Source organism: Geobacter pickeringii (genome assembly GCF_000817955.1).
Lineage (GTDB): Bacteria > Desulfobacterota > Desulfuromonadia > Geobacterales > Geobacteraceae > Geobacter > Geobacter pickeringii.
Genome location: NZ_CP009788.1, coordinates 1,373,480 through 1,431,150, shown reverse-complemented (window position 1 = coordinate 1,431,150; position 57,671 = coordinate 1,373,480). Strand labels below are relative to the sequence as shown.

Genomic DNA, 57,671 nt, shown 5'->3' with positions numbered 1-57,671 from the left:
GCATATGGGCAAGCCGCGGATGGAGCGGAAGCTCCGCCATCCGTCTGCCGATTTCGGTGATCCGACCTTTCCGGTCGACGGCGCCGAGCCCCGCGAGGAGGCGCTTTCCCTCCTCCAGTGCTGCCGACGGCGGAGAGTCGAGCCAGGCAAGGGACGAAAAATCCGCCACCCCCCAGGCAGCCAGGTCGAGGGCCAGCGGGGCCAGATCGGAGATGGTGATCTCGGGCGGATCGGCAGGGATGAGCGCATGGTGCGTATGGTCGGTCCAGAGGCGGTAGCATACCCCCGGCCCCAGGCGTCCGGCGCGCCCGGCCCGCTGGGTGGCGGAGGCGGCCGAGATCCGCTCGACGGCCAGGCGGTTCAGCCCCGTTGCGGGGTCGAAGCGGAGGCGGCGGCAGAAGCCGCCGTCGACCACGGTGCTGACCCCCTCAATGGTAAGGCTCGTTTCGGCAATGTTGGTGGCGAGAACGACCTTGCGGCGGGCGGCGGGAACGATGGCCCGCTCCTGGGCCTCGAAGGAGAGGTCGCCGTAGAGGGGGGCAACCAGGATGTCACGCGTCAGTCCGGACTCCGCCAGGATCCGCTCGCAGCGCCGGATCTCCCCCGCACCCGGCAGAAACGCGAGGATATCCCCATCCGTCTCCGCAAGGGCACGCGCCACCCCCCGGGAGACCAGGGTGGCAATGTCATCGCCGCTCTCCGCGGAGAGGTAGCGCAGATCCACCGGATGGCTCCTGCCGGTGCTGGAGATGACCGGTGCGTTGCCGAGGAGCGCGGCGAGCGGGCCGGCATCCAGGGTCGCCGACATGACGATGATCCGCAAATCCTCACGCAGGCCGAGTTGCACATCCCGGCAGAGGGCAAGGGCCAGGTCCGCATGGATGCTCCGTTCATGAAATTCGTCGAAGATGACCACGCCGACCCCCTCAAGGAACGGATCGGAGTGGAGGCGCCGGGTGAGAATCCCTTCAGTCACCACCTCGACACGGGTCCGGGAGGAGATCTTGCGGTCGAACCGGATGGCATAGCCGATCGTCCCCCCGACTTCGTCACCGAGGCTCTTGGCCATCCAGCGGGCCGCATTGGTGGCGGCAAGGCGGCGCGGCTCCAGCATGACAATCCGGCCATTGCCGAGCCAAGGGGCCTTCAGCAGCGCAAGGGGAACCCGCGTCGTTTTCCCCGCCCCCGGGGGGGCCTGGAGTACGGCCGTGCGGCTCCCCTCGAGGGCGGTCAACAGGTCGGGAATAACGTCATCAATGGGGAAAGAGGACATCGGAGGGTCAGACGAGGTGCTGCAGGGTCTCCAGCCGGACTTTGGCCAGGGAATCGATCACGAGGAGGGCACCGTCAAGCCGATCGGCGGGATAGCTGTTGGTGACGGCCACCACCGCCATGCCGGCACCGGTGGCGGAAGCGATCCCGGCGGGCGTATCCTCGATGGCCAGGGAGGTGGCCGGGACGACGCCGCGGTCGGGGAACGCGGCAGCGAGCCGCTCTGTGGCAAGGCGGTAGCTGGCAGGATCGGGCTTACTGGCTGCTACCTCGTCGGCGGTGACCATCACATCAAAGGCATCGGACAGCCCCAGCCCCGCCAGGATGGGGAGGATGTCCCCCCGGAGCGCGCCACTGCAAAGCGCCAGGGGAAGGGTTCCCCTGATGTTCCCGATAAGCTCGACCACCCCCGGATAGGGGGGAACGCCGTCGGCGATGATCTCCTGGAATGCCGCCGCCTTATCCGTGATGAGACGTTCGAGTTCATGGGGAGCAAGGACCCGTCCATGGACCCGGTACGCCTCCCGGAAGGCATCCCGGTCGTCGTACCCCATGTAGCGGTTCACGTACTCCTCCCAGGGATAACCGAGCCCCAGCGGCTCGAGAACTGCCTGGAACGCCCGGTAGTGGAGTGGTTCCGTATCGACGATGATGCCGTCGAAATCGAAGATGACAGATGAAAGCATTCGATCTCCCATTACTCAGAATTTGCCGACCAGGGCAAGCGAGGCCGAATCGGTCGAGACCGCCGGAACGACGGCGAGCTTTCCGCTGCCGGCATGGAAACGGGTCACCACCCTCCCCGCAAGCTCACCGATGGCGGCGCCAAGTACGACATCGCTCGCCCAGTGCTTGTCCTGATAGATCCGGGAAAAGCCGACGAAGGCAGCGGTGGTGTACGAGAGGAGCCCGACGGGGATGCTCTCCGAGGTCCGTGCGATGACCGACGCCATGGCAAAGGAGCTGGCGGTATGCATGGAGGGCATGGAATCGTAGTCAGACTTGAACTGGAAGGGGCGGAAGCTCTCCTTGCCGTTGCCGGTGAAGGGGCGGCTACGCCCCACCGCCTCCTTGAGGACAAGGGTGGCGGCATCGGCAATGACCGCCGCTTCCCCCATCATGAGTCCCACGTCACGCCACTTGGGAGAGTCGGCAAGGATCCCCCCTCCCCAGACGGCTCCCGCAACCCCGAGATGGAGGATCGGGTTGCCGATGATGTTACCCGCGTCGGTCGCCTTGTCGAGAGTATGCCCTTTTCGCGCCGCGACCTTCTCCCGAATGTTGTTGTCGAAGACATAGGTGAGTCCCACGGTGCCGGCCACCGCCAGGGTGCCGAGGAGTGCCCCGTCGTCGGTCCGGAACGGCGCGACGGCGAACTCCAGTGCCTCATTGCCGAGGGTGCCGGTCTCCTGCACAACGAAGGACTTCACCTCATCCACGGCGCCCTCTGCCCGCACCGTACCAGGAATCATCGCCACGGCCACAAGCAGCCAGATCCACAATGACGGTCGTTTCCGACCCGTTTTCCCCTCAAAACGCACCACGCACTCCCTCCCTCTCAATCGTCCATCACACCGGAAGCCTGCCACCCCTCAGACGGAGCGGGAACGGACAAAGGAAAGCTGCCGCTTGATCTCGTCCCACCGCTCCCGATCCTCGTCCCCCATCTTTGCAAAGTATTCTTGGATAAAGACTGCAAAGATGGAGACGAAAAACGCCGTCACCGTGGCGAGCATCACGATCAGCGCCCGCTTCGGCTTGCTCTTCTTCTGGGGGGCCACCGCCTCGTCGAGGACCTGCAGCGACGAGGAATCCTTCGCCTCGCTCAGTTTGGCGATTTCGAACTGCTTGGTGAGCTGCTCGAAGATCGCCTCCTGGGTCTTCACCTCGCGCATGAGCCGCACGTATTCGAGCCCCAGGGAGGGTACGCTGCCGGCCGGCAGAAGCCCGTCTCCGCTCCTTCCTCCGCCGGTCATGGCCCCCATCTGAGCCCGGAGTTTCCCCAGGGCCGCCTCCACGGCCCGCACCTCGGGATTCTCCTCGGTCTGGTAGCTCTTCAGGGAGGCGAGCTGCACCTCCTTGGCGACGATCTCCGCCTTGAGCTTCGCCACCCCCTCGATGGTGGCGGTGGCCTGGGCGTCGACCTTGAACGCCTTGTTCCGCTCCTGAAAGGTCTTCAGGACATCTTCCGCCTTCTTCAGGTCCCCCTTGACGACGTCGAGACGCTTTTCGAGGAAGACCCGCTCCGTCCCCGCCTTGGAGAGGTTGAGCTCCACGCTCCGGCGCCCCACCTCCTCCACGAAGGCGTTGGCCAGCTGCGCTGCCCGGCGCGGGTCCTTGCTGTCAGCGGTGATGGTGATGATCCCATCCTTGCCCGCCTGGACCTTCACCACCGTTTCAAGGGCCTTTCTGGTCTCGTCCGGCGTCTTGGTCTCGAATTCCTTCGCCAGGTCGAGCCTCTTGATGATGGCATCGGCCACGGAGCGGCTCTTGAGGATCCCCACATAGAGGTCGGAACTTCCCCCCAGCCCGAGGGAGCCCCCCGCCAGACCCGCCAGGGCACCGGCCTGGCCGAGAAGGGCCGAGAGCCCGCCGCCGCTCTCCTTCTGCGGGGGGAGGATCTTCGCCGATGCGGTATAGATATTGGGGAGGGCAAGACTGTAGGCAACCGAAAGCACGATCACCGCCACACAGATCTTGATGATAAAATTCTTTCTCCTGACGATGACATTGAGGAGTTCCAGAAGATTGATCTCTTCCTCTTCCATCATGTCAGGTGTCCGGTTTTCCTGCTGATCGCTCATGTTTCCCCCGTCACTTCAGCCCGATGAAGACAGTCCCGGCGGTAAGGGCCACCTGGGAGATGATGGTCGTAATGTCCTTGATGGTCCGCAGCCACGCCACCCGCTCCAGCTTTTCCGGCACTACCAGGGTATCCCCCGGATCGAGACGGGATGCCAGGAATCCGCCGAAGGTCCAGCGCTTTCCATCGTCGTCCCAGCGGATTCCGAAGGAGGACTGCTGCTTGCTGATGACGGAGCCGTCCGCCTTGATCACGTACATCTCGTTCTCGTCGGCATCGCTGAGGGGGCCACCGGCCTTTTTCAGGTAGAACGATACATCCTTCTCGGGCATGAGGACGAAGGAGGTGGGATTGAAGACCGACCCCAAGACGTTCACCACACTGGAGGTCTGGGGAACCTCGATGGCGTCCCCCCCCATGAGCTCCAGGTCATAGGGGCCGCCCGTGAACTCCCCGAGCTGCGCCAGCCTGATGACCACCCGCCCCTGGGCCTTGACCCCCTTCAGCTTCTCCAGGTTCTTCTGCAGCCCCTCCAGGGCCGCCTTGGTGGCTTCGAGTTCCTCCCGGGAAGCCGCCAGGGAGGCCAGCTCCCCCTGCTTGCGGAGGATATCCTGTTCAGTTCGGGCAATGATCTCGTCCATCCGCTTCTGCTGCTCCTCGCGCACCGACTTGCGGGTGAACTTCGCCCCCTTCAGGTACGCCTTGTCGGTGAAGCCGCCGGCCCGCGCAATGACCGAACTGAGGTGCTCTCCCTTGGCAATGGAGTAGATACCAGGGTATTTCACCTCCCCCTTCAGGGCGACGAAGCGGTCGTTCGCCTCCAGCCAGTTCACGACCCCCCGCACGATCAGGACATCGTCGGGTTGCAGGGTGACGTTGTTGTCCCGGTCGCCGTCCAGCGCCTTCCGGAGATTGATCTCGATCCGCGTCGCCCGGGCGTCGCCCTTTTCGTACTGGATGCGGGTCAGCTCGGCGCTCTGGAGATAGGCGTTGCTCTTGGGGCTGCCGGCCAGGAGCACCAGATCGCGGACGGCCATGTTCGGATAGTAGTCGTAGGTTCCCGGCTTCAGGACCTGCCCGCTGATGGAGACGGTCCGCTTCTCCTCCTTTTCGCTCTTGGAGAAGACCGCGATCTTGTCCTGCTCGTGGAGGAGGATGTTTTCCGTCCCGTCCCCCGCCAGGGCCTTTCTCAGGTTGGCGGAGAGGATCTCCTTATGGAAATCGGGGAGGGAGAGCCGAGTTATCTCCACCGATTCCACGTACGACTCGGGGAGAAGCGCCGTATAGTCGGGAAGGACATCGATGAGCCTCATCCCCTGGCGGAACTGGTATTCACCGGGGCGCACCACGTGTCCCTGGAGGGTCACCACCTGCCGCAACGCCTTGTTGACCGGAAAGACCTTCACCATGTCCCGGTCGCGGATCTCCTGGGTGGACGGCCCCCCCGCCCCACCCTGGAGCTGGTAATCGACGACGATCCGGCTCGCGTTCCCCTCGAACCGCTCCACCTGGAGCCGCCCCTCGTAGCCGGCGGCGGTGATCCCCCCCGCCATCTGCAAAATCTGCTGCAGCGACGTGTTCCCTTTCAGTTCGTAGATGGCTGGACGCTTCACCTCGCCGGCCACGGCAGCAACCGGCCCGATCACCGGCACGAAGATGGTGTCGCCGTTCTGGAGACGGAGGTCGCGGCTCCGGTCCCCCGCCAGGAACATGTCGTAGAGGTCGATCTCCTGGACGAGCTTCCCACCCCGCATGAGCCGGATGCTCCGGAGGGTCCCGTTCCGGGATGCCCCACCAGCCTGGGAAAGGGCATTGACCACCGTGCCGAGAGAGCTGACGGCATAGGTCCCCGGGGCCTCCACCTCCCCCACCACGTAGACCTGGATGGTCCGCAGCTTGCCGAGGGTGACGTTCAGCTCGTACCCCTTGAAATAGCGCGACACCGCACGGCTGATCGCCTCCCGCGCCTGGCCGTAGCTGAGCCCCCAGACCTTCACGCTCCCGACCCGGGGGATGGTGATCTCTCCGTTTCGGTCCACGGTCAGCTCATGGCGGGCATTGACGCTTCCCCAGAGGTCGATCCGGAGCGAATCGCCCGGACCGAGCACGTACTCCTCCCCCACCGGCATGTTTTCCACCGGCACGCCGGTCATGAGGCTGTTCTTGAAGAAGTCGTAGCCGAACTGGCGAAGCTCCCGTTTAAAGGGGTCCGCCTCGATCTTGTCGAGGAGAGTGAGGTTCTTGCGGGAGAACGCCTGCTCCAGGGGGGAGCCCAACTCCTCCTCGGCGCGAGGGATAACCCGCTCCTCGCTGGAGAGGAGTGTCAGGGCGTTATCCCGCGTATAACCCTGAATCTTGATGAAATAGACCTGATTGTTCTTCAACTCCCGGAGCTTGTGGTCGGCGGAGGTGCCGACCTCAAATTTCTTGTCGTAGCGCCCTGATTCGGTCCCGTAGAAGACAGTAAACCGCAGTTTTTCGTCCGCAGCGAGGCGGGGAAGCCCGACCATCGTCCAGCTCAGGGTCACCAGACTGTCACCCGGTTCGGCCTTGAGGACGATGCGCGGCTTTTCCTCCTTCTCGAAGGGCCCCTTCTCCTTCTTGGCATCCTTCAACTCCAACTCATAGGACGGCTTCTTCTCGTCCCGGCCATCCAGCTCCCGCCCCTTCTCCACTGGCTGCCGGAGGTCCTCCAGGGGTGTCTCGAACTGCACGCCCCCTTTCGACTCGGTTTCCCCCTTCTTTACAGGGGTCCTCACCGGACCCAGGTAGACTCCTTCGTCGTCGGTCGTGCTCCTGCCCGCCTCGTCGACAGAGAGGGCGAGGAGACTCACCGGAATGAGTACCAGAAAAACAGCCAGAATAATCCGCGATATCGTCTTCGTCACATGCAACCCCTTGGAGCGCGTTCGTATGGTACACAAACTGGTCTGATTATCAGGAAGCCATACAATTGTAAATGGCAAAATTCGTAACGGGTCAGAGGCTCTCAGTACCGGTAGCTCAGATCCACCTTCAGAAGCTGGTTCGTCTGGTTCACGCCGCTCACCAGGTTGAAATTGGAAATCCGCTCCACCCCGTACATGAGATTCATGTCGACGTCGCCGACGAAAGGGAGGTTCCAGGAGAGCCGTCCGGCGTTCCCCCGCTCCACCGCCTGGAGCGCGCCGTTGGGATCGAACCTTCCTGCGGCATCGACCGTAACTCTTCCCTGGTTTCCCCGTTCCGTGTGGAGGTAGTCGAGGTGCACGACATTTCGGGCCGAGAAATAGTGGGAGAGCCGCGCGTAAAACTGCTCGGAGGCCCCGCCGGCCGACGGGCCGAGGTTCATCCCACGGTACATATACCCTTCCGGAAAGGTGCCGTTGGTGGAGAGGATGGCGTTGCCGAGATAGTACTCGAATCGGAACTCGTTCCGCCCGTCGGCAGTGAGATTCGGCACGTAGATCCCGGCCACGTAACTCTCGACAATGGGCCAGAAGGCGGCCGTATCCTCGCCGGAGTACTCGCCGTAGATCTCGGTGTTGCGAAGCCACGGCAGCCGCCACCGGAGGTCAAGGCCGGCAACGCTGTTGGAGTTGTCCGCGCTGGTGCCGCCGAGGAGCCCGCGGATGTTGTCCCCCAGGCTGTTGTTCACCCCCGCCCCCCCCTGCTGGCGGCCGAGGTTGAACCCGATCTCCAGATTGTCGACCGGCTTGACCGCCAGCTTCAGCGCGTAAAACCACGGCTGACGCAGCTGATCACCGGAGCCGGTCCGGTCGAGCCTGGAGAAAACGAAGGAGTACTTGATAGCACCGACATATTTCAAGTCGATCGGTTCGGGACTGGAGATCTTCACCTGGTCAAGGTTGCGGGGGTTGTTGCTCAGGGTGATCGCCGTCCGGAACCCCGGCCCGATCCAGTTTTCGTCCCGCCCCGCTTCGAGCTCCAGGCCACCGCCGCCAAGCTTGAGATATCCCCTGTTCAGAAGCAGCTGCCCTCCTCCATCGGCCCTGCGATAGAGCAGGAGTGGCTCCACCAAGGCGCTCACCTGGCGCCCGACGTACGCCTCGCTGCTGAAGCGAAACTCACCGCTGGAACCATGGCGGTAGACGATCCCCTCGTTGTTGGGGAGAAGGGGCGTCCCTTCGGTGCCGTGCTGAAAAGCCGGCGACGGGTAGGGATTCGGCGGCCGAAGGCCAGAGCCGATGCCGAAGACCCCGTCGTTGCCGGGATCATGCACGGGGCGCTCGTAACTGCGAGGGGTGCCGTCGCGATAGACGTACCGAAGCCGGGACGAGGCCATGGGATTAAAATCGAAAAAAGGAACCTTCTCTGCCCGATAGAGCCCGTATTCCCGGGGGAGGAGTTCCTTCAACCGCCGCACGACCTCGGACGCCAGCGGGGAGGCATCAGGCCGTTCCTTCAGGGCCGCCTCCGCCTCCAGCACCAGCCGGGCCGCCTCCGCCTTCGAGAACGGTCTGATCCCGCGAAAATCGCTCCTGATAAGGCCGGCGCCGGAGAGCTTGTCCAGATAGGCGTAGACCGGGCTGTCCTGGGGGACGTTAGGGGAAGAGAGGGCAAAGGACTCAGAATAGCCGAGGGTTATAACAAACAGACAAAACAGGGGAACAAAACGTCTCATATACCTTTCCAGACGACTCTTGGATTAAAATGAATTCGATATTCTTCCATGCAACCGCGGCATTCACTGCTTCTGCAGCTTGACCACCTTCGAGGAAGGAGGCGGGAAAAGATCGGGACGCACCCGCTGGAATGCCGAGGGGGGGGGACCGTTGAAGGAATACTGGGGGGAGAATTCCGGCACAATCAGCTGCAGTGACCGAACGATATTGGCCACGTCATTGTTTTTTGCCCTGCTCACCAGTGCATCCAGCTTAGCGGTTACCGCACCCAGGTCATGCTCCATCGACTGCAGGACCCGGATCTTCTTGTGCCGTGTCTGTTTGACACCCTCCCCCTCGATCAGGAGCTCCTCGAACAGCTTCTCGCCGGGGCGAAGACCGGTAAAGACAATCTGGATGTCCTCATGGGGGGTAAAACCGGAAAGCCGGATCAACTCCTCCGCCAGATCGACAATGCGCATCGGAGCTCCCATATCAAGGACGAAGATCTCTCCGCCAACGCCGATGCACCCCGCCTGCAGCACCAGCTGGCACGCCTCCGGAATCGTCATGAAGTAGCGGATGACCTGCGGGTCGGTGACGGTCACCGGCCCCCCCTGCTTGATCTGCTCCTTGAAGAGTGGAATGACGCTCCCGTTGCTTCCGAGGACGTTGCCGAACCGGACGGTGGTGAAATTGGTGCGGCTCTGCTTCGCCAGGCTCTGGACGTAGATCTCCGCCGCACGCTTGGAGGCCCCCATGATGTTAGTCGGATTAACCGCCTTGTCGGTTGAGATCATGACAAAATTCTTCACCCCGGAGCGGTGGGCGGCGTCGGCCAGGGTCCGGGTCCCGCCGATGTTGTTCGTGACCGCCTCCCCCGGATTGTACTCCATCATCGGTACGTGCTTGTAGGCAGCGGCGTGAAAAACCACCTCCGGCAGGAACTCATCGAAGATCGCCTCGACCCGTCCCTGGTCCCGAACGTCGCCAATGACCGGGATGATCCGGATGTCGGGATACTGGGCCACAAGCTCCTTCTCAATATGGTACAGCGGGGTCTCCGCAGCCTCGAAGAGAAGGAGCTTGTGGGGAGAAAACGCCGCCACCTGGCGACAGATCTCGCTCCCGATACTTCCCCCCGCGCCGGTCACCAACACCCGCTTGTCGGTGAGATAGCCGCGGATCCCTTCCAGCTCCAGCACTACGGGTTCCCGTCCGAGAAGGTCCTCGATCTCCACCTCCTTGATCTGGGCGATGGAGACCGTACCATCGATAATGGCATGGATGCTCGGTAGTGTTTTGAACCGCACCCGACATTCCCGGCAGCAGGCAACCACCTTTCTGATCACCTCCGAGGATGCGGAAGGAATGGCGATAATCACCTCTTCGACATGGTGCTTCCTGATGATCCCCTTGATTCGGGAAAGGTCTCCCAGAACCGGAATCCCCGAGAGGCGCATATCCCGCTTCTCTTTGTCGTCATCCACAAAACCAACGACGTTGTATGGAGAATCCACCGTTTTCCGGATCTCCTTCAGAAGGAGGTTCCCTGCGTCTCCGGCGCCAACGATGAGAGTCCGTTTCCCGCTCCGTTGCCGGGGCATGATATAGGTCTCGCGGTAGATGCGCCACAGAAGGCGGGCCGCCGAGACAAACGAAAAGAGCAGGAACCAGTCGAGGAGGTAGATGGAGCGGGGCATGGGCCGCGTGTCCCGCGTCAGGACCAGGACAAAGGTAGTGATGAAGGTGGAAAGCGTCACGACCTTGCCGATCGAGATGCCGTCCTGCAGCGAGGCGTACCTCCAGATGTTGCGATACATGCCTGAGGAAATGAAGATCAGTGGTTTGATGGCCAGCACTACGAAGATGCCATGGAGGAACAGTTCCTGTTCAGCGGAAGGGAGGATGAAGTCGAAGCGAAGGAGGAACGAGAGGTAGAAGGCGGCGGCCATCAGCACCACATCGACGATAAAAACCAGGAATCTTCTCTGCCTCATCTATGCCCCCTCCGACTTTAATAACACAAAAAAACGGAAATCAGATGCTTAATGCTTAACACCTTCGCTTTTGAGTACCTTAAAGAAGGTGCTTAAAATAATTTTCATATCAAGAGAAAAAGAACAATTTTTCAGATAATAATCGTCAAGCTCCACCTTCACCGGTATGGGCAATTCATCGCGGCCATTGATCTGGGCCCAGCCGGTAAGGCCAGGGGTAAGCCGATGGATCCCTTTTCCGGTTCGCAGGGCAACAAGATCGTCCTGATTGAACAATGCCGGCCGCGGCCCAACAAAACTCATGTCACCCTTGAGGATGCTGTAGAGCTGGGGCAATTCGTCGAGACTGGTTTTGCGGAGGAATTTACCGATAGGGGTCAGATAGCGGTCCGGGTCGCTGAGGAGATGGGTTGCCACTGCCGGGGTATCGGTGCGCATGGTACGGAATTTGGGCATCTTGAAGATGGTGTTGTTCCTGCCAACCCGGTCTGACCAGTAGAGTATCGGTCCTCTTGAGGTCAATTTCACCAGAAGAGCCGTCACGAGCATCGGAAGGGAAAAAACCAGCATCAGCAGAAATGAGAGAACAACATCAAATACTCTTTTCATGTGGGATCCTGCCAGTGAGACAAATTCAAAATTCAACATTCAAAATTGCCCTTGCATGAATTTCGGCAGCCAGCTGCGGGAGTGGAATCGCCTCTATGTCAGGTGCAATCCGATAGCGTTCGGCACCAGGGTACACGACATATTTTTTCGCCGGGGCCAGATCGGAACAGGCCGAGTAAAATCCCCGCTCAGGCTTGGGGTTGAGACTTCTCTTGATCTCCACAGCCCATATCTCGTCGTCAGGCCATGTCAGCAGCAGATCTATTTCAGCACCTCCGCCGGTCCGGTAGAAAAATTCCTGCGGAGCCCCAATCCCTGCCCCAAGGAGATTTTCCACCACAAAACACTCCCAGCTCTGCCCGACAACCGGGTGCGCCAGCAAACCCTCTTTGTCCTGTATGCCGAGCAATGCATGCACAAGGCCGCTGTCACGCACATACACCTTTGGTGACTTGACCAGCCTCTTTCCGACATTGCCGTGCCAGGGAGGGAGACGGCGGACCAGCATCAGATCAACAAGCAGATCAAGGTAATTGGTGACGGTTTTTACATCCACACCCAGGTTGCGTGAAAATTGAGCCGCATTCAGTATCCCCCCCTGATTATGGGCCAGCATGACCCAGAAACGGCGCAACGCTTCTGCAGCTATCCGCGGTCCGAACTGCGGAATATCGCGTTCAAGATAGGTGCGTATGAAATCCTGTCTCCAGCGCAGGCTCTGGCGCGGGTTTTTCGCCAGCAGGCTTTCCGGGAACCCGCCTGCAACCCAGAGATCTTCTGATGTTCTCTCGCCTGTTTCAAGGATATTAAAAGGGGATAACTCAAGGTAGGAAATCCGGCCGGCCAATGTTTCGCCGGACTGTTTCAGCAAATCAAGCGAAGCAGAACCAAGCAGAAGAAAGCGCCCCGTGCGCAGTCCGGCACGGCGCCCCTTGTCAATAAATCCACGCAATACAGGGAATAATCCAGGCAGGCGATGCACTTCATCAAAGATCATCAGCCTGTCCTGATGATCCTCAAGATACAATTCAGGCTGGTCAAGCTTGGCAAGATCCTGCTCGGATTCAAGGTCCAGATACAGTGCGCCGCGCACCTTGCCTATCTCAAGGGCCAGGGTGGTCTTGCCGACCTGGCGTGGCCCCAGCAACGCAACGGCAGGTGAAGAGTCAAGCGCCTCTGACAGGAATGGATAAAGTGCGCGGGATATCATGTTTGTAATCATGGAATATCACACCATGATTTGCAAGGATAAAACATGCCAAATCTGCTCTTTTGCCAGTCATCCAGAATCCAAAATCCAGAATTCAACATTGCTTTTCAAACCATTTCGCCGTCTCCCGCAATCCCTCTTCCATTGTAAACGGCGGCGTCCACCCTAACTCCTTTCTAATCTTGAAACTGTCAACAGTCAGCGAACCGGTCAGGCGATTGACCGCGGCAGTGAAGCGATGTCGGCTATGGTTTCTGGATGTTGAATTTTGAATTGGTTTACCAGCGTTTGAATTAAAAAATTTAGAATTCAAAATCCACAATCCACAATCCACAATTTCACCACCTGCTTTCATCCAAGACACAGGAAGCGGCACTAACCTCGCCGGCACATCAAGGGCATTCGCTACTCGACGGATAAGTTCAGGTGTTGAGACATCCTCTCCATCGCTTACCAGGTATGTCTGCCCCGCAGCAACTGGATGTGTAGCACAGGTTGCCAGAGCATCGACAAGATTGCCGACGTAGATCAGGCTGCGTTGATTGGCGATGGAAGCAAGGGGAAATGGCAAATATTTTGATCCAAAATCCAAAATCCAGAATCCAGAATTGCCTTTGATGGCTTTCAGCACATTGAGAAAATTGGCCTTGACGCCGGGACCGTATACCAGTGTTGGCCTAACCACAACAACCTCCAGACCAGTTTCTTTTTCAATCTGTCGCAGAGACTGTTCTGCCTCCCATTTACTTATCCCATAGGGATCCGTCGGCTGGGCTGGAGAGTTTTCAGTAAATGGGGTAGCTGTCTCCTCCCCATTTACCTTGATAGAGCTTATAAAAACCAACCGCTTAACACCAGCTTTTGCAGCCTCTTTGGCAAGCTGCCTAGTACCCTCAGTATTTACCTTGCGAAATTCCGTCAAAGGGTCAGCCGAGGGATCATCCATAATATGAACACGGGCAGCCAAATGGATGATCGTGTCGATGCCAGTCAATGCGTGCTGCCACGGGGTATCAGGTCCCAAAGGCTGAATCACCATCGGTTCCACACCGCTCACGAGAGACGCGGGAGTTTCAGATGACAAGAGGGTGCCACGAACACTAAAGCCTGCCGAAAGAAGTCGCGAACAGAGAAAACGACCCACAAAACCGCTTGCTCCTGTAACAAATACATTTTTATTTGTTGTTTGCATAATGTGGCCTTGATCTATCACAATCAGCAACCAATTCTTTCATCCATTGATAAAGCTTATCCAACAACATGTCGCGGTCAAAATTTGCTTCATAATATCTTCTGCCACTCATTCCCATCTTTTCGCGTTCAATTTTGGGGGTCTTATACATTTTGAGAATTGCATTGCATAAAGCGTCAGCGGATTCAGCCGGACACGTAATACCAGCGCCAGCCTCTTCAACAATCCTTGCCCCCTCCCCGTCAAGTGCTGCAATAACAGGTCTACCACAGGCTAGGTACGACTGTATTTTTGCAGGGATAGTCAAGGCAAAAATCGGCTCTTTCTTCAGCGTTACAAGTAGTGCATCAGCGTGTGAGTAAAATGCGGGCATCGTTTCTAGGGGATGCCTGCCGAGAAAATGAAAGTTATCGTTTAATCCGCGTGTCTTGACTTCTGATTCAGCCCATTCCCGCATACGTCCGTCACCGACTATAACCCAATGGATATCTCTATGCTCTTTAAGCTTTTCAGCAGTGGCTATTAAAGTCTGGAAATCTTGCGCAGTACCGATATTTCCTGCAAACATGATCCAAAAACCTGGAGGGATTGAATTGCAGGCCGCCAAAGTCTGCGTTTCAACAATTGGGTGGAAAATATCTTCTGCACTCTGCGGAAAATAGATGATGTTCTCTGGCGCACCATCATGGCGTTCAATAGATTGTCTAAACGATCGTGACGTAATGAGGATTTTGTCGCAGTTGCGATAGATAAAACGTACCACCCCTGCTACAACATCGAGAATCCTCCTGGAAGTCACGGCTCCGGTGGCTGAAAGGCTCTCTGGCCAAAGATCCTGCACCCAAAACATGATCGGAATTTTGTGCAAAAATTTAAGGAAAAGCGCTGGCAGGGCAACCGTCACTGGCGACGGCTCAAAAATAAAGATAAGATCATACTGTTCTCTACAACGAAACGGTGCCAAGAAACAAACACTCAACACAAAGGACAGGTAATTAAGGGCCAGCTTAACCCCACTCCCATTGCCACGAGGAATGAGTGGCACACGCACTACCTTGGCCCCATGATACTCTTGTGATGTCTTACGAAAAAAACCGTACCCGTGGAAAAAACTACCTTCAGGATAATTGGGTATACCGGTCAGAACTGTGACACTATTCCCGCGCTCAAGAAGGCCAGACACCAAATCGTTGATACGGAAATTCTCCGGCCAGAAGTATTGTGTAACAACAAGGATACGCACGTCACATCCGCCTTATTTCTTCCATACCACCCGATTCACATAGTCGACATAGCTGATGATGATCCGCAGAACCTTGTCGGAGACATTTGGCATGGAGTAGTCGTATACCGGCCTCAGGATACGCTTTTCCCCCCGTTGCTGACTCTCCAGCACTGCCAGTCCTTGCAGCACCCGGTCCAACTCCAAGCCAGTCATCATTACCGATGCCTCTTCCATCCCTTCCGGACGCTCATGGGCTTCGCGGATATTCAGCGCTGGGAAATTGAGAATTGATGACTCTTCCGTAATGGTGCCGCTATCGGACAGGACCGCGTAGGCGTGTTTCTGCAGATGCACATAATCAACAAATCCAAGAGGTTTCAGCAGTTCGACCTTCTCGTTGAACATCAAGCCCCTGTCTTCGATCCGTTTGCGGGTCCTGGGATGGGTGGAAACAATGATCCGCTTGCCGTAATGTTCGGCGGTCCCGTTCAGGATACCGGCCAGTTTAATCAGGTTTACCTCTGAATCCACGTTTTCTTCTCTATGGGCACTGACCACGAAATAGTCCTGCTCCTTCAGTCCCAATCGACTTAACACATCTGAAGTATCAATCTTGCTCATGTAGGCGTGCAGCACCTCGTACATGGGGCTGCCGGTCTTTATGACCCGATCAGGCGGCAATCCTTCCCGCAGCAGGTATTCGCGGGCAATTGAGCTGTAGGTAAGATTGATGTCGCTGATATGGTCAACTATTTTGCGGTTGGTTTCTTCCGGAACGCGTTGGTCGAAACAGCGGTTGCCGGCTTCCATGTGGAAGATGGGTATCTTGCGGCGCTTGGCCGGAATGGCTGCCAGACAGCTGTTGGTATCACCCAGTACCAGCAACGCTTCCGGATTTTCTTTCTCCAACACGTTATCGACTTTTGTAATCAGGTTGCCAATAGTCTCGGCAGCATTAGCTCCGGCGGCATCAAGAAAATAATCCGGTTTTCGTACCTCAAGGTCATAAAAAAAAATCTCGTTAAGTTCATAGTCATAATTCTGGCCGGTATGTACCAGGATATGATCAACATGCTGGTCGAGTTTTGCCATAACGCGGGAAAGGCGGATGATCTCTGGGCGGGTACCAACGACCGTCATGACTTTAATTTTTTTCACGCTCCAAGCTCCACATTCTCAAAATAAGTATCCGGATTTTCCGGATCAAACAACTCGTTGCACCACATGACCGTCACCAGGTCAGTTACCCCGGTATTGCTGATGTTATGGGTATATCCCGTGGGAATGTCAACGACCTCAAGCCTCTCTCCGCAGACCTGATACTCAAAAACTTCGTCAGTACCTACCTTTCGGAAACGAATAACTCCTTCACCACTGACTACAAGAAACTTCTCGTTCTTGGTGTGGTGCCAATGATTTCCCTTGGTAATACCAGGCTTCGAAATATTCACCGAAACCTGTCCACGGTCAGGGGTCTTGATGAACTCGGTGAACGAGCCTCTAACGTCTATATTCATCTTCAGTGGATAGCTGAAACCGTCAGTCGGCAGGTAGCTCAGATAGGTGGCATACAACTTCTTGGTAAACGGATCGGCCATATCGGGGATGTTGCGCAGCCCGCGGCTCTCTTTGAATGACTGGATCAGTTCCGCGATTTCTCCGAGCTTTATGGTATGGACAGGTTTTACCATGCAGAAATCATCCTGCACTTCAGCTACGCCGTCAAGCAAGGCAATAAGAACCCTCAAGACATCGTCAATATAGACCAGATTCATTATTACGTTCGGATCATTGACCTGAATGGGGAGGTCATGGGCAATATTGTGACAGAAGGTAGCAACACCGGAGTTGTAGTTGGGACGGCACCACTTCCCGAATACATTGGGAAGGCGGAACACATGCACTAGTGCGCCGGTCTCCCGACCATAGGCGAAAACCGCCTCTTCCGCGCCGCGCTTGCTTTCTCCATAGGGGTTTTCGAGGGCTGCCTGGATTGATGAGGTAATGGCAATGGGTACTTTTCTACCGGTACTCGTCAAGTGGCGACATATCTTTTCTGTGAGGCCGGTATTGCCGGTCTTGAACTCTTCAGGGTTCTGCGGGCGATTAACTCCGGCAAGGTGAAAAACAATATCGGCCTGATCAAGTAAATAAGTAAGTGTTGATGTGTCATCCTGGATGTCATAACTGAGTAAACGAGTATCGTTACGTTGCTGCAGGGAGACTCGCAGGTTCTTACCGATAAATCCTTCTGCCCCTGTAATCAGAACTGTTTTCACGGGTTGATCCCCGATGCAGAAAGTTCTTGTTGGATATAATCCAGTTTCAGCAACAGATCCTTGATCTCTGGAATGGCAAGACGACGGGTATTGTGGGAGTTGTAATCCTCAACCATTGCAATCTTCTCTTCACCTTCCGTAAAATACTTGCCGTAATTCAAATCCCGATCATCAGGCACGATTCGATAGTATCCCCCCAAATCTTCTGCCTTCACCCGCTCTTCCCGCGTCAAGAGGGTTTCATAAAATTTCTCTCCGTGACGGGTGCCAATGACCCTGATGGGATTATCGGCCGTGAACAGCTCCTTTACGGCAATCGCCAGATCCATGATTGTCGAGGCTGGCGCTTTTTGAACAAAAATATCGCCCTGGTGGGCGTTATTGAAGGCATATATAACCAGATCGACAGCATCTTCGAGCGACATGAGGTAACGGGTCATGTTGGGGTCGGTTACCGTGAGGGGCTTTCCCTCTCTGATCTGTTTGATAAACAGGGGGATTACCGACCCCCGTGAGGCCATGACGTTACCGTAGCGAGTACCACAAAGAATCGTCTGTTTGATGTCAGTTGTACGCGCTTTGGCGACCATCAACTTCTCCATCATAGCTTTTGATATACCCATAGCATTGATAGGATAGACCGCCTTGTCAGTGCTGAGGCAGATTACCTTATTAACTTTATTGGCCAATGCTGCATTCAGAACGTTTTCAGTGCCAAGCACGTTAGTGCGTACCGCCTCCATGGGATAAAACTCACACGAGGGAACCTGTTTGAGCGCCGCCGCGTGGAAGACATAGTCTACTCCATGCATGGCTGAGTAGAGGCTGTCGTAGCTGCGCACATCGCCGATATAAAACTTCACTTTTTCATTTTTCAGATCAATCCGCATATCTTCCTGTTTTTTTTCGTCACGGCTGTAAACCCGAATTTCTTTGATGCTTGTATTCAAAAAACGCCTGAGGACGGCGTTGCCAAAAGAACCGGTGCCGCCAGTAATAAGTAAGATTTTTCTAGAAAACATGTACTTCTCCCTTACGGAAAGTCTCTCCTAAACTTTGGCGTCGCTGGCAACCTGTTCTATAAATGAAAATGTCTCCAAGGCACAGCGTCCCCAAGAGTACGCTCGAGCCCGGACATGTGCCTCGGTCGCCAGATGCAACCTCAGTTCACTGTCACGGTAAAGGCACATGAGAGCCGTCGCAATTTCATCAGGTTTTTCCGGGTCGAAATAGATGCCTGCGTCACCGAGGACCTCAGGCATCGGTCCACGGCCTGAGCAGGCTATGGGGAGCCCCGAGGCCATGGCCTCCAGTAGGATGTTCGGGAGGTTCTCGCAACTGGATGCAAAGACGAAGGCATCGGCTTTCTGGTATGCCTCTTCGAGCTGCTCGAAAGGCAGCGGCCCATGATAGATCAGGAACTCGCCACAGGGATCGAGCCGGGCAATGGTGTCTGCGAGGCGTTTTCCGGCCTGAGGGTAGCAGGGCCCGATGAACTCCACCTGCAGAGGTATCCCTTTAAGGCGAAGGGATGCCGCCGCTTCAGCAACATGCCATTGATGTTTATATACATCAACGATTGATACATAGATTACACGAAATGGGCATGATAATGAGAATGATTTACTGGCTGATCGTGGACTTGCATAAAAACGATCTTCGATCCCGTGAGGAATAATGGTCATATTCTTTGGTTTATTTGAAAGAACAGCACAGATAGAATCTTGTGCATATCGAGTAAGAAAGATGATACCATCTGACTGTTCAAAAGAACGCTTCTGACTGACATGAAGGAGTTTCATTTTCAAACTCATGAAACTAAATCCAAATCTACGTGCCTCATATGGCTCGAAAGGAAGGAGATTTTGAGACATCACAACTGTTGGAACACCAGGATTTGGGGGAAGGGTACCACCAGGTGAAAAAAGTATATCACATTTTTTTTCTTTGAGACAGGATGGCAAGAACCAGGCTTGCCAAGCTACTCGAAAACAAAGAGACTTATTCAGAATGGGTACATATATTTTTTCTACCAGTTGATTACTGGGAAGCTTATCAAGAGTATTTGACCCTCCCCATATTATCATTCGTAATCCTGCGGCAAATTTAACATTAGTTGAGTCCAGCAAACATTTCAGGTGGGTAAGTCCTCCCCCTGCACGTATATTTGAAGCATCAATACCAATAGTAAGAAGATCACACATGACGTATGCGCTTGCGTAATAAGGTAGAGAGAAATGGAATAAACATAGCAATGAACAGTTCGATAACCATCAAGGTTATTGTAGCTTTATAAAATACGAACGTCTGATACCAGATCCCGCGTAAAAACATTGATACGACAAACATATAAAGCAATATAGTCGTAACACATCGATGTCTAAGCGCATTTAAATAACACTGCGCAATTAGATAGGTTATGGCGAAAGGTACTATTATGCACCCTAAACTGCCAAAATTCATATACGCTTCCGCCAGCTCAAAAAAACCACCTCCAGATGTCAATCCTACGTTTTCAAAAAGCCCGGAAAGGTCTTTGGGGCGATCCGGATAGAGAAATTCAGGCAATGTTCTGGGAATATATTCCAGGTATGAACTACCTAATAGTGGTTTAACTAATCCGTCATCGTACAATCCCACGGTATTATAGAAAGTTGACGCAATATCAGCAAAGGTTCCAAGCTGAAAATAGATAGCAGCTCCATCATCCTTGGCAAAACGAAATGCATTGGAAAGAGCATCCTCTATCGTCAGACCTGTCCCGGAAATTGATCGCAAAACCCCCCAAGTTTGTGCAAAGAAATACAACGTGAGCGCTATGACAGCGAGTTTAAGTGGCTTTATTTTTAGCCCTTTATTCATGGAAAAGCCAATATATATCGCGATCCCTGCGGCGAAAACTTCGAGTCGCATTCCCCGCAAGAACATACAGCTGATGAGCGTGTAGACAGAAACCAGAATAAAAAAACGTACGTTGTTTTTATAAATGTTGTCATTTGACAACATCAAACTATACATGCCTATAATACCGATGACAGCAATAGTTGGCATTGCTCCTATATTCAAGAACAGGTCTCCGCCGGAACTGGCATACACTGCATTCCATACATACGGACCAAGTGCTTTTGCTAATAGCGTACCTGCTACGACAGCTAAGACAGCATATATCCACATACGAAATGGAGAATTTTCGTCAGGCAGCCGCAGTGCCAAACGTAATGGTTTATTTATCGCAAGAAACCAAGCAATGGATGACGAACACAAAGCAAGCGATGTCAAGAGCAAGACACGTGAAGTCACCTCATACGTCTGATAAATATGCCTTGCAGCATGAACCATTACGATATTGTCTGTGCCATACAAAATTATAACTAACCCTGTCAACACCCCAGGAATTGCCAGCATAGTCATTCGTAAAGCAAATACGAGGGGCCACTCATATAGTTTCAATGAAGACAAAGAGGCAAGACAGCACATTATGCCAATTATGGAACTACTTTTAGGATCGATGGAAGTGTTGAGAAAAATGCTTGCAATACAGATGATTGCTATTGAACCGAGAAAAGCGATTTGACTCCAGTTGGGCAAAACTGGACGTGATATTTCATCGGGGATGTTTTGTCGTTGTATCATTGGCATTGGATGTCCTGTAACGGGTACATGACTGGAATTCTATTTCGAACAGGAAACGAAAAATCACATGTTTTACAGATAAGTTTATCCATGTGAGCTTCCAATCTCCCAGCACAATTGGTGCATTGCAGCAATTCGTTGATATTAATCGTTTGATTTCGAGCTTTTTGAGAAGTCACTCTTTTCAAAACATTTTGCAGTAAAGAGCGAAGCCTGCCATTAGTTGGAATCTTACACTGAGAGCCAACAACAGGCGCTTGCCAAGTTGCATCAGTTTCTGGATTGACTACCTTGAAGGGAATAGTCCCCTCCCAATAAAAACGGACATGAAACGCAAATGGATGCTTTGGAATAAGTTTGCCGGTAAGCAAAGGTTTAACTCGATCCTCATAAAGCTCAACCGTTTCAGGTTCAGCCATCCAACCTGATTTTTTTCTGATAACAAGCTCGCCGTTACGTACCGTTATTTCTAGCCGGTGATCGCGATAAGGATTTATCCGCTCCATGAATGCATCAGGAACCTCAATATAACCGGCTTTTGCTACTCGTTTAAGTTCAGACAGGAATTTAGCCGGATCAGATGAATGTTCAAGGACATGACAAGCAATAACAAAGTCGAACGACTTATCTTGAAACGGTAGTCTTTCTGCAAAGCCCAGTACTGTTGGGCGATCGGATGTCAATGGTGCCCAATGCCGCTCTCTTGTCTCCTCATAAGCATCCAGCAGAACGTTTGAGCGTGAAAAGGGGTTGCCGCCAGAGCCAACTTCAAGTACAAGCGCATTCTTATCCACCGGACAGTGAAGCCGGCGTAGCGACCAGGCAACTTTTTCAAACCCCAATTTCAGAAAAAATTGCATGGCAAGCGATTCATTTCTCACATGAAGTACCTTGTCCTTATGAAGTTTGTTTCACTTCAGCAACCCAACTAAGCACCTGCTTTACTCGTGACACAACGTCGTGGCCGTCTTCATTAACACGATGTTTCCCAGCAGCAGCTATCGCAAGTCTTGCTTCATCATCCGCCAAGTAATGGTGCAATTTATTGATAAGTTCATCTTTGGAGCGAAAAAATTCTGTTTCCACACCTTCACGATACATACTCGCTAAATCATCGGAATATTCTGCCAGCATAAATGTCCCTGCCGCCGGTATTTCGAAGCAGCGACGGGTATACGTATCACGGTTAAGCTTGGAAAGAATACACAAAGCTATTTTGGCACCACAAAGTGCTTTATTATAATCATCGCCTCGTACTGGCACGACCGGAGCCAAAGTACGCAATATAGGTGACTGCGATATAGCGTTTTCCCATTCAGGGCCGAATAATCTTAAGTTGAACCCTTCACCAACAATACGCTCCAGCAATTCTTCCCGTCCGTCAGGTTCATAATGACCGGCAAAAACCACATCACATTCAAATCGTTCCAAATCTTCCGGCGTTAGGCCTACTGGTTTGTTGCGTTGAGGAATAAACCAAGACCTAAACAGCTCCACCCGCTTTGCACCTGCTTGTCTGAAATCCTCCAGATTATGATGCCTATAAGCCAGCATAAGATCATATACCGGCACTGCTGCCAAAAAATGCCGCCAGAGCAGCTTTGAATAACCATCGGCAAAAGGGTCGTCGTTATTGTACCCAATTAGTACTACTCCAGGTAATTTACTCTTCACTGAGCGCAAAGTTTCGGCCAAGAGATGAGTGCCGCGATAAATAAATATCGCATCCGGCTTTTGTGATAGCGCCACAGACAAGAAGTCAGAATTGAGACAGAAAACACTCGGTCCTGCAATAAGCTTGTTTTGTATCCTTCCGGTGAACGCTTTTAATCCCGATAACAGATCGTCTTGCTTTTGCCTAAAATAATGATGCCAAGGAAAGCGGATTGTCTCGTGGCCAAGTGATTCGAACGCGTTGCTGACAGCTTCTTCGTGAAGTTCCGAATGCCAATCTCCGACAACCAGAATTTTCAAGGCGTCTCACCTTTGTAAACCGTACCAATTGTCGGAGTGTGTCCAAGCCTTTGCTTGATAAGGCGGATTAATGCTTCAACTCTGTTTGTACCGAGTAGTAGTATGGCTAAAAAGTAAGCAAAGAACATGCTGCTCTTCCAAAAACCCAATCTCGCTAACTGATAAGCGTATTTTACAAACACCGGCAAAGATCTCTTATACTGAATAGCAAGAACTGGATATGAGTAGTTGGCAATATCTTTCAAGATGGGGTTGTAAATCGGTATGTTTCTACTTTTCTCGACCCAGGCAGCAATATCAAGCATACCGCGCATGAAATGTAGCGAAGATTCCGGTGTCTGATCCTCTGGTACAAATTTACCCTGTTCTTTTTCACTATTACCGAAATCAGGTATTCCACCATTACGGTAGAAAGCAAGTATCTCCGGGAGAAAAACCCCATTCATATCGACAAGAATATTGGCCACCAAGTAGAGCTGATAAAGAAGCGTGCCGTCAAAACAGTCTGTAGCAAACTTTAGAGCTTCAGTGCGACTGAACACCACCCCCGGAATTACTACCGAGCGGCGGTAGAATGTCGATATTGTTAAAGCACCGGCAGGAAAAAATAACTCCCGGTCAAAATAACGGAAAGTTTGATTAATGTTGTCGGGTGTGCCATCAAATGACGCATAGCTCCGCAGAATAACACCAACATTATCATGCCTCTCAAGCGCCGATGCCACCGTTTTTAAGGCACCGGGACACATGAGGTCATCGTTGCCCATAAAAAAACAATATGTACCGGTAGCCTTTTCAACAAGCTTCCGCAGGTTTGCATCGAAACCAAGATTCTGTTCATTCTCAAAATAGCGAATAGTTCCAGGTTTAGAAACCATGTAGCGTTGCACCACCGCCCTTATTTCAAGCCGTTGTGGCGACAGGTCCTCGCAGATGACTATTTCGTAGGAATCAAAATCCTGTGACAAGATTGAGTCTAAAAGCTCCGGGAGCACCTCTACTCGATTATAAGCAGGGATGCAGACTGACAAAGTTATACTCATTATGATGCCCATCCATTGTTTTTCATGGCAATCCCCAGCATGATCAGAGCGAACAACCTGGCCCCGTTTGCCCTTCCCTTCATCTCACCGACAATCAACTTCTCGACCTCGTTACGCTCGATGCACTTCGGCAAATAGGGAATATATTCTCTGACCTTGTTGCAACGATCAGCCCGCAACCAGTCGTCCAATGGGACTGAAAACCCCTGCTTGCGGTTTGTATCCAGATTAGGCGGAAGCATTCGGCGGGCAAGAATCCGCTGAATACGGCGTGTTTCACCGCCTGAAACTTTCCAGCTACTCGGTATGGCTCTAAAAGCAAACTCAATCAGCCGGTAATCCAAAAACGGCGTCCGCATCTCCAAGCTGTGTGCCATGCTGGCACGATCCACCTTAACCAGGAAGTCATCCGGGAGAATACTGCCAAAATGGGTTCTGGTCATGGAATCCACCGGATCTTTTCCATGATTGAAAAGATTGAATAAGAAAATTTCCGGGCCTTCTAATGTTGTCTCTAACTCAGCTAACAACGCCGGGCATAAAATTCGGCGTCTTAAGGCCGTATCAAAATAGGGTGAGCCCCAAATCATCTGCTGCAGGGGACCTCCCCGAAGCGAAGATAAACGATTTCTTCCAGGCACTCCGGCAGGCAGACATGCTGAAATTCGAGCTGCGGCACTAAGCAGATTAGTGGGAATCCAGCCCAAGCGCGCTTGATCAGCGAGAGATATCGGATAATCATTGTAACCGCCAAAGAGTTCATCTCCCCCGTCGCCACCAAGCGCAACCGTCACATACTGACGTGTAAGGCGTGACACCATGAAGGTTGGAAGAAAGGAAGAATCTGCAATCGGCTCATCTACAAAAGGAGCCAACTCATCCACTATTGCCATAGATGGATTATTGGCTTCCAGAACATGATGGTCGGTGCCAAAATAATTGGCTACGCACCGTGCATAACTGGATTCGTCAAGCTTTGATCCTGGCAATGAAATGGTGAAAGTCTTGATTGGACGATTTGATTGCCGCGCTGCAGCGGCAACGATCAGGCTTGAATCAAGACCACCGCTCAACAGAACGCCAAGTGGGACATCGCTTATCATGCGTAGGCGCACTGCATCGGCAAGCAACGTTTCAACGCGGTCGGCAAGTTCCTCGCCATCCGCATATGGATCTGAGCAGTTATCCGGCAACTGCCAATAACGCCAGATTTTAAGTGTAAAACTGTTCAGATCAAGCCTGGCAGCATGGGCTGGCGGAAGTTTCTTTACTCCGGCGGCAAGGCAATGTTCACCTGGTATGTAGCCAAGCGCTAGATAATAGTTTAAAGCAACCGGGTCGACACCACTGTTTGAATCGATTGCCTTCAACTCAGAGGCGAATTGAAACCGCTCTTTTTCAAGAAAATAATAGAGGGGTTTCTTTCCGGCTCGATCACGTGCTAGAAAAATAGACGGCGGACGCTTGCCTCCACCTTCATCATATATCGCCAGCGCAAACATGCCGTTAAAGCGTTCTACACTCGATTCACCCCAAGCTTGGTAGGCAGCAAGAACAACCTCGGAGTCACTTCCTCCTTTAAACAGGTAACCAAGCTTCTCGAGGTCGGTGCGCAATTCACAGAAATTGTATACTTCGCCATTATAGACAATAGCGAAGTGGCCATCATCGCTCACCATTGGCTGGTGGCCGGCAGGGGTCAAGTCGACGATGGAAAGACGGCGATGAGCAAGACCAACACGATTTGAAGGCGAGATCCATGTGCCGCTGTCGTCGGGGCCGCGATGAGTCAGCAGATTACATCTTGAATTCAGCGTTTTTGAATCAACAACATCAGACGTATATATTACTCCATAAATTCCGCACATCTTACGCTTTCCTCAGGATTACGACGCTACCGTTCGAATAAAGATCCAAGGTTTTCAGGTTGTAGCGTTCGAGTAGGTATGCGAGGCGCTCGGGGTATTTCCTGAAGTAGCGCTCAGCGGCACCGGATATATTCAAAAGCGAGTTAATGATACTGAAACCCGCCGCAGAGAAGACACGCAGGTACTCCTCGGGCCTCAGAAAGGAGAAGTAGCCGCGCTCCAAGAGGAAGGGTCCCTCGCAACCATGTTCCTGATGTGACCACTCATCCATGGTCCTTGCGATGTATCGGTCGTAGTCCTCGTCATCTAGCAACAGGTGGTTGAAGTAATCCTCCTCCGACAGTGGGAATGTATGATCGCCATTGGGGCCGTACCATAGAGGTCCGTACGTTGCTACGAAGAGGCCGCCGGGCTTGAGCGCCTTTATAGCGCGCTCGGACATAGTGGCAAGGTCCGAGATATGCTCGAGTACCGCGTAGCTGAAAATCACGTCCACGCTATTCTCTGGGATGAAATTCCAGTCCTCGCCCACGAGGTCTCGCTGCATGAAATCCACGCACGTTGACGGCGTGGAGAAGTGCAATATTGCCTCGTTCCAGCACTTCTGGTAGCTAACAATATCGACACCCACGATCCGGGCAGGTCTGTGCGGAAGCCATGCGACTGCGTCGTCACCAAAACCGCAGCCAAGGACGAGGACTGTCTTGTCCTCAAGTCCGTCGAGCATCCTCGCGCAAAATAAGCGCTGCCGCTGCAGAGAAATGCTCCACTCCTTGGCCAGCACCTTGAAGCCCATTCCGGCGAACTCGGGGTACCTCGCCTTCAAAAGGGGGGACATCACCCTCTCGCGGGCAAAGCAGAGGAAATCCTTCACCCTTCGAGTTCCCTCTAAAGAGAAGACGTGCCCGGCGGGGCTGCGGTCAGTGGAATCTACCACCCAATCGTGATTTGTGGCACACTGAGGTTTGCGAATGTATTTCGATGATGACATTTTCTATCCAATGAAGCTTTTACAACTTTAAGTAATGTTATCAACTGCATTGTACTGTCAGCGTTGTTAACTCGGGCTATCTTTGCCGACTCCTCGATATTTCAAGTGGCCTCCCGGCAGCATGAGTTGCACCCTATGCAGCATCTTGCTCAACAATCTTGTGCAGGCAGAATACAGCTGGTACAAATTACCACGCCACCCGTTGAAAATGAAGTCCCAGAGCACATCGGAACATCGTTGGGAAATTTCGAAGAGCCCAGCCCTAGAACGGGCAACATAAATCCTGGTAAACTTAACCAACTCTGTTACCTTCCATTGTCTCTCCAAAGCAGCTAGATCACCAGTTCCACCGTCATTGTAGCTCTCAAGGGCCCGGCACATCATCTCATTGAATTCAAGGTTCATGTTGATGCTCCCCACCCGGTTGCTCCAATTGTCAGGATGGCGCCGGTTTACAACCGTACAGAGGGGAAGGTAGGCAATCTTATGATAGAGTCCTGCCTTTATAAACCAGTCGGTGTCCGAGACAGAGTAGCGTGTGTCGAAGTGCCCCACTGCCACCCAAAGCTTTCTCCTGAATACCCAAGTGGAAGGTTGAAAGGGGTAGCTCGTCTGTCTAATAATGTGTTGCAAAGTACTCCTGCCGTTAATTATGAAAATTTTTTCCGAAATTAACTCGCAAGAGATAGTGGTGAATTCGTGGCACTTGTCTGTCAGGTGGAAGAAGCCAGAGTGCACCATATCGATTTCAGGATTCTCCTCTAGGAAACCTACCGAGGTCTTCAAATGAAAGGGGAGAAAATAATCATCGTCTGAGCAGTAAGCAATGTAGTCACCCTGCGCAGCATCGATGACCTTGTTCCAGTTAGGGACCCCGCCAGAATTCTCAGCGTTCTCAATAAGCCTGAGCCGATGGTGCCTCTCCGCGACCTCGCGCAGCACCTGCACTGTGTCGTCGGGTGATCGATCGTCGCTCACGATTACCTCAAACGGTTCGAGTTCCTGGGCGAGTGCCGCAAGCACCGCCTGCTTCACCATCTGCGCCCGCCCATAGGTCGGAATTACTACAGAGATTTTCGGCTTTGAATCATTACCCACAGTTGCTCCATGTATGCTGTAAAGGGCTCACCTTCTCCTGAAGAGGTTGCGTCCCAACGAACTGGTTATGCGAACAAGAGAGAATGAGCCCACACCTACGGTTATCAGAGAACCTGCAATATAACCGGTGATTGATTTATCCTTCACCAGGTAGGTTATCAGCAAAGCCAGCAGGAACAGGGTCGAGACGTAGAAGACGTTGGCTCTGCTGGGTACAAACCTGATGAGACGGTAGGCAAAGAAACCATTCAAAAGGCACAGCAAGAAGTACGCGATAAAGAACGAGATGCCAGTCGCGTTGACTCCGAAGTACGGGATGCCAAGCGCGACCAGCGCCAGATACAGGCCGTTCCAGAACAGTTCGGCGATCAAGAATGGGCGTCCGCTCCCTTGGGCAAGCATGACGAATCCCATGGGCCAGGCGACAATCTTGAAGAGATCTCCAAGGATCTGCCAGTGCAGAATCTCCGCTGTGGCGTCGAAAGCCCCGGAGTAAAGGGCCGACACCACGAAGGGGGCCAAGGTCAGCATGCCAAGAATCACTGGCGCCGTTAGAAGGATGGCTACCTCCCCCTGTTCGTTCACCATGGTCCGTGATTGCGCGTGGTCATCCGCCACCGATGTGAGCCTCGGATAGAAATCGGTTCCCATGGCGTTCAGCGCGAAGCTCACGTAGAGCATGGAGATGTTCCAGGCGGCGTGGAACTGCCCGGTCGCCTCCAGGCCGAGCTTCCTGGCGACGATGGCGCGGACGGCGAACTGGGAGACGACGGTGAGGATTGCGGATCCCATAAAGACGGCGCCGAGACGCACCAGCGTTTGCGATTGGGCGATAAACTCCTCGCGGCTCACCACCTGGGCCGGGAGCTCCACCTTTCGAGCCAGGTGCCAGGAGACGAGCAGGGTAGCAAGGGTACTTCCCACCACGGCTACCACGATGCCGGAGCCCTTCCAGAGCCAGATCGCCGCGACGGTTACCACCATGCCGAGGATGGCCCCTATCCCGTTCACTCGGGCCAGGTCCCCAATGCTGCGCAGTCCGTTCAATAATGCCGTCTGGGCGCCCGAGACGGTGGTGGCCCAGACCCCAATGCTGAGGATGGCCATGGTAGCGCCTCCGGAGGGGCCACCGTAACCGGCGAACTCCGCTATGGGGTTTTTGAAAAGAATCATGAGGAGCGCGCCGGTCATGGCGGCCGCCATGGCTAGGCGTCGCAGCACCAGATAACAAGCGGCGACTCCGCTAGGCCCTTCCTTCGCGTCCGCCTCGGAGATCTGTCGCACGCCGCTTGAGTTGAGCCCAAGCCCCGCCACGGTGGAGGCGGTGGCCAGCACAGATTGTAGCAATGCGAAGCCCCCCACCCCGGCGGGACCGAGGAGCAGGGCTACCACCTTGTTCTTCAGGATCCCGGTGGCGATCTGCACCACCGCAGAGCTCCCCATGATGGCAGAGGCCTTCAGGATTTGACCGACAGACCCCTTCTTTTCGCCTTTAAACGCAGTCTCAGCAGCCATCAATGGTTTTGAGCATCTTGGCGGGGTTGCCACCGGCAATCGAGTTGGGGGGGATGTTGCGCGTCACCACCGACTGAGAGGCAATGACGCAGTTGTCGCCGATGGTCACTCCTTTCTGCACTACCACCCTGCTCCCGAACCAAACATTTTTCCCTACCACCACAGGCTTGGCGATACCGGAACTAATTCTGCGCTCGGACGGGTGAATGCCGTGAAAATCGGTATCCATTACCAAGAGATTGTCGCCCACCAGGCAGTCGTCACCAATGGTTACTTCAACCGCAGAGATGAGTGAGATGTTGTTGGAAAAAAGTACGTTACGTCCGATTCGTATCACGGCTTCCTCAGAGCGCGCCTGAATCAGTACCTCTCCGCTGCCAGCCTTTGGTGCGCGGCGCGAACCGATGGCGGTGCCGTCGCCTATGATTACTTTGCCATAGCCGTCGCAGCGTACCGGTACTTGCAGCTGCACATCTCTCCCAAGCGTTAGGCCGCCACGAAGTGCCGTGGCCTGGAAGCGCAGTCGGAACCGGTACCAGTTGTGGCGTATGCTGGCGACGGCAACAAGTAACAGCCGGTAGATAGCTCTCACAGGCACCGCCCCACCGTATTTATAACGGTCTGGACCTGCGACGGCAAGAGATGCGGCCCCATAGGTAGGCTCAACACCTCGCGGTGAATCGCCTCGGTCAAGGGGAACGCCCCTTCGGCAAGCCCCAGATGCGCGCAAGCCGGCTGCAGGTGCGGAGGGATGGGATAATGGATCATAGTGCCAACACCTGCATCTGCCAATTTTTGTTGTAATAAATCACGTTCAGGATGGCGAATCACAAATAAATGCCAGACGTGTTCGGCCCATTCTGGCACAAAAGGTAAAGTCAGGCTCTGAATATCATTCAGTTGTTGAAGATAGGTTTGGGCTATCTCTTTACGACGTTCATTCCATTCGTTAAGCCTTGACAACTTTACCCGTAACAGGGCTGCCTGAAGCTCATCCAGTCGCGTGTTGTAGCCGATAACTTCGTTATGATACTTGATGCGTGAGCCGTAATTGCGAAGCACTCTGATTCGATCTGCCAAATCTGGGTCATTGGTAGTAACGGCACCGCCATCGCCGATTGCTCCAAGGTTTTTACCGGGATAAAAACTGAAGCCAGCGGCATCACCAAGACTCCCCACTTTGCGACCTTTGTAACGCGCCCCATGTGCCTGGGCACAATCCTCAATAACCTTAAGTCCATGTTTACGGGCCAGGATATTGATTGGGTCCATATCTGCCGGCTGCCCGTATAGATGAACCACCAGAATAGCTTTTGTCTTTGATGTGATTGCTTGTTCGATCTTGGCAGGATTAATGTCGTAGGTGCGTTCATCCGGTTCGACGGCAACAGGCATCGCTCCGGCGTGGGCAACAGCCAACCAGGTTGCAATATAGGTATTTGCCGGGACAATCACCTCATCTCCCGCGCCTATATCATAAGCCCTGACTATCAACTGCAGTGCTTCTAGTCCATTGGCAACACCTATGCAATTCTTGGTTTCGCAATATGTGGCAAACTCAACTTCGAACGCCTCGACTTCCTTTCCCAGGATGTACCAGCCAGACTCCATCACACGACGATAAGCAACGTCAAGTTCATCTTTGAGTTCAACATAAGGCGATTTTAGGTCGAGGAAAGGTATGGTCATTTGTCAGCAACCAAAGAAAGAAACTCGTCATAATCACGAATGTAATCTTCCGGGTCATAGGTGTCAGATGCAAAAACCAATAGTACCGCATCGCGAGAATATTTGTACTGAATTCCCCAGACCATTGGAGGAAGGTAAATACCTAAATTCGGCTGACTAAGCTGATATTCCTCTCTAAACTTACTGTCATCAACAACCACTGCGCAACTACCTTTGATACAAACAAGAAATTGTTGGCATTTGCGGTGCGCATGTTCACCACGTACTTCTTTGCTCTTAACATCAAAAACGATGAAGTATCGTTTTGGCTCAAAAGGGAGCAATTGCCCTACCTCTGCAAAAGATAGTGACCCGCGTAAGTCAGGAATAAGGGGGAGTGATATTCTACGAACGCCAGAAACAGCCCCTTGTTCATGAGTAGTTATTTTGGATTCTGGTGAAGGAATAATATTAGCGAGACTTTTAGATGAAACATAGCCAGTTATTCTGGCAGGATTACCAACTACTATTGCGTTTGAAGGAACATCTTTTGTTACCACCGCGCCAGCCCCAACCATTGCGTTAATACCGATAGTAATACCAGAAAGAATTGTGGCATTAGCTCCTATGGAGGCCCCTTTGCGTACCAAGGTACGGCTAAATTTTTCAGGATAGACCTTGCTGCGGGGGAAGAGGTCGTTGGTGAAGGTGGCATTGGGGCCGACAAATACATCGTCCTCAAGCACCACGCCGTCCCAGAGCTGCACTCCGCATTTGACGGTGACCCGGTCGCCAAGGACGACATCGTTTTCGATAAAGACGGAGTCGCAGATGTTGCATTCTGCTCCGACTTTGGCTCCCGGTAGTACGTGGGTGAAGGCCCAGATGCGGGTGTTGTCGCCTATGTTCTTTGACTCGACCAACGCCTTGTCATGCATAAAATAGTTCATCTCTACCTCCAGGACTGATCATGGCACCGGAAAGCCGGTCCCATAAAGTAACTGTTCAATCCGAAGTACCTAACAATTGTTCCACTCAAGCAGTGGTCACGGGGTCTTGTGGAAAACGATGCCCGCCCTCGCGTCGTAGTAGAGGACATGGCCCAGCATGGCAACCTGGCACGCATTTGCTGCCGGAGTAGCAGGGATGGATACGGGGGAGCATCACTTTGCCTAGGGGTTCCAAGGGGACGTTGTTAACTTGTTGACTAACTCCCCCCTCTTCATTCTACCCTGCTCGACAACACTGAGGCTTCCGGAAGAACGCAGGGTGACAGGCCTCTTTTAATGAAGGACTGTAACCAAAGTTTAATCGCCTCGACAATTCAAAGCTCCCCCTTCACACTTCACTTGGTAAATAACTGCCTCACCTTACTTGTCTGTTTTCAAAAAATCTTCAGGAATCTTTCAGTATCGCCCTGAGGGTCCCTTCAGGCATGTCGCCGGCGTGATTTGGGATCGTCGTGTACCTGTCTTTATCAGGGTTGTACCAAATCTCGTGACCCCCTGCCGCCTGTCGATCGAAAACGAAACCGAAGGACTTGAGACGTTTGATAATCTCACGTTAACGAAATCCCGACAGTCGTCCCATATCAGTTTCCGACTACCAATTTCAGATCAAAACTTTTTCTGATGGGGTTCAGCTTTATGGTCTTTCTTCGTTCCGTCTGCGTTTCAATCAAGCGTCGTGCAACGTCACGAGCGATTTCCAATGTCTCAACTGACGGTATGACCTTGGGCAACGAGCCCCTGAATGGCATCAGACGTCGCCAGATACACCCCTTCAGGCAGTTTCTCGATACGAATCTGAATCATGCGTTTCATGGCGTTCCCCTTGCCCGATATTCTGAACGGACTCAAAGCATCGAGGTAAAAACTTCCGGCTATATGAGATGATACGTTCGACACTGTCAAACAAAAGAGGCACCGTTTCAAGCACTTCCGCGTATACACCGATCACATCCCAATCCGATTCGGCATATTCATGGGCAATCCTGTTCCGCAACTTCCGAACCTCGACAAACTTGAGCGCTGAGGTTATCAGCCCTTTTTTCTCTGCCCTGTTGATGGCATCCCGGATCGTTTCAGGCGGTTCATCCAGGTCGAGTATATCTACGAGCTTGATCGCTGATCGAACTTGGTAATGACATTCAGGATTGCCTGCTGCTCCTCTTCCGATATCCTCATCGCAAAAAACGTCCTTTCAACTGCCCTACGCTCCACTAACCCCCTGGCGTATCGACGCTGAGATTTGAAGTCCACACACTTTCATTCAAGACAAGATTAGGGGGGACCACCTCATATTTACCAGAATCATCGAGTGCAGACAAACGAAAAGCGGCAACCCTTCGAAAGAAGAGTTGCCGCTTTAATGGTGATCCCAAGGGGACTTGAACCCCTGTTACCGACGTGAAAGGCCGGTGTCCTAACCACTAGACGATGGGACCGTAAATTTTTTTCAGAACGAGAAAGGAGCGACTGTATCCTCACACCAACTACCCTTCTTCGTGAATAATGCATGGCTGGGGTGCAAGGATTCGAACCTTGGAATGCCGGAATCAAAATCCGGTGCCTTACCGCTTGGCTACACCCCAATTAGAAGGACTTTGTACCATACACATTTTTCAGGGTCAAGCACTTTAATTGCATTACCCAGAAAAATTTACTTAAGGATTCAGACGCGCCCGGCACCGACCTCGATCGCCCTGACATTCGCAGGGATAAACCGGTGGTTACGTTCCGGCAGGGTTTGCCGGAGCGCTTCTTCAAGGGTGCCGACGGCAACGGCTCCCGTCTTGGCGGCGTAGGCGCCAACGGCCACCATATTGACCATCCGCGGGTCGCCCAGCTCCACGGCGATATCGTTCATCGGGATAGCAATTACCTCGATGTCGGTGCGGGTGAGACCGGCAACGTCGATGAGGGAGCTGTTGACAATGCAGAGACCGCCAGCCTTGATCCTGGTGGCAAACTTGTCGAAGGAAGCCTGATTCAGCACGAGGGCCACCGACGGGTTGCCCACCACCGGCGAACCGACCTCATCGTCGGCAATGACGACGGTACACATGGCGGCTCCACCGCGCTTTTCTACGCCATAGGAAGGGAAGAACGAGACATTCTTGCCTTCGATAATCGCTGCATAGCAGAGCAGGTTTCCCGCCAGGAGAACCCCCTGCCCTCCGAATCCCGCTATAAAGACGTCATGACGCATTGCAAAAGCCCTTTCGCGATAAACTCGCAGCACACTAAATCGCGGCGGTATTCTTAAAAACCCCAAGCGGGAAGTAGCCGCACATCTCGGTCCCCACCCGCTCGTTCGCCGCGAGGGGGTCCATTCCCCAGTTGGTCGGACAGGAGGAGAGCGCCTCGATAAACGAGAAGCCCTTCCCTTCCACCTGGTAGCGGAATGCTTTCTTGATCTGCTTTTTGGCATCCATGAGGTTCCTGGGGGTGTTGACCGCCACCCGTGCCGAGAAAGCAACCCCTTCGAGCTGGGCAAGGAGCTCCGCCATCCGGATGGGAGAACCGTCTTTGCCCGCATTCCTGCCGTAGGGTGAGGTAGAGGTCTTCTGCCCCACGAGGGTGGTGGGCGCCATCTGGCCGCCGGTCATGCCGTAGGTGGTGTTGTTGACGAAGACGACGGTGATGTCCTCGCCGCGATTTGCGGCGTGGATGATCTCCGCCGTACCAATGGCGGCCAGGTCACCATCACCCTGGTAGGTGAAGACGAACGAATCGGGGCGGGCCCGCTTCACCCCCGTGGCGACCGCAGGCGCCCGACCGTGGGGAGCTTCGACCACGTCGATATCAAAATAGCCGTAAAGAAAGACCGAACACCCCACCGACGCGACCCCGATGGTGCGCCCCTGGACGCCGAACTCATCCATCGCTTCGGCGACGAGGCGGTGAAAGGTGCCATGGTGGCACCCCGGGCAGAAATGGGTCTGAATGTCTTTAAGACTGACCGGTTTCCTGAAGACCTGCTGCATAAAAGAACCTCAACACGGGTGATGGACAAGGGATACGAGAGATGAGGGAACATAACGGAATAGCATTCCGCCCCAGAACCTCTTCCCTAATAATATTTTTCGATCTGCCCCAGAAGCTCCTCGGGCGTAGGCAACGAGCCGGCCCCCGGAGGCCGGCCGTAAAAGAAGACCTCAGTGCCGCACGTCACGGAGAGGCGTACATCCTCAACCATCTGGCCGGCGTTCAGCTCAACGTCGAGGACCTTCTTGCAGCGGGCGGTGACCGCCCGAAACGCCTGCTCAGGAAAGGGGAAGAGCGTGATCGGGCGAAGGAGGCCGACCCTCAGCCCCCGCTCGCGGGCCGCCATGACCGCGCTTTTGGCGATGCGGGCCGCGGAACCGAAGGCGGCGACGACAAGCTCCGCATCCTCAACGAGAAAGGACTCCCAGCGGGATTCCTTCTCCTTGAGTTCGCCGTACCGGGCGTGGAGCTTCCAGTTGTGGGCCTCCAGTTCGCCATCCCCCAGATAGAGCGACTTGACCACCCGCTGCTCGCCATGCTGCCGGCCACGCACGACCCATTCCTTCGGCGGCAGCTCCCGTGCAGGGCGTGGATGGGGGACAAACGACTCCTTCATCTGACCGACGACGGAGTCGCCGAATACCATGGCGGGAATCCGGTACTGGTCCGAGAGATCGAAGGCGAGCATGGTCAGATCATACATCTCCTGCACCGACGAGGGAGCAAGGACGATGATGTGATAGCCGCCGTGCCCCCCTCCCTTCACCGCCTGAAAATAGTCGGCCTGGGACGCGTCGATGCCGCCGAGCCCCGGACCGGAGCGGCAGATATTGACGATGACTCCCGGTAGCTCGGCTCCGGCCATGTAGGAAATCCCCTCCTGTTTGAGGGAGATGCCGGGGCTGGACGACGAGGTCATGGCCCGCGCACCGGTGGCGGAAGCACCGAGAAGCATATTGATCGATGCAACCTCGCTCTCTGCCTGAACAAACTCTCCTCCCAGGCGGGGAAGCTCACGGGACATGTATTCAGGGATATCGCTCTGGGGGGTGATAGGATAACCGAAGTAGTAACGGCATCCGGCCTCAATGGCGGCCATTGCCAGGGCCTCGTTGCCCTTCATAAACAATCGCTTTGTCAAAAGGTCCTCCGGAGGGTGAATCGGTCAAGCAGGAACAGGGTCTGCACCAGATTGAGATCAATGACGAGCATATCCGGCAAGGATGCAGCAGAACCATCATTGGCACACGGTTTACTTAAAAACCGTTATGGCAACATCAGGACATATCTCGGCGCAGAGGGCGCAGCCGGTGCACTGCTCCTGACTGGTCATGATCGCAGTGACATAGCCCTGTTTGTTAAGAGTGCTACTCATGACGACAAGCTTACGCGAACAGGCGAGGGTGCAGAGACCGCATCCCTTGCACCGTGATTCATCTATTTCGATACGTGCCATACGTGAACATCCTCTCAAAATAGTCGCCGTTTACAGCCACTGGCTAACCGTAACAAAATATTTATCAGTGAGTCAATTGCAAAAAATGCATTTACCGCTTGATTTTATGAAGTTATGTCGTTAAATATGAACAAAGGATGTTTACCTAACTGTTATTATCAAAAGGAGGAGCGAATGGCATCGACATTACTGGAACTGACTGCAGGCATTGTATCTTCACATGCAGCTGTGTCAGAGCTTTCTACTGACGAATTGGTTCAGGAGATTCAGAAAGTTTTCACCACCCTGCAGGGTCTTGAGGGAGGGAGTGCGGAAGCGGCGCCGGCAGAGGAAGCAAAAGGCCCGGCCGTCACGCTCAAGAAGGCATTCCAGGCTGACCAGGTCGTCTGCATGATCTGCGGCAAGGGGGGGATGAAGACCCTCACCCGTCACCTGGCACAGGTGCATGACATGAAGCCGGGCGAGTACCGGAAACAGTTCGGCATCCCGAGCACCCAGCCGCTTACGGCCAAGAAATTCTCCGAGGCCCGGAAGCAGATGGCCCGCGACCGGGGTCTCGCCGACAATCTCGCCAAGGCCCGCGCCGTACGGATGGCGAAAATCCAGGAAAAAAAGGCAGCTACCCCCGAAAAGGCAGCCAAACCGAAAGCCGTCCGCAAGAAGAAGGCATAACGGTAAGTTCGGTCGTTATGACAAGAAACGCCGCCCCTGTTCCATCAGCGGGCGGCGTTTTTTATTGCTCATCCCGCTTCGCCAGCAGGGCGTTTGCAAGCTGGGCGAATTCCTCAAGTCCGAGGGTCTCACCACGTCGTCCCGCTTCGATCCCGCACTGCGCCAGTGCCGCGGCGACCCCCTCGTCCGTGACCCCCAATCCGGCCCCCCTCAGGCAGTTCCACAGGGTCTTGCGGCGCATTGAAAAAGCACCTTTCACCACACGGCGAAAAAACGCCTCATCCCCCACGGCAACCCGGGGCGTATCCAGCGGCACAAAACTCAGGACTGCCGAATCCACCTTAGGCACCGGGTGGAATGAACCGGGACGTACGATCAGCTCGCGCACGATGTCGAAGTGAAGCTGGAAGAGGACCGAAAGAACGCCGTAATCCTTGCTCCCCGGATGCGCCGCCAACCGGTCTCCGACCTCTTTCTGCAGCATGAGGACCAGTCGCGAGAAGAGCCTGCGGTTGTCGAGCAGCAGAAAGAGCACCGGGGTCGAGATGTTGTAGGGGAGATTGGCCGCCACCTGCCACACCCCGTCTCCGTAAGGGGCCAGGAGTGCGGGAAGGTCGATCTCCAGGATGTCACCGTGGACTATCTCCACCTGCGGGTTCTCCCGGTACGCCTCCCTGAGGAGCGGGACGAGCCGGGTGTCGAGCTCCACCGCCACGAGCTGCGCCCCGTTCCCGGCCAGCAGTGCGGTAAGGGCTCCCTTGCCGGGGCCGATCTCCAGAATGCGGTCATCGGGACCGGCTGAGACCAGGCCGGCAATGCGTACCAGGATGTTGCGGTCCGTGAGAAAGTTCTGGCCGAGCGATTTTCTGGCGCGAATCCCCTCTCCTCTCATGATGCAAACCTCGTCTTCAGGGTATCGAGGGGCCACGAAACCAGGGCGTCGAGGGAAAGATCGCCCCGTATCCCCCGTGTCAGGTAATAGTCGCCGGGGACGGCGATCATGGCGGCATTGTCGCTGCAGAGAGGCGGCGCAGGAATCGAGAGCTCCATCCCCCGCCGCGCTGCGGCGGCCGTCATCGCCCGTCGGAGCGCGCTGTTGCACGCCACCCCCCCCGCCATGACCACCCGCTCGACGCCGGCAGCCTCCGCCGCCTGGAAGGTCTTAGCCACGAGAACGTCGCAGACGGCCCGCTGGAACGAGGCGCAGATATCGCGCAGATTCTGTTCGGATGAATAATCGGGATGTTTCTTGAGATGGGTAAGGACCGCCGTTTTCAGCCCGCTGAAGCTGAAATTGTAACTGCCATCGTGGAGAAGGGGGCGAGGAAAGGGTATCCGCTCGGGATCGCCGGCAGCGGCGAGGCGGTCGACCTCGACGCCCCCCGGATAGGGGAGCCCCAGGAGCTTGGCAACCTTGTCGAAGGCCTCGCCGGCCGCGTCGTCAAGGGTCTGGCCAAGGGTCGTGTACCGGCCGATGCCATCCACGCGGTAGAGGTGGGTATGACCTCCCGAAACGGCGAGGGCGACAAAGGGGAACTCTACCGGCCGCTCGAGGAAGATGGCCGAAAGGTGCCCCTCGATATGGTTGACCCCGACGATCGGAATCCCCCGCGCAAAGGCAATCGCCTTGGCGAGGGAGATGCCGACGAGGAGCGCGCCGGCAAGGCCGGGCCCCTGGGTCACCGCGACCCCCTCGATCCCGTCGATCGACACGTCAGCGCCGCGCAGGGCCTCGGCGATCACCACCGGTATCATTTCCAAGTGCTTGCGGGAGGCAATTTCGGGGACGACCCCGCCGTACTCGGCGTGATCCCTGATCTGGGTGGCGACCACGTTCGACAGGATCGTTCTCCCGTCACGGACCACTGCCGCAGCGGTTTCATCGCAGGATGTCTCTATGGATAACAGCAGCATTACAGCAGATTCGCCGCCAGTTCTGCCAGTTCGGAGCGTTCGCCCTTGGTCATGGTGACGTGCCCGGAGATGGACTGCTCCTTGAACCGCTCCACCACGTAGGTCAGGCCGTTGGAGGCGGAATCGACGTAGGGGTTGTCGATCTGGTACGGGTCGCCGGTGAGAACGATCTTCGTCCCCTCCCCCGCCCGGGTGATGATGGTCTTGATCTCGTGGGGGGTCAGGTTCTGGGCCTCGTCGACGATCATGTACTGCAGCGGGATCGAGCGGCCACGGATGTAGGTCAGCGGCTCGATATCCAGGATCCCCATGGCCATCAGCTCCTTGTACCCCTTGCTGTGGCGCTTCTCGGCCTCGTGCCCGGAAAGGAGGAGCTCCACGTTGTCGAAGATCGGCTGCATCCAGGGGGTGAGCTTCTCCTCGATGTCGCCGGGGAGAAATCCCAGGTCCCGCCCCATGGGGAAAACGGGACGGGAGACCAGCAGCCGGTTGTAGACATTCTCTTCGGCGGTCTTCTGGAGCCCCGCGGCAATGGCCAGCAGCGTCTTGCCGGTTCCCGCCTTCCCCACGAGGGTGACCAGCTTCACCGAGTCGTCCAGGAGGAGGTCGAAGGCAAAGGCCTGCTCGCGGTTGCGGGGGAAGATGCTCCAGATGCCATCCTTCGCCACCTTATGCAGCGGGATGATCTTGCCGTCGTCGGCCCGATACTTACCGGAGGCGGTGTGGGAAGGATTGGTTTCATCCCGCAGGGTTACGCACTGGTTCGGATACAGCTGGTAGCCGTTGATCCCCACCCACCCCTGGCCGTGGAAGCGGTCGACCAGGTCCGACGCAACGTCGAACTCCGAACAGCCGGAGTAGAGCTCCTGGATGTCGACCTTGTCCGACTCGTAATCCTCCGCCGTAATGCCGAGGGCGTCCGCCTTGATCCTGAGGTTCGTGTCCTTGGTGACAAAGATGATGGGAATTGCACCGTCCTGCTCCTTTACCCGCATGGCAACGGCAAGGATCCGGTTATCCCCGCGCTCCTCCCGCAGTTCGGGGGGGAGGTTTTTCATGAACTTCTCTTCATACATCTCGACGCGTAGCGTCCCGCCGCTCTCGAGGCTGATGCCGGCCGAAAGCGACCCCTGCTTGCGCAGTTCGTCAAGATAGCGCGAGACCTGGCGGGCGTTGCGCCCCGTCTCGTTCATATCCTTCTTGAATCGGTCCACCTCTTCGATGACCGTGATCGGAATGATGAGGTTGTGTTCCTCGAACTTGAACAGTGCCTGGGGATCGTAGAGAAGGACGTTGGTGTCGAGCACGAAATTTTTCATGATAGTGTAACCGCCGTGGGGTGGATTGCCTCAGTACGGATACGGCGACGGGAGACGCGCTCCCCCGCTTCTGTGCCGCGGTGGCAGCGTCCGCGTCACGGTCGCCGTTCCCTCTGAGGTCCTGCTGACTGCGATTCTGAAGTGCTACCTGTCGATGACGTGAACCTGAAGCCCCGATGAAAGCGCGAGGATCTTGATGTAGACCGGCCGGTCGCGGTATTTGGCGTCGAGGATCACCTCGCCCTCCCGGTTGAGGGCAGCCAGCACGCTCTCGGGCGATTCCCTGATGGTGTAGAAGTTGTAGATGCCGGTTGCGTAGAGTTCATCCTTGGTCACCGCCTTTTCCGGCGGGAGCGAACAGCCGGCAAGGACAACCATCACGAGGAAAAGCACTCCCACAATACGCGTTTTCATGGCGATCTCCTGAAGCGAACTATGGCTGTTTTCTGCCGACGATCTCCCCCAGGGCGGCGAGGAACTCCTCGACGTCACGGTCAGAGGTGAAATAGCCCGGGCTCACCCGCACCGTACCACCGGGAAAGGTGCCGATGGTGCGGTGCGCGTCGGGGGCGCAGTGAAGGCCGACCCTGACGCTGATGTCGTACTCGCGGTCAAGCCGAAACCCGATTTCCTGGGAATCCATCCCGGCAACGGTGAAGCTCGCCACCCCGCCCCGCGGTTCGCCCGGCACGGGACCGTGACAGGTTACCCCCGCCATGGCGGCAAGGCCTTCCACGATGGATGCGATGAGCCGCTGTTCCTTCGCCGCGACCACATCAATTCCGACATCGCGGATGAATTCGACCCCCGCCTTGAGGCCGGCAATTCCGGGAGTATCGAGAGTTCCGCTTTCAAGCCTCTCGGGCATGGCATCCGGTTGCTCCGGCCCCGCGGAGAATCCTCCGGTTCCCCCGACCATGAGGGGAGCGAGCTCAACCCCCTCCGCAACGTAGAGGATGCCGGTCCCCTGGGGTCCCAGAAGCCCCTTGTGGCCGGGAGCGGCCAAAAGGTCGATCCCCAGTGCCGGCGCATCGATCGGCATCATCCCAGCACTCTGGGCGGCATCCACGAGAAAGTGCGCCCCGGCGCTGCGGGTCGCGCGGCCAATTTCGCCAATGGGCTGGACAGAGCCGGTCACGTTGGAACAGTGCGAGAGGGCAACGAGTTTCGTCTCGGGGCGAAGGGCTGCGGCTATCTGGGCAGGGGTCACGGAGCCGCGGCGGTCAGCCTCGACCCAGGTCACCTCAACGCCTCGAGCCTGCAGGAGATGAAGCGGTCGGACCAGGGAGTTGTGCTCCATGGTGGTCGTCACGACATGGTCGCCGGGGAGCAGGAGGCCGAAGAGGGCGAGATTGAGAGCTTCCGTGGCACTGTGGGTAAAGACTACCCGGGATGAGTCCGCAATGCCGAAGAGGGCGGCGACGGCTTCCCGGGCTTCGAATACGAGCCGCGTGGCCGCCATCCCGCGCCGGTGCACCCCTCTCCCCGGTCCGACGCCGATCTCCCGGAGGGCGTGATTCACCGCATCGTAGACCGCATCGGGCTTCGGATATGAAGTGGCCGCGTTGTCAAGATAAAGCGACATGAGTGAAACCTAGCATGGCGACCACTATTTGGCAACGTAATTCAAGGCCGGCAACAGGGGCTTCACACGGAGCACGGGAGCCAGGAGCACCCGCCCCCGGCCAGGCTCGTCGGCCGCGCCGAACACCCTCTTCCCGACGGCTACGGGAGAGTCTTCTCCCCACCAGTTGGCCATGGCCCTGAACTCTTCCGAACCGGCATTGTAGAGGTCGTATCGTCCGTTACGAGCAAAGACGTTTCCCCATGCAACCCCTTTGCCGTCATCAACCCGCAACCCCACGGCCTCGTTGTCCGCAATCTCGTTGGCCACCACTTTCACCCGCGAACGGGTCAAAACGATGCCGAACTCACGGTTCCCCGCCATTCTCCCCCGGGAGACCCCTCCTTCGCAGCCATCCAGGACGAGGCCGGTTCCGTTGCGGTCGAAGATGCTGCGTTCAACCCTGATCCTCCCCCCCACGGCGGCCAGACCGAAGCGGTCGTTGGCGGCAGCGCTCACTCCTTCGAGATTGAGCGATCCGCCACGCAGCACGATCCCCGCGCGGTTTCGCCCAAACGAGGCATCGCGGATGTCGGCCTCGGATTCCGCAAACTCCACGCCGACATCGCAGCCCGCCACCTCCCCACCGCTGACACTGACGATACTGTCCTGAAACCTGCCGCCGGTACCGCAGGAGTAAATGCCGCCATCCCGCACGGAAAGCGTGGAGTAAAGGGCATCGATGCCGACGGCAGCACCTTCGATCCGGGTATGTTCGAGAGCGTTCTTCTTCTCGCTCCCGAGAAGGACTATTCCTTCCCAGTCGCCCGCCTGGGGCTCGGGGAAGAACGAGGTAAAGCGCACCGGGGAATCGGCGCTCCCCCGGGCCACGAGACGGCCCTGTACGAGCAGGAGCGGCCCCGCGCCAATCCCGGCCGAAGTACGCCGGAAACGGACCACTGCGCCCGGCTCCACCGTCAGGGTCGTCTGGGGCGAAACCGTTACGCTTCCCTCCACAACCACCTCTCCCCGCCATACCGTATCTTCAGTGAGGACCGTATCGCGATATACAGGGACGTTCGGCGACACGGCAACCGGAGGAGCGATGCGAGTGGCGCCGGGAAGCGGTGCCCGTTCCGGCGCGCGGAACGGCTTCGCCTGCGGAGCAGCCGCCGTCTCGGACGCCGGGGCGGGAGGTGTGGTCGGCGAGAGACCGTGCTGCGGGCTATCGTTCTGGGCCGCCTGTTTCGGCGAGGCAACAGAGGAGGAAACCACGGGGGGGAAAACGGGACGTGCCCCCTTCTCGGCAGGTCCTTCGATTTTGGTGGGTGCCGGTGGAGCCACGGCCCCCTTCCCCCACAGGCCGTGGAGCATTCCGCAACCGGAGAAGAGAACCGCTGCGCAGGAAATGATGAGCAATCCTCCTCTCCTGCCGCCGATGCTGCTGCCACGAAGATGCCTCACTCCCCAGCCCCCTCCCGGTAGTAAACCCGGTTCTTGCCAAACTCCTTGGCCCGGTACATGAGGTCGTCGACCCCCTTGAGCAGCTCGCCCCGGGTCTCGCCGTCGCGCGGATAGCAGGCGACGCCGACGCTCACCGTGACGCCATGGGAAGCCACCCCTTTCAGAATCAACACGCTCTTTCGCTCCACCAGTTCGCGAAGGCGTTCCGCCACCTGGTAGGCATTGGGGAAATCGGTTTCGGGGAGGAGGACGATAAACTCCTCGCCGCCGTACCGGAACGCCATATCGGAATCCCTCAACGCTTCGACCAGGATGTCCCCCATGGCCGCAAGCACCTTGTCGCCGTGGGGATGACCGTAGGCGTCGTTGAATTTCTTGAAGTCATCCACATCCATCATGATGATGGAGAACGGTTTTTCGTAACGCTTGGCACGGTTCAGCTCGCGGCTGAAAATCTGTTGGAAATAGCGATGGTTGTAGAGCCCGGTCAGGGCATCAGTGATGGCCATGAGTCGCGTGCGCTCGTGAAGCTGGGCATTCTCGATAGCCATGGCGGCAAAAGACGCGAGGACCCCCAGCAGTTCCATCCGTTTGCGGTCGAAATCGCGCGGGACAAAATCATCCAGGTAAAGGATGCCGACGGTCCTGCTCTGGACCTTGAGGGGGATGCAGATAAGGGAACGTATCCCCTCTTTAAGGGCAATGGGATTGGTAAAGAAGGTGGTTTCGGCCGTATCGTTGACGAAAAGGATTTCGCCGCAGGTGAGCACCCGCTCCGTCAACCCGCCGCCATGGACACCCCACCGTTCGGTTCTGACGAAGTCGGCCGTGAGCCCCTTGTGGGCATGGAGTGTCAGCTCGCCACGGACGCCGTCATAGAGGGCGATGCTCCCTGCGGGGGTTTCGGCGAAGCGCATGGCGCTGGTCAGAATGGAGTGAAGCACCGAATCGAGGTCGAGAGTGGATCCCACCGCACTAGCGACCTCGATCAGGTCGCGCAGGGCGCGCACTTCGGCTTCAAGATTCTCTATCGTGCTTTTGGGGCAGCGTGGCATGGGAGTCGGTCCTGAACATGGAGAATTGCCCTTTTTACCACAAACTGAGGGGGGATGTAAATTTTTCCCGACTCGCAGGATATTCTAAGGGAATACCCAAGTAGCATCTGCGTTAGGAATGGCATTAAGAGAAGGCAATACAAATACCGCGCTAAATTAGCGGGCAAACAAAATAGGGGGGCAATTGCCCCCCGCGATAAATAATCTCAAATCGATTTTCAAATCGTCATCATCGGATAGTGACCCCATTGGGTGGAATGATTACCGACATGCCATTTATGGTTGCAGCAGAAACGGTAGTGTCTCCCACAAGAGCATTCGGAGCAATACTGAAATCTGCAGCAGTAGGAATTGTATCAGGGGTAATTGAACTACTAATGCTAAAAGTCACGGTAGCAAATTCACCAGTTCCTATACCTACATTATTCAAATCTGTCCACAGTAACAACACCGAAGTCGGATCTGGAGTCGCCAGGAAAAACACATTAAGAGGAGCTCCAGGTGTACCAACTCCTGAGGCAACCCCACTGATTGAGGAAGAAACCACTTTAGCGGCAGGGTACAGCAAACTGGCTGTCACCGTCCCTATTTTGGTCCCAACGGGCAGGGTACCGCTGGTGGCTACTTTGACGGTCGCCGTGGTCGGCTTGGTCACGAAATTGACGGAAACAGGAGTCGCAACGGTCCCAGCCGTGGCCGTGACCGTCACCGCGCCCGCGACGGCGCTCGTGAGGGTCACCGTCGCAACACCACCCACGGTAGTCGTAGGAGTACCGAGAGTACCCGTTCCTGATGTCACCGCAAAGGTTACCGCCGTGCCATCGGGAACCGGACCACCGGCTGCGCGCGTCACATTGGCACTCAGAGTGAGAGAACCATTCAGGAACGCTGCAGGGGCCGAAGAGGTGACGGTCATGCTCCGGGGAGCGTTCGGGTTGACAAAGTTGACCGTAACGGGAGTTGCTGTTGAAACGGCAACGGATGTGGCGTTGACGGCGACGGCATTGACCACGGTGCTTGAAAGGTTGACGGTCGCCACGCCATTAGCGTCGGTGGTCGCGCTTGTAGCGGAAAGCGTCCCTGTCCCCGAAGCTATCGTGAAGCTGACCGGCGTACCGGCAGGAACTGCAGTGCCCGCCTTGTTTTTCACCGTTACAGTTATCGCAACCAGGTCAGTACTGATGGATGCAGTTGTAACCTGGGCGGCAACGGTTATTGTTGCGGGAAGATTCGGGTTGGCGTTGGTCGCATTGGGATCCTGCGTCGCGCTGTTGGTGTTAAGAGGGTTTATCAGGAACGAATAGGTTGCGCTGCTAAGGGCTGTTTGGGTATTTGTGGGAAGCTGGCCGGTCACAGGATCGATACTACCCAGCAGAGCGGTGGCTATGGTGTCAAGAGTTTGCCCCGCCCCGACGGCGGCCTGATACTGGGAGAGAGTGGCCAATTGCAACGCATAGGTTTGCTGAGCCGCAGTCCCCGCGCGGTAGGAGACGGCACTGGTGATGTCGACCGGACGCGTCTGAATTATGTCGAACGCGGGCGAACCGAAAAAGGCCGTGGCGATCTTCGCGTTGGAAGCGGCGATCTTGCCGTTATCAGGCCGCGTCCCTCCCGAGGTGACATCCTTGTACGCCATCTCGGTAAAGGGCGTGACGTTCATCGTCATTCCGCCGGTACGCTTGACGACGCCGGAGATATTGCCGAAAACCGCCCTTAAGCCGCTCGGGAACTGGTCGACAAGGTTTCTGGTGGTGCCGGTCGCTTCATCACGGTAAGTTCCACCAGAAACCTCGGCAAGCAGGGACTTGTTCGTGACACCGCCAATATTAACGGCATAGAAACCATCACCACCGGTCGTGGTCTGCCCCAGTGGCGTGGTAGCTACACGAGACTTGGCCGGATTGTGGCTCGATATAATCTCGAAGACCTTGACCGTTGCTCCGCTAATAAACCCCTTAGAGGCAACGCCACTCACCACCGTTCCCGTTGGTCCTCCCCCACCTCCACCCCCTCCGCCGCCCCCGCCGCATCCGGCGATGACGAATGCAAGGACAGACAGGATCCCGAATAAAGATAGGTTTTTGAGCTTCATTTGCTACCTCCTTCATGATGGCTGGTGGCTGACGGCTACATACGCAACATTGATGCCACGGCAATTTAGGCAGGCTTCGATTTCAGATCGTTGTAAAATCGGAGAGTGCAGCTACATAAAATAATTTTCATCGTCATCAAAAGAGTATCGACAACGGGGGTATTGTCAAGAAATTGCCCAAACGACCGAAACTATTCGCCATTTCACTGAATTATTCACGCACGCTAAATAACCTTGACACGCCATACATCTTGTGGTTATTTTACCAACCCGACACAACATATATGGCTAAATAGCCGTTTGCACTTCATCAAACCAAGGAGATAACAGCATGGCAGAGGCGAAGACCACAGCGGAAATCCCGGGACTTTCGAAGAACGCATGCACCGTCCTCGAAAAGCGTTACCTCAAGCGTGATACCGAGGGAAAGGTCCTTGAAACCCCGGTGGACATGTTCCAGCGGGTGGCGCGGTCCATCGCCGAAGCGGACCGGAACTTCGACAAGAAAGCCGATACCAAAGCCCTTGCCGCCAAGTTCTACGACATAATGACCAGCTTCGAGTTCCTTCCCAACTCCCCCACCCTCATGAACGCCGGACGGGAACTGGGCCAGCTCTCCGCCTGTTTCGTCCTGCCGGTGGGCGACTCCATGGAGGACATCTTCGATGCGGTCAAGTACACTGCCCTGATCCACAAATCGGGTGGCGGTACCGGATTCTCCTTCTCGCGGCTGCGCCCGGCCAATGACGTGGTGCGCTCCACTTCGGGCATCTCCAGCGGCCCGATCTCCTTCATGCGGGTCTTCGATGCCGCCACCGAGACCATCAAGCAGGGAGGAACCCGGCGCGGCGCCAACATGGGGATCCTTCGCGTCGATCATCCGGACATCGTGAATTTCATCATGTGCAAGGATGACCAGAAGCATCTGAACAACTTCAACATCTCCGTGGGGCTCACCGAACCGTTCATGGAGGCGGTGGAGAAGGATCAGGATTACGACCTCCTCAATCCCCGCGACGGCAAGAAGTGCGGCACCCTCAACGCCCGCAAGGTCTTCAGCCGGGTCGTCAAGCAGGCATGGAAAAACGGCGAGCCGGGGATCATCTTCCTCGACCGCCTCAACAAGGACAACCCGACCCCCCACGTGGGGCAGATCGAATCGACCAACCCCTGCGGCGAGCAGCCGCTCCTCCCCTACGAGTCGTGCAACCTCGGCTCCATCAACCTCGGGATGATGGTGAAGGGTGGCGAGGTCACCTGGACCCGTCTCAAGGAAGTGGTGCGGCTGGCGGTCCACTTCCTCGACAACGTGATCGAGGTGAACAATTATCCCCTTCCCCAGATCAGCGAGATGACCCGCGCAAACCGCAAGATCGGCCTCGGCGTCATGGGATGGGCCGACATGCTGATCCTCCTCGGCATCCCCTACAACTCACCCGAAGCGGTCCGCCTCGGCGAGAAGGTGATGCACTTCATCAATGACGAAGGGCACGCCTATTCCCGGGAACTGGCGGCAGTGCGCGGCACGTTCCCCAATTTCGCCGGGTCGATCTACGACAAGCCGGGCGAGGGGGCAATCCGCAACGCCACGGTGACCACCATCGCTCCCACCGGCACCATTTCGATCATCGCCAACGCCTCCAGCGGCGTCGAGCCACTCTTCGCCGTCTCCTTCGTCCGTCAGGTGCTCGACAAGAACATCCTCGTGGAGGTGAACCCGATCTTCGAGCGAATCGCCAAGGAGCGGGGCTTCTACTCCGAGGAACTGATGCAGCGGATCGCCGAGCACGGCACGGTCCACGACATCGAGGAGGTTCCCGAGGACGTGCGGCGGGTGTTCGTGACCGCCCACGACATCACCCCCGAAGTCCACATCGAGATGCAGGCCGCCTTCCAGAAGTACACCGACAACGCGGTCTCCAAGACGGTGAACTTCCCCAACAACGCCACCATCGAAGACGTCGAGAAGGTCTACCGTCTCGCCTACACCCTCGACTGCAAGGGGGTCACCATCTACCGCGACGGCTCCCGCGACGAGCAGGTCCTCTCCACCGGCAAAAAAGAGGAGAAGGAGAAGGCCGCACCGCAGGAAGACAAGTGGACGATCAAGCGGGACCGCCCGAAGGCGCTCAAGGGGTGGACCTATCAGATGCAGACCGGCTGCGGCCCGCTCTACATCACCATCAACGAGGACAAGGCTGGCCTCTTCGAGCTCTTCACCACCATGGGTAAGGCCGGCGGATGCGCCGCCTCCCAGAGCGAAGCGATCGGCCGGATGGTGTCGCTGGCGTGGCGCAGCGGCGTCCAGGCCCGCCAGGTGATCAAGCAGCTCCTCGGCATCTCCTGCCACCTCCCCGCCGGCTTCGGCGACAACAAGGTCCTCTCCTGCGCCGACGCCGTGGCCAAGGCGATCCAGAGCCACATGCAGGCCGCCGGCTACGACCTGGGGCTGGAAAGCCAGGCTCCGGACCGCGGCGCCTGCCCCGAGTGCGGCGGCATCGTGGAGCACGAAGGGGGCTGCGCCGTCTGCCGGGTCTGCGGCTACTCCGAATGCGCGTAGCGGCAAATTGAGCCAACCAACACGAAAGGCCCGTCTCCCGGCGGGCCTTTCGTGTTTTCACCCCTCTCCCCTCCTCAACTCCACCAGCGTCGCTCCCCAGCCACCGGCATCCCCGTCGGCCAGGCGAAACGACGCGACTCCCGGCAGACGGGCAAGGATGGCATGCACCGTCCGACGCAGGGTTCCCGTCCCCTTGCCATGGATGATCCGGACGGAGTAAATCCCCCTGCGCCGGCACTCCTCAAGATAATCGGGAACGAGCTCCCCCACCTCCCGCGGCCGGAACGTGTGGAGGTCCAGCACCCCGTCGATGGGGATATGAACCGGATCATCGTGCAACTCTCTTCCTCCCCTCTTTTTTCTATTTAAGGTTTTACTTAATTTTGTCAATGTTATAAACAGTATCCATCGTTATCACGTGAAAAGGAGGCTTCATGAAACGACTGCTGCTCGCCATCGCCCTCTCCATCGCCACCTTCACCGCCACCACCTCCCTGGTCCACGCCGACGAGGCCCCCCTCCCCAAACCGGACATCCTGAGCGAGGAGACCATCTTCACGCCGCAGCGGCTCGCGACCTACGACACCATCGTGATCCGCGATCTCAAGACCGACGGCGCCGAATACGCGAACCTCGACGACGAAGAAAAGGCAAAGCTCGAAGCCATGAAGCCGATGCTCGTTCGGACCGTTTCGGACAGCCTCGAAATGGAACTGAAGATGCGCAAGCTTTTCAAATCCATCACCAGGAATGAAGAGCCGAAGGGGAAAGCGCTCATTCTGGAAGGGGCGTTTACCGAGTTCAACGCGGGGAATCGGGCCGTCCGCTTCTGGGTCGGGTTCGGGGCAGGCAAGACCTACCTCAAGGTGAAGGGTCGCCTGATCGATGGGCAGACCGGCAAGGAGCTGGCCGTATTCGAGGACCGGGAAACCGGCTACCGGGGCTCCATGACGCTTGAGAACTTTGCCGACCTTTTCCCCCACCAGGCAAAGAGCCTCGGCGAAAATCTGGCAAACTTCATCCAGAAACTCTATTGATTTCCGCCACCCCTGTGGTAATTCAGAGTGGGAGCGTTCAACGCGCTCCCATTCTTTTTTTGCGAGGATACCGATGACCACCGACATTACCGCCATGCTCTGGGATACCACCCCCCTCTACCCCGCCGCCGACTCTCCGGAAATCGAGGCCGAACTGGCGAAGGGCGCCGACGAAACCCGGGAGTTCCGCGCCGCCTATCAGGGGCGGGTCGCCTCCCTCGACAGCGCCGCGCTCCGGGAGGCGCTCCTCCGGTATGAAGCGCTCAACGAGCTGCTGGTGAAGCCCCAGCTCTATGCCCACCTCCTCTTTGCCGCCGATTCGGAGAACGATGCCCACAAGCGGCTATCCCAGCGCACCGCCGAGTTCGGCAATCTCATGGGTCGGGAGCTCCTCTTCTTCGACCTGGAGATCATGGAGATCCCGGATGACCGCTTCGCGGCAATCGTCTCCGACGCACAGTTCGCCACCTACCGGCATTACCTGGAGAGTGTCCGGAGATTCAAACCCCACACCCTCAAGGAGCGGGAGGAACAGCTCCTGAAGATGAAGAGCCTCACCGGCGCCGATGCCTTTACCCGGCTCTTCGACGAACTCTCCGCCTCGCTCCGCTACCGGATGGAATTGGACGGCCAGGAGCAGGAGTTCACCGGCGAGGAGCTCTTGGGCCTTCTCCACCACCCCGACGCCGCCGTGCGCGAGCGGGCGTTCTCTACCTTCCTGAACCGCCACGAAGAGGAGGGGATCGTCCTCTCCACCGTCTTCAACACCATCGCCCTTGACCATGGCCAGGAACTGGAGCTCCGCAACTACCGTCACCCCATGGAGCCGACCCACCTGGGGAACGAACTTCCGGAGGAGGTGGTCAACCGCCTCATGGAGGTGTCGGAGGCCAACTACCCGCTGGCTCAGGACTATTTCCGGCTGAAGGCCCGGCTCCTGGGGCTCCCGAAGCTGAAGAATACGGACGTCTACGCGCCGGTGGGCGAGACCGACCGCCGGTACACCTACGAGGAGGCGAAAGGGCTCGTGCTCGACGCCTACGGCCGCTTCCTCCCCCGGTTCAGGGAAATGGCCGAGGCGTTCTTTGCCGAACGGCGGATCGACGTTCTGCCGCGGCCGGGGAAGAGCGGCGGGGCGTTCTGCATGGGGATGACCCCGCGGCTCGTCCCCTATCTTCTCCTCAACTTCACCGGCAACCTCCGCGACGTGGCGACCCTGGCCCACGAGATGGGGCACGGACTCCATTTCGCCCTGGCCCAGAAGCAGACCATGCTCAACTACCACGCCCCCCTGCCGCTGGCCGAGACGGCGTCGGTCTTCGGCGAGATGCTCCTCACCCGCCATCTCCTGGAGCGCGAGGACGATCCGAAGGTGAAGGTGGCGCTTCTCTGCGCCAAGATCGAGGACATCATCGCCACCACCTTCCGCCAGAACGTCCTCACCCGTTTCGAGGAGCGGATGCACCGGGAACGGCAGCAGGGACTCCTGACCTCTTCACAGCTTTGCAACCTCTGGTGGGAGGAAAACGACCGGCTCTACGGCGACTCGGTGGAGATGATCCCTCCCTACCGCTGGGGATGGAGCTATATCAGCCACTTCATCCACGCCCGCTTCTACTGCTACTCCTACACCTTTGCCGAGCTTCTCGTCCTCTCCCTCTACCGCAAGTACCTGGAGGAGGGGGAGCCGTTCATCCCCACCTACCTGGCGATCCTGGAGAGCGGCGGCTCACAGTCGCCGGCCGATACGGTCCGGCCGGCGGGAATCGATCTCGCCGATCCCCACTTCTGGCAAAAGGGGTACGACTTCCTGGCGGAGTTGATCGCCGAGCTGAAAGGGCTGATCGCCGAAGCATAGCGACACGCTCCGAATACCCAAAAAGAAAAGCCGCCCAGATCATCCCAGGGCGGCTTTTCTTTTTGATCAAGTTGAGAGAAGAGGTCAGAACTGGAAGCCGACCTCGCCGAAGGGGCCACCGAAGTTCACATCGGCCTTGACGTTGCTCTCGTCGATCTTGAGCTTTTCGTACCGGTACCCCGCCGCGGCGAAGACGTGATCGAAGAGGATCAGTTTTCCTCGGGCGACGAGATCGAAGTACTGGTCCTTGCCGTAGACCATGCCCCGCGCCTCTCCCTCACCCGCAAGCCACGAGAGGGGCTTGACCTGCACCCCGGCATAGAGCATCGGGACCGGAACGGTGAGCGTCTTGGCGTCGGAGACGCCCCCCTGGACCACCTCGGCCTTCAGGTCCACGAGGCGGGCGTTGATGCCGAAATCGACGTTCACGGTGTTGACGGTGGCGGTCTTCAGGAGCGGTATCCCCCAGTAGAGGCCAAGGTCGTAGTGGTCGAGCTTGAGCTTCGAGGTGAAGGGGACATTGGCCGTGAAGGTCTGGTTGCCGAAGGTGAAGGGAATCGACTTGCTCCCCTGCTCCTTGAACTCCATGGGAGTGGCCATCAGGTAGAGGTTGGGGAAGAAGAGCGGCGTCTCGATCTTCACCCGGCCGGTGAGGCGGGTCTCGTCGCCGTACTTCAGTTCGTTCTTCAGGTCAAGACTGGTCCCCTGGTAGGCGATGGAGCCCCGGGGAGACTGGTTCCAGACCCCCACCGCAGCCTCGATCCCCGTGGCACCCGCCGAGGCGGCAGTTCCCGCGAGCAGGAGCAGAACTCCCCCAACCATTTGTTTGAATCCCATCCGTATCCTCCCCGTTGTGTAATGGTGTCGCAATCCCTCTTCCTATCGACATTTCCGGGAGAAATCTTGAGGACTTTTTCTCCCGACACGCAAAGACCGCCGGGAAACGTTCCACGGCGGCCGTTGCAAGCGTCTTTCAAGAAGTCGTGTCAGTAGCGGTAGTGCACCGGCTTGTACGGCCCCGCCTTGGCGACGCCGATGTAGGAAGCCTGGGCATCGGTCAGCTCGGTAAGCATGACGCCGAGCTTGCTGAGCTGGAGCCGCGCCACCTTCTCGTCCAGTTCCTTGGGGAGGGTGTAGACCCCCACCGGGTATTTGCTCGGGTTGCAGAAGATCTCAATCTGCGCCAGGGTCTGGTTGGCGAAGGAGGAAGACATGACGTAGGAGGGGTGCCCCGTGGCGCAGCCGAGGTTCACGAGGCGCCCTTCGGCCAGGAGGATGATCCGCTTGCCGTCCGGGAAGATGACGTGATCGACCTGGGGTTTGATGTTCTCCCACTGGTACTGCCTGAGCTTGGCGACCTCGATCTCGTTGTCAAAGTGGCCGATGTTGCAGACGATGGCGTTGTTCTTCATCGCCTTCATGTGGTCATGGGTGATGACGTCGATATTGCCGGTGGTGGTGACGAAGATGTCGGCCTTGTCGGCGGCCCATTCCATGGTGACCACCTTGTACCCTTCCATGGCGGCCTGGAGGGCGCAGATCGGGTCGATCTCGGTGACCCAGACCTGGGCCTGGAGACCGCGCATGGCCTGGGCGCACCCCTTGCCCACGTCGCCGTAGCCGCAGATCACCGCAACCTTGCCGGCCACCATCACGTCGGTGGCACGCTTGATGCCGTCCAGCAGCGATTCGCGGCAGCCGTAGATGTTGTCGAACTTGGACTTGGTGACCGAGTCATTGACGTTGATGGCCGGGAACTTGAGCTTCCCTTTCTTGTGCATCTCATAGAGGCGGTGGACGCCGGTGGTGGTCTCTTCGGTCACCCCTTTGATGGCGGCGGCGGTGGCGGAGTACCACCCCGGCTTCTCGGCCAGCCGCTTCCTGATGGCGGCGAAGAGGAACTGCTCCTCCTCGCAGGTGGGGTTGGCGATGACCGACGGATCCTTCTCCGCGTCGCTCCCCAGGTGGAGGAGCAGCGTGGCGTCGCCGCCGTCGTCGAGGATCATGTTCGGGGTGCCGCCGTCGTGCCAGTCGAAGATCCGGTGGGTATATTCCCAGTATTCCGCCAGGGTTTCCCCCTTGTGGGCGAAGACCGGGATGCCGGCGGCGGCGATGGCCGCGGCGGCGTGGTCCTGGGTGGAGAAGATGTTGCACGATGCCCAGCGGACCTCGGCGCCAAGCGCCACCAGAGTTTCGATGAGAACGGCCGTCTGGATCGTCATGTGGAGCGAGCCGGCGATGCGGGCCCCCTTCAGGGGCCGGCTTGCGGCAAATTCCTCGCGGATTGCCATGAGACCGGGCATTTCGGTCTCGGCGATTGCAATCTCCTTGCGCCCCCAGGCGGCAAGGGAAAGGTCCTTTACGACGTAATCCGCGACCCCGCCTGCCGTCACGGTTTCTTTAGCTGCATCAAGTGACATCATTTCCTCCGTATGGTGGTAATTTTCGGTGCGAAAAGCACTTTTTTATACCATCTTTGCCAGAGCGGGTCAAAACGTTACTGTCATCAAAAAAGGAAAAGGCGGTCTGCACCGCCTCTTCCCGACCACTACTTTCGCCCCGCAACTCCTTTAAGCCGCCTCTTCCGCCGGTGCCAGTTCCTCGATGAACAGCTCGTCGAAGATCTCCTGGACGGTGGTGATACGGTCAGCCTTCCAGGCATTGGTGCCGCAGAAGATGAGGCCGGTTTCCACGTCCCCCCGCTGGGCCCGGTCGAGGGCGCTCACGATGCAGAACCGCTCGCCGGTCTCCTTGTAGGAACACTTCTTGAGACAGCCGTTGCCGCATGCCGTGCCGTTGATCTCGTCGTAAAGGGGAATCTTCTCCTGATTGCGCAGGATCGCCCGCCCCGGCAGCCCCGCAGGGCTCATTATGAGTCCGATATCCTCCCGACGGCACTGGAGGTAGGCCTCCTTGTAGGCATCGTCGGCATCGCATTCAACCGTCGGGACGAAGCGGCTCGCCATCTGCACGCCGTCCGCCCCCTCCGCCAGCGCGTGGAGGAGATCGCCGCGGTCCCAGATGCCGCCCGCCGCGATGACCGGGACGCTCGTCCCGTACTCGGCCTGGAAGAATTCCTTGACGCCGCGAATGGTGCCGTAATGGTCATAGGTACCGGTGCCGATGTTCTCCATCTTTTCACCCAGGTGCCCGCCGGCGGTATCCGGGTCCTCGACCACCACCGCATCGGGCAGGCGGCCGTACCCCTTCTCCCACTTCTTGGCGATGAGCTGCGCAGCGCGAACCGACGAAACGATCGGCACCAGCGCCACGTCGGGAGCGTGGGCCGTCAGTTCCGGGAGTGACAGGGGGAGACCGGCACCACAGACGATCACCTTGGCCCCCCCTTCCACGGCGGCCTTCACCAGGACCTCGTAATCGGAAAGCGCCACCATGATATTGACGCCGATGACCCCGTCGGGCGCCACTTCGTAGGCCTTGCGCAGTTCCTGCTTCAGCGCCTCGGGATTGACCTGCAGAAAGTTATGTCCCGTAAAGAGTCCGCTGTTCAGCGATATGCCGGCGGCAGCCACCAGGCCGACCCCGCCGCTCTTCGCCACGTGCCCCGCAAGACGCCATCCTGATATTCTGACCCCCATCCCTCCCTGGATGAGCGGATACTTCACTTCGTGCTTTCCGATTCTGAGCGGTCCGGCCATGCCCCTACCCCCTGCCGATCGATGGATTCGTGACTGTAAACATAGCAGAGCCGGTATCAATCACGGTGTAATACTTTTGTAAAACGAATTCTCCCTTGCAAACTCTCCACCCTGATGCTACACAGATGACCATGAAATGGTTGAAAAAACTCGCAAATCCCCTCATGGCCCTGATCGGCATCCAGCTCGTCTGGGGGCTGGTGGTCTTTTTCTGGATCTACTGGTTCATGGGAAGGCACCGGGAGTTCCGCGAACTGGAGATGCGCTACCGGCCGGAACTCCTGAGCCGCGGTTTCGACTGGCTCGTCCTGGTGGAGGGGCTGCTCCTTCTCGTCATCATCATGGTCGGCGTGTACGTCATGTTTCTCTACTGGCGCCGCCAATCCAACCTGTACCGGGAGCAGAAGGACTTCATCTCCCAGGCGACCCACGAACTGAAATCGCCCCTGGCATCCATCAAGCTCCACCTGGAGACCATCCGGCTCCGGAAACTATCCCCCGAAAAGCTGGAGCGGTTCCTCGACACCATGCTCGAAGATGTCGAGCGACTCGATGACCTCACCAGCAACTTCCTCATGGCAGCCAAGCTGGAGCAGCGGCGCCGCGCCTCCCAGTACCCGGTCGTCGACCTTTCAGAACTCCTTGGCAGCTACATGGAGCGAAAGCGCGACAAGCTTCCGGAGGGGGGGAGCATTGCCCTCGACATTGAAGGGGGAGTCAAGGTCGCCATCGATGCCGAGGGGTTCAAGACCGTCCTGCGCAATCTCTCGGAGAATGCCATCCTCTACAGCCCGGCCACACCGGAGATACGCGTGGCGCTGCGCCGCGAGGGAACCCGCTGCGTCATGACCTTTCAGGACAGCGGCATGGGGGTCGCGGCGGAGGACCTCAAGAAGATTTTCCGGAAATTCTACCGGGTCCGCCGGCCGGGGGAAACCATCCGGGGAACCGGCCTGGGCCTCTGGATCGTCCGGGAGGTAATCAGGGAGCACGGGGGAACGATCACCGTTGCAAGCCCGGGAATCGGAATGGGAACGGCATTCACCATCACCCTGCCGTTGGCCCGATAGGAGGAACGGACGTGAACGACGAAAAGCCGCATATCCTCCTTGTGGAAGATGAGATGCACCTTGCCCGCGGAATCTGCTTCAACCTGGAGCAGGACGGGTATCGCGTAAGTCATGTGGAAAGCGGAGAGGAGGCCCTCCAGCGTCTTACCTACGACCGCTTTGCCCTGATCATTCTCGACGTGATGCTCCCCGGCATGAACGGTTTCACGGTCTGCGAGAAGATCCGCGCCACCGATCCGCGGGTGCCGATTCTCATCCTCACTGCCCGCACCGACGAAGGAGACCGGGTCACCGGCCTCAAGAGCGGTGCCGACGATTACCTGACCAAGCCATTCAGTCTGAACGAATTTCTGCTGCGCGTGGGAGGGATGCTCCGGCGATCGGCCTGGTACCGCCCCGAGCCGGTGGAGGAAGGATACCGCTTCGGCGACAACGAGGTATTTCTCCTCTCCTATCACGCCCGGACCGCCCAGGGAGAGATTGACCTGACCGAACTGGAGGTGAAGATGCTATCTCTCTTCTTCCACCGGGAAGGGGAAGCAATTCCCCGTGGCGAGATCCTCGAAAACGTCTGGGGGTATTCATCCGATACGGAAACGCGGACGCTCGACAACTTCGTCGTGCGCCTGCGCAAGTACTTCGAACCCAACCCCGCACGCCCCCTCTTCTTCCAAACGGTGCGGGGGGTCGGGTACCGTTTCAGCAGGAAAGGCGGAGAGCTGGGACCGTGAACCTGGAGTCGGCATTTCCTTGAACACAAAAAAGGCCGGAAGGAGATCCCTTCCGGCCTTTTGCTTTGATTTTTGCCAGTCCCGCGTTACGAGACCCGGCCTTACAGCCCCGCCTTCTGGCGGATGATATCGACCTTGTCGGTCCGCTCCCAGGTAAACTCGGGAAGCTCGCGGCCAAAATGGCCATAGGCAGCGGTCTTCTTGTAGATGGGGCGCAGAAGGTCGAGCTGCTCGATGATGGCACGGG

50 protein-coding genes and 2 tRNA genes (2 of these 52 running past the window's edge) are annotated in these 57,671 nt (G+C 56.5%); 6 read left to right on the top strand and 46 right to left on the bottom strand.

The features are described from left to right. The 33 genes from hrpB to GPICK_RS06300 form a co-directional block, all read right to left on the bottom strand. On the bottom strand, window positions 1-1,273 hold the 5' portion of the coding sequence (hrpB, locus tag GPICK_RS06440; RefSeq protein WP_039741464.1) for an ATP-dependent helicase HrpB. It extends 1,268 nt beyond the left edge of the window; only the first 1,273 of its 2,541 coding nucleotides appear in the window; the start codon lies at window positions 1,271-1,273; its stop codon lies beyond the left edge, outside the window. A gap of 7 nt (window positions 1,274-1,280) precedes the next feature. Continuing rightward, window positions 1,281-1,958 (bottom strand): HAD family hydrolase, encoded by a 678-nt coding sequence (locus GPICK_RS06435; RefSeq protein WP_039741463.1) that lies wholly within the window; start codon window positions 1,956-1,958, stop codon window positions 1,281-1,283. Between the two features lie 15 nt (window positions 1,959-1,973). Beyond that, on the bottom strand, window positions 1,974-2,774 hold the full coding sequence (locus GPICK_RS06430) for a phosphatase PAP2 family protein (protein WP_039741461.1): 801 nt from the start codon (window positions 2,772-2,774) through the stop codon (window positions 1,974-1,976). 90 nt (window positions 2,775-2,864) lie between these two features. Continuing rightward, window positions 2,865-4,076 carry a GumC family protein gene (locus tag GPICK_RS06425; protein WP_039741459.1) on the bottom strand — a complete coding sequence of 404 codons (1,212 nt, stop codon included), beginning with the start codon at window positions 4,074-4,076 and terminating at the stop codon, window positions 2,865-2,867. Between the two features lie 10 nt (window positions 4,077-4,086). Continuing rightward, on the bottom strand, window positions 4,087-6,963 hold the full coding sequence (locus tag GPICK_RS06420) for an SLBB domain-containing protein (protein WP_039741457.1): 2,877 nt from the start codon (window positions 6,961-6,963) through the stop codon (window positions 4,087-4,089). Between the two features lie 101 nt (window positions 6,964-7,064). Then, complete coding sequence (locus GPICK_RS06415; RefSeq protein WP_039741455.1) at window positions 7,065-8,699, bottom strand: capsule assembly Wzi family protein; 1,635 nt, start codon at window positions 8,697-8,699, stop codon at window positions 7,065-7,067. 63 nt (window positions 8,700-8,762) lie between these two features. Continuing rightward, window positions 8,763-10,679 (bottom strand): polysaccharide biosynthesis protein, encoded by a 1,917-nt coding sequence (locus GPICK_RS06410; protein WP_039741454.1) that lies wholly within the window; start codon window positions 10,677-10,679, stop codon window positions 8,763-8,765. A 48-nt stretch (window positions 10,680-10,727) separates the two neighbouring features. Further along, a complete protein-coding gene (locus GPICK_RS06405; protein ID WP_039741452.1) occupies window positions 10,728-11,288 on the bottom strand; it encodes a sugar transferase in 561 nt (186 codons plus the stop codon). Between the two features lie 25 nt (window positions 11,289-11,313). Then, entirely contained in the window at window positions 11,314-12,510 is a 1,197-nt protein-coding gene (locus GPICK_RS06400) for an ATP-binding protein (protein ID WP_236685665.1), read from the bottom strand. A gap of 82 nt (window positions 12,511-12,592) precedes the next feature. Then, on the bottom strand, window positions 12,593-13,711 hold the full coding sequence (locus GPICK_RS16910; RefSeq protein ID WP_236685699.1) for a UDP-glucose 4-epimerase family protein: 1,119 nt from the start codon (window positions 13,709-13,711) through the stop codon (window positions 12,593-12,595). Then, on the bottom strand, window positions 13,674-14,933 hold the full coding sequence (locus tag GPICK_RS06395) for a glycosyltransferase family 4 protein (RefSeq protein ID WP_039741450.1): 1,260 nt from the start codon (window positions 14,931-14,933) through the stop codon (window positions 13,674-13,676). The genes GPICK_RS16910 and GPICK_RS06395 overlap by 38 nt, the downstream gene beginning before the upstream one ends. Window positions 14,934-14,945: 12 nt before the next feature. Continuing rightward, window positions 14,946-16,073: a non-hydrolyzing UDP-N-acetylglucosamine 2-epimerase gene (gene wecB / locus GPICK_RS06390; RefSeq protein ID WP_039741449.1), complete on the bottom strand. Its 1,128-nt coding sequence runs from the start codon at window positions 16,071-16,073 to the stop codon at window positions 14,946-14,948. Beyond that, window positions 16,070-17,194, bottom strand: coding sequence for a capsular polysaccharide biosynthesis protein CapF (locus tag GPICK_RS06385; RefSeq protein WP_039741446.1), 1,125 nt, complete (start codon window positions 17,192-17,194; stop codon window positions 16,070-16,072). The genes wecB and GPICK_RS06385 overlap by 4 nt, the downstream gene beginning before the upstream one ends. After that, on the bottom strand, window positions 17,191-18,216 hold the full coding sequence (locus GPICK_RS06380; protein ID WP_039741443.1) for a polysaccharide biosynthesis protein: 1,026 nt from the start codon (window positions 18,214-18,216) through the stop codon (window positions 17,191-17,193). The genes GPICK_RS06385 and GPICK_RS06380 overlap by 4 nt, the downstream gene beginning before the upstream one ends. A 27-nt stretch (window positions 18,217-18,243) precedes the next feature. Beyond that, window positions 18,244-19,398, bottom strand: coding sequence for a glycosyltransferase family 4 protein (locus tag GPICK_RS16905; protein WP_039741441.1), 1,155 nt, complete (start codon window positions 19,396-19,398; stop codon window positions 18,244-18,246). After that, complete coding sequence (locus tag GPICK_RS17290) at window positions 19,391-20,833, bottom strand: hypothetical protein (RefSeq protein WP_144400053.1); 1,443 nt, start codon at window positions 20,831-20,833, stop codon at window positions 19,391-19,393. The genes GPICK_RS16905 and GPICK_RS17290 overlap by 8 nt, the downstream gene beginning before the upstream one ends. Further along, the gene (locus GPICK_RS16900; protein ID WP_144400052.1) at window positions 20,824-21,708 is read right to left on the bottom strand and encodes a methyltransferase domain-containing protein; all 885 of its coding nucleotides are present in this window, start codon (window positions 21,706-21,708) and stop codon (window positions 20,824-20,826) included. The genes GPICK_RS17290 and GPICK_RS16900 overlap by 10 nt, the downstream gene beginning before the upstream one ends. A 16-nt stretch (window positions 21,709-21,724) precedes the next feature. Continuing rightward, window positions 21,725-22,801, bottom strand: coding sequence for a CgeB family protein (locus GPICK_RS16895; RefSeq protein ID WP_084201359.1), 1,077 nt, complete (start codon window positions 22,799-22,801; stop codon window positions 21,725-21,727). Further along, on the bottom strand, window positions 22,798-23,856 hold the full coding sequence (locus GPICK_RS06365; RefSeq protein ID WP_084201358.1) for a glycosyltransferase family 2 protein: 1,059 nt from the start codon (window positions 23,854-23,856) through the stop codon (window positions 22,798-22,800). Before GPICK_RS06365 ends, GPICK_RS16895 begins: the two co-directional genes overlap by 4 nt. Next, window positions 23,844-25,712 (bottom strand): asparagine synthase (glutamine-hydrolyzing), encoded by a 1,869-nt coding sequence (gene asnB, locus GPICK_RS16890; RefSeq protein WP_039741438.1) that lies wholly within the window; start codon window positions 25,710-25,712, stop codon window positions 23,844-23,846. Before asnB ends, GPICK_RS06365 begins: the two co-directional genes overlap by 13 nt. Before the next feature lies 1 nt (window position 25,713). Continuing rightward, window positions 25,714-26,586: a class I SAM-dependent methyltransferase gene (locus tag GPICK_RS06355; RefSeq protein WP_039741436.1), complete on the bottom strand. Its 873-nt coding sequence runs from the start codon at window positions 26,584-26,586 to the stop codon at window positions 25,714-25,716. A gap of 183 nt (window positions 26,587-26,769) precedes the next feature. Next, entirely contained in the window at window positions 26,770-27,801 is a 1,032-nt protein-coding gene (locus GPICK_RS06350; RefSeq protein WP_039741434.1) for a glycosyltransferase family 2 protein, read from the bottom strand. Window positions 27,802-27,828: 27 nt separating this feature from the next. Then, window positions 27,829-29,316 carry an O-antigen translocase gene (locus GPICK_RS06345; protein ID WP_052263320.1) on the bottom strand — a complete coding sequence of 496 codons (1,488 nt, stop codon included), beginning with the start codon at window positions 29,314-29,316 and terminating at the stop codon, window positions 27,829-27,831. Then, window positions 29,306-29,788 (bottom strand): acyltransferase, encoded by a 483-nt coding sequence (locus tag GPICK_RS06340; protein WP_158414159.1) that lies wholly within the window; start codon window positions 29,786-29,788, stop codon window positions 29,306-29,308. Before GPICK_RS06340 ends, GPICK_RS06345 begins: the two co-directional genes overlap by 11 nt. A gap of 116 nt (window positions 29,789-29,904) precedes the next feature. Beyond that, entirely contained in the window at window positions 29,905-31,005 is a 1,101-nt protein-coding gene (locus tag GPICK_RS06335; RefSeq protein WP_039741432.1) for a DegT/DnrJ/EryC1/StrS family aminotransferase, read from the bottom strand. Further along, window positions 31,002-31,934: a WxcM-like domain-containing protein gene (locus GPICK_RS18020; RefSeq protein WP_084201356.1), complete on the bottom strand. Its 933-nt coding sequence runs from the start codon at window positions 31,932-31,934 to the stop codon at window positions 31,002-31,004. The genes GPICK_RS06335 and GPICK_RS18020 overlap by 4 nt, the downstream gene beginning before the upstream one ends. A 445-nt stretch (window positions 31,935-32,379) precedes the next feature. After that, window positions 32,380-32,538, bottom strand: a complete 159-nt coding sequence (locus GPICK_RS16880) for a type II toxin-antitoxin system HicA family toxin (RefSeq protein ID WP_236685697.1) — start codon at window positions 32,536-32,538, stop codon at window positions 32,380-32,382. Window positions 32,539-33,355: 817 nt separating this feature from the next. Further along, window positions 33,356-33,430, bottom strand: a tRNA-Glu gene (locus tag GPICK_RS06325). A gap of 72 nt (window positions 33,431-33,502) precedes the next feature. Next, window positions 33,503-33,577 (bottom strand) — tRNA-Gln (locus tag GPICK_RS06320). 80 nt (window positions 33,578-33,657) lie between these two features. Next, the gene (locus GPICK_RS06315) at window positions 33,658-34,194 is read right to left on the bottom strand and encodes a 2-oxoacid:acceptor oxidoreductase family protein (protein WP_039741430.1); all 537 of its coding nucleotides are present in this window, start codon (window positions 34,192-34,194) and stop codon (window positions 33,658-33,660) included. A 34-nt stretch (window positions 34,195-34,228) separates the two neighbouring features. Further along, entirely contained in the window at window positions 34,229-34,972 is a 744-nt protein-coding gene (locus GPICK_RS06310) for a thiamine pyrophosphate-dependent enzyme (protein ID WP_039741428.1), read from the bottom strand. Between the two features lie 86 nt (window positions 34,973-35,058). Further along, a complete protein-coding gene (locus tag GPICK_RS06305; RefSeq protein WP_039741426.1) occupies window positions 35,059-36,114 on the bottom strand; it encodes a 3-methyl-2-oxobutanoate dehydrogenase subunit VorB in 1,056 nt (351 codons plus the stop codon). Between the two features lie 111 nt (window positions 36,115-36,225). Continuing rightward, entirely contained in the window at window positions 36,226-36,429 is a 204-nt protein-coding gene (locus tag GPICK_RS06300) for a 4Fe-4S dicluster domain-containing protein (RefSeq protein WP_039741423.1), read from the bottom strand. Between the two features lie 174 nt (window positions 36,430-36,603). Between GPICK_RS06300 and GPICK_RS06295 the strand changes: the two genes are divergently transcribed. Then, a complete protein-coding gene (locus GPICK_RS06295) occupies window positions 36,604-37,101 on the top strand; it encodes a MucR family transcriptional regulator (protein WP_039741421.1) in 498 nt (165 codons plus the stop codon). A gap of 61 nt (window positions 37,102-37,162) precedes the next feature. Here GPICK_RS06295 and rsmA read toward each other — a convergent pair whose 3' ends face one another. The 8 genes from rsmA to GPICK_RS17285 all read right to left on the bottom strand — a co-directional run bounded on the left by rsmA (window position 37,163) and on the right by GPICK_RS17285 (window position 46,509). Further along, window positions 37,163-37,993 carry a 16S rRNA (adenine(1518)-N(6)/adenine(1519)-N(6))-dimethyltransferase RsmA gene (gene rsmA / locus GPICK_RS06290; protein WP_039741419.1) on the bottom strand — a complete coding sequence of 277 codons (831 nt, stop codon included), beginning with the start codon at window positions 37,991-37,993 and terminating at the stop codon, window positions 37,163-37,165. Beyond that, window positions 37,990-39,015, bottom strand: a complete 1,026-nt coding sequence (gene tsaD / locus GPICK_RS06285; RefSeq protein WP_039741417.1) for a tRNA (adenosine(37)-N6)-threonylcarbamoyltransferase complex transferase subunit TsaD — start codon at window positions 39,013-39,015, stop codon at window positions 37,990-37,992. The genes rsmA and tsaD overlap by 4 nt, the downstream gene beginning before the upstream one ends. Then, window positions 39,015-40,334, bottom strand: a complete 1,320-nt coding sequence (locus GPICK_RS06280) for a PhoH family protein (protein WP_039741416.1) — start codon at window positions 40,332-40,334, stop codon at window positions 39,015-39,017. The genes tsaD and GPICK_RS06280 overlap by 1 nt, the downstream gene beginning before the upstream one ends. Window positions 40,335-40,478: 144 nt before the next feature. After that, on the bottom strand, window positions 40,479-40,748 hold the full coding sequence (locus tag GPICK_RS06275; RefSeq protein ID WP_039741413.1) for a hypothetical protein: 270 nt from the start codon (window positions 40,746-40,748) through the stop codon (window positions 40,479-40,481). 19 nt (window positions 40,749-40,767) lie between these two features. Continuing rightward, window positions 40,768-41,919, bottom strand: a complete 1,152-nt coding sequence (locus GPICK_RS06270) for an aminotransferase class V-fold PLP-dependent enzyme (protein ID WP_039741411.1) — start codon at window positions 41,917-41,919, stop codon at window positions 40,768-40,770. Between the two features lie 24 nt (window positions 41,920-41,943). Further along, window positions 41,944-43,362, bottom strand: coding sequence for a right-handed parallel beta-helix repeat-containing protein (locus tag GPICK_RS06265; protein WP_039741409.1), 1,419 nt, complete (start codon window positions 43,360-43,362; stop codon window positions 41,944-41,946). Beyond that, a complete protein-coding gene (locus GPICK_RS06260; protein WP_039741408.1) occupies window positions 43,359-44,417 on the bottom strand; it encodes a sensor domain-containing diguanylate cyclase in 1,059 nt (352 codons plus the stop codon). The genes GPICK_RS06265 and GPICK_RS06260 overlap by 4 nt, the downstream gene beginning before the upstream one ends. Before the next feature lie 229 nt (window positions 44,418-44,646). Next, entirely contained in the window at window positions 44,647-46,509 is a 1,863-nt protein-coding gene (locus GPICK_RS17285; RefSeq protein WP_039741405.1) for an Ig-like domain-containing protein, read from the bottom strand. Between the two features lie 331 nt (window positions 46,510-46,840). Between GPICK_RS17285 and GPICK_RS06250 the strand changes: the two genes are divergently transcribed. Then, window positions 46,841-49,069, top strand: a complete 2,229-nt coding sequence (locus GPICK_RS06250; protein ID WP_039741403.1) for a vitamin B12-dependent ribonucleotide reductase — start codon at window positions 46,841-46,843, stop codon at window positions 49,067-49,069. Between the two features lie 57 nt (window positions 49,070-49,126). Here the strand turns inward: GPICK_RS06250 and GPICK_RS06245 are convergent, their stop codons facing one another. Continuing rightward, window positions 49,127-49,408 carry a Smr/MutS family protein gene (locus GPICK_RS06245; RefSeq protein ID WP_039741399.1) on the bottom strand — a complete coding sequence of 94 codons (282 nt, stop codon included), beginning with the start codon at window positions 49,406-49,408 and terminating at the stop codon, window positions 49,127-49,129. Window positions 49,409-49,503: 95 nt separating this feature from the next. On the opposite strand from GPICK_RS06245, the gene GPICK_RS06240 reads away from it, so the two are divergent. Together GPICK_RS06240 and GPICK_RS06235 are read left to right on the top strand one after the other, a co-directional pair. Further along, complete coding sequence (locus GPICK_RS06240) at window positions 49,504-50,106, top strand: DUF4410 domain-containing protein (protein ID WP_039741397.1); 603 nt, start codon at window positions 49,504-49,506, stop codon at window positions 50,104-50,106. 73 nt (window positions 50,107-50,179) lie between these two features. Then, window positions 50,180-51,964: a M3 family oligoendopeptidase gene (locus GPICK_RS06235; protein ID WP_039741394.1), complete on the top strand. Its 1,785-nt coding sequence runs from the start codon at window positions 50,180-50,182 to the stop codon at window positions 51,962-51,964. 84 nt (window positions 51,965-52,048) lie between these two features. Here the strand turns inward: GPICK_RS06235 and GPICK_RS06230 are convergent, their stop codons facing one another. The 3 genes from GPICK_RS06230 to GPICK_RS06220 form a co-directional block, all read right to left on the bottom strand. Further along, window positions 52,049-52,801 (bottom strand): TIGR04219 family outer membrane beta-barrel protein, encoded by a 753-nt coding sequence (locus tag GPICK_RS06230; RefSeq protein ID WP_236685664.1) that lies wholly within the window; start codon window positions 52,799-52,801, stop codon window positions 52,049-52,051. Between the two features lie 149 nt (window positions 52,802-52,950). Further along, window positions 52,951-54,384 (bottom strand): adenosylhomocysteinase, encoded by a 1,434-nt coding sequence (ahcY, locus tag GPICK_RS06225; protein ID WP_039741393.1) that lies wholly within the window; start codon window positions 54,382-54,384, stop codon window positions 52,951-52,953. Between the two features lie 150 nt (window positions 54,385-54,534). Further along, complete coding sequence (locus GPICK_RS06220; RefSeq protein WP_039741391.1) at window positions 54,535-55,623, bottom strand: NAD(P)H-dependent flavin oxidoreductase; 1,089 nt, start codon at window positions 55,621-55,623, stop codon at window positions 54,535-54,537. 131 nt (window positions 55,624-55,754) lie between these two features. Between GPICK_RS06220 and GPICK_RS06215 the strand changes: the two genes are divergently transcribed. Beyond that, a complete protein-coding gene (locus GPICK_RS06215; RefSeq protein WP_144400130.1) occupies window positions 55,755-56,693 on the top strand; it encodes a sensor histidine kinase in 939 nt (312 codons plus the stop codon). Between the two features lie 11 nt (window positions 56,694-56,704). Continuing rightward, the gene (locus GPICK_RS06210; RefSeq protein ID WP_039741387.1) at window positions 56,705-57,424 is read left to right on the top strand and encodes a response regulator transcription factor; all 720 of its coding nucleotides are present in this window, start codon (window positions 56,705-56,707) and stop codon (window positions 57,422-57,424) included. 101 nt (window positions 57,425-57,525) lie between these two features. On the opposite strand, the gene metK is transcribed toward GPICK_RS06210, so the two are convergent. After that, window positions 57,526-57,671 carry the final stretch of a methionine adenosyltransferase gene (metK, locus tag GPICK_RS06205; protein WP_039741384.1) on the bottom strand. Its footprint extends 1,024 nt past the window's final position, so 146 of the gene's 1,170 nt are visible here — the last part of the coding sequence; the start codon falls outside the window, past its right edge; the stop codon is at window positions 57,526-57,528.

Coding starts and splice junctions, on each gene's coding strand:
- GPICK_RS06435 (WP_039741463.1), bottom strand. CDS start 1,958: ATGCTTTCATCTGTCATCTTCGATTTCGACGGCATCATCGTCGATACG.
- tsaD (WP_039741417.1), bottom strand. CDS start 39,015: ATGCTGCTGTTATCCATAGAGACATCCTGCGATGAAACCGCTGCGGCA.
- GPICK_RS06335 (WP_039741432.1), bottom strand. CDS start 31,005: ATGACCATACCTTTCCTCGACCTAAAATCGCCTTATGTTGAACTCAAA.
- GPICK_RS06295 (WP_039741421.1), top strand. CDS start 36,604: ATGGCATCGACATTACTGGAACTGACTGCAGGCATTGTATCTTCACAT.
- GPICK_RS06380 (WP_039741443.1), bottom strand. CDS start 18,216: ATGTTTTCTAGAAAAATCTTACTTATTACTGGCGGCACCGGTTCTTTT.
- GPICK_RS06300 (WP_039741423.1), bottom strand. CDS start 36,429: ATGGCACGTATCGAAATAGATGAATCACGGTGCAAGGGATGCGGTCTC.
- GPICK_RS06250 (WP_039741403.1), top strand. CDS start 46,841: ATGGCAGAGGCGAAGACCACAGCGGAAATCCCGGGACTTTCGAAGAAC.
- GPICK_RS06310 (WP_039741428.1), bottom strand. CDS start 34,972: ATGCAGCAGGTCTTCAGGAAACCGGTCAGTCTTAAAGACATTCAGACC.
- GPICK_RS17290 (WP_144400053.1), bottom strand. CDS start 20,833: ATGCCAATGATACAACGACAAAACATCCCCGATGAAATATCACGTCCA.
- GPICK_RS06425 (WP_039741459.1), bottom strand. CDS start 4,076: ATGAGCGATCAGCAGGAAAACCGGACACCTGACATGATGGAAGAGGAA.
- GPICK_RS18020 (WP_084201356.1), bottom strand. CDS start 31,934: ATGAACTATTTTATGCATGACAAGGCGTTGGTCGAGTCAAAGAACATA.
- GPICK_RS06270 (WP_039741411.1), bottom strand. CDS start 41,919: ATGTCGCTTTATCTTGACAACGCGGCCACTTCATATCCGAAGCCCGAT.
- GPICK_RS17285 (WP_039741405.1), bottom strand. CDS start 46,509: ATGAAGCTCAAAAACCTATCTTTATTCGGGATCCTGTCTGTCCTTGCA.
- GPICK_RS06240 (WP_039741397.1), top strand. CDS start 49,504: ATGAAACGACTGCTGCTCGCCATCGCCCTCTCCATCGCCACCTTCACC.
- GPICK_RS06280 (WP_039741416.1), bottom strand. CDS start 40,334: ATGAAAAATTTCGTGCTCGACACCAACGTCCTTCTCTACGATCCCCAG.
- GPICK_RS06230 (WP_236685664.1), bottom strand. CDS start 52,801: ATGGGATTCAAACAAATGGTTGGGGGAGTTCTGCTCCTGCTCGCGGGA.
- GPICK_RS06315 (WP_039741430.1), bottom strand. CDS start 34,194: ATGCGTCATGACGTCTTTATAGCGGGATTCGGAGGGCAGGGGGTTCTC.
- GPICK_RS16905 (WP_039741441.1), bottom strand. CDS start 19,398: ATGTGTGATCTTCTTACTATTGGTATTGATGCTTCAAATATACGTGCA.
- GPICK_RS06405 (WP_039741452.1), bottom strand. CDS start 11,288: ATGAAAAGAGTATTTGATGTTGTTCTCTCATTTCTGCTGATGCTGGTT.
- ahcY (WP_039741393.1), bottom strand. CDS start 54,384: ATGTCACTTGATGCAGCTAAAGAAACCGTGACGGCAGGCGGGGTCGCG.
- GPICK_RS06365 (WP_084201358.1), bottom strand. CDS start 23,856: ATGGGCATCATAATGAGTATAACTTTGTCAGTCTGCATCCCTGCTTAT.
- GPICK_RS06275 (WP_039741413.1), bottom strand. CDS start 40,748: ATGAAAACGCGTATTGTGGGAGTGCTTTTCCTCGTGATGGTTGTCCTT.
- asnB (WP_039741438.1), bottom strand. CDS start 25,712: ATGTGCGGAATTTATGGAGTAATATATACGTCTGATGTTGTTGATTCA.
- GPICK_RS06260 (WP_039741408.1), bottom strand. CDS start 44,417: ATGCCACGCTGCCCCAAAAGCACGATAGAGAATCTTGAAGCCGAAGTG.
- GPICK_RS06215 (WP_144400130.1), top strand. CDS start 55,755: ATGAAATGGTTGAAAAAACTCGCAAATCCCCTCATGGCCCTGATCGGC.
- GPICK_RS06410 (WP_039741454.1), bottom strand. CDS start 10,679: ATGAGGCAGAGAAGATTCCTGGTTTTTATCGTCGATGTGGTGCTGATG.
- GPICK_RS06345 (WP_052263320.1), bottom strand. CDS start 29,316: ATGGCTGCTGAGACTGCGTTTAAAGGCGAAAAGAAGGGGTCTGTCGGT.
- rsmA (WP_039741419.1), bottom strand. CDS start 37,993: ATGAGAGGAGAGGGGATTCGCGCCAGAAAATCGCTCGGCCAGAACTTT.
- GPICK_RS06400 (WP_236685665.1), bottom strand. CDS start 12,510: ATGATTACAAACATGATATCCCGCGCACTTTATCCATTCCTGTCAGAG.
- GPICK_RS06235 (WP_039741394.1), top strand. CDS start 50,180: ATGACCACCGACATTACCGCCATGCTCTGGGATACCACCCCCCTCTAC.
- GPICK_RS06415 (WP_039741455.1), bottom strand. CDS start 8,699: ATGAGACGTTTTGTTCCCCTGTTTTGTCTGTTTGTTATAACCCTCGGC.
- GPICK_RS06220 (WP_039741391.1), bottom strand. CDS start 55,623: ATGGCCGGACCGCTCAGAATCGGAAAGCACGAAGTGAAGTATCCGCTC.